At 69.7% G+C, this 57,275-nt stretch carries 52 protein-coding genes (2 of these 52 running past the window's edge); 23 read left to right on the forward strand and 29 right to left on the reverse strand.

What is annotated here, in order from left to right:
* Positions 1-399, forward strand: partial view of a M29 family metallopeptidase gene (locus EYW49_RS01080; RefSeq protein WP_131305029.1) — the end only. 648 nt of this gene lie to the left of the window's left edge; 399 of the gene's 1,047 nt are visible here — the last part of the coding sequence; its start codon lies off the left edge, out of view; the stop codon is at positions 397-399.
* A gap of 41 nt (positions 400-440) precedes the next feature.
* On the opposite strand, the gene pcaC is transcribed toward EYW49_RS01080, so the two are convergent.
* Genes pcaC through EYW49_RS01095 form a run of 3 tightly spaced genes read right to left on the reverse strand, consistent with a single transcriptional unit; the run spans position 441 to position 2,338 of the window.
* Positions 441-842: a 4-carboxymuconolactone decarboxylase gene (pcaC, locus tag EYW49_RS01085; RefSeq protein WP_131305031.1), complete on the reverse strand. Its 402-nt coding sequence runs from the start codon at positions 840-842 to the stop codon at positions 441-443.
* Positions 839-1,540, reverse strand: coding sequence for a GntR family transcriptional regulator (locus tag EYW49_RS01090; RefSeq protein ID WP_131305032.1), 702 nt, complete (start codon positions 1,538-1,540; stop codon positions 839-841). The genes pcaC and EYW49_RS01090 overlap by 4 nt, the downstream gene beginning before the upstream one ends.
* 27 nt (positions 1,541-1,567) lie before the next feature.
* Positions 1,568-2,338 carry an alpha/beta fold hydrolase gene (locus EYW49_RS01095; RefSeq protein WP_165498087.1) on the reverse strand — a complete coding sequence of 257 codons (771 nt, stop codon included), beginning with the start codon at positions 2,336-2,338 and terminating at the stop codon, positions 1,568-1,570.
* A 188-nt stretch (positions 2,339-2,526) separates the two neighbouring features.
* Here EYW49_RS01095 and EYW49_RS01100 point away from each other — a divergent pair, with 188 nt between their 5' ends.
* Complete coding sequence (locus EYW49_RS01100) at positions 2,527-3,243, forward strand: enoyl-CoA hydratase/isomerase family protein (RefSeq protein WP_131305036.1); 717 nt, start codon at positions 2,527-2,529, stop codon at positions 3,241-3,243.
* Between the two features lie 53 nt (positions 3,244-3,296).
* Complete coding sequence (locus tag EYW49_RS01105; protein WP_131305038.1) at positions 3,297-4,160, forward strand: NAD(P)-dependent oxidoreductase; 864 nt, start codon at positions 3,297-3,299, stop codon at positions 4,158-4,160.
* Between the two features lie 27 nt (positions 4,161-4,187).
* Here the strand turns inward: EYW49_RS01105 and EYW49_RS01110 are convergent, their stop codons facing one another.
* A complete protein-coding gene (locus EYW49_RS01110; protein WP_131305040.1) occupies positions 4,188-4,667 on the reverse strand; it encodes an Lrp/AsnC family transcriptional regulator in 480 nt (159 codons plus the stop codon).
* Positions 4,668-4,804: 137 nt separating this feature from the next.
* Here EYW49_RS01110 and EYW49_RS01115 point away from each other — a divergent pair, with 137 nt between their 5' ends.
* Entirely contained in the window at positions 4,805-5,824 is a 1,020-nt protein-coding gene (locus EYW49_RS01115; RefSeq protein ID WP_131305042.1) for a 1-aminocyclopropane-1-carboxylate deaminase, read from the forward strand.
* A gap of 46 nt (positions 5,825-5,870) precedes the next feature.
* Here the strand turns inward: EYW49_RS01115 and EYW49_RS01120 are convergent, their stop codons facing one another.
* From EYW49_RS01120 to EYW49_RS01160, 9 genes are all read right to left on the reverse strand, one after another.
* On the reverse strand, positions 5,871-7,022 hold the full coding sequence (locus tag EYW49_RS01120; RefSeq protein ID WP_131305044.1) for a M20 family metallopeptidase: 1,152 nt from the start codon (positions 7,020-7,022) through the stop codon (positions 5,871-5,873).
* On the reverse strand, positions 7,019-8,437 hold the full coding sequence (locus tag EYW49_RS01125; RefSeq protein WP_131305046.1) for a M20 family metallopeptidase: 1,419 nt from the start codon (positions 8,435-8,437) through the stop codon (positions 7,019-7,021). Before EYW49_RS01125 ends, EYW49_RS01120 begins: the two co-directional genes overlap by 4 nt.
* A gap of 106 nt (positions 8,438-8,543) precedes the next feature.
* The gene (locus EYW49_RS01130) at positions 8,544-9,218 is read right to left on the reverse strand and encodes an RraA family protein (protein ID WP_131305048.1); all 675 of its coding nucleotides are present in this window, start codon (positions 9,216-9,218) and stop codon (positions 8,544-8,546) included.
* Positions 9,215-9,991: a FadR/GntR family transcriptional regulator gene (locus EYW49_RS01135; protein ID WP_165498088.1), complete on the reverse strand. Its 777-nt coding sequence runs from the start codon at positions 9,989-9,991 to the stop codon at positions 9,215-9,217. The genes EYW49_RS01130 and EYW49_RS01135 overlap by 4 nt, the downstream gene beginning before the upstream one ends.
* The gene (locus EYW49_RS01140; RefSeq protein WP_131305050.1) at positions 9,988-10,806 is read right to left on the reverse strand and encodes an SDR family oxidoreductase; all 819 of its coding nucleotides are present in this window, start codon (positions 10,804-10,806) and stop codon (positions 9,988-9,990) included. Before EYW49_RS01140 ends, EYW49_RS01135 begins: the two co-directional genes overlap by 4 nt.
* 88 nt (positions 10,807-10,894) lie before the next feature.
* The gene (locus EYW49_RS01145) at positions 10,895-11,710 is read right to left on the reverse strand and encodes a transporter substrate-binding domain-containing protein (protein WP_131305052.1); all 816 of its coding nucleotides are present in this window, start codon (positions 11,708-11,710) and stop codon (positions 10,895-10,897) included.
* Between the two features lie 46 nt (positions 11,711-11,756).
* Positions 11,757-12,485, reverse strand: a complete 729-nt coding sequence (locus EYW49_RS01150) for an amino acid ABC transporter ATP-binding protein (RefSeq protein WP_131305054.1) — start codon at positions 12,483-12,485, stop codon at positions 11,757-11,759.
* Entirely contained in the window at positions 12,469-13,122 is a 654-nt protein-coding gene (locus EYW49_RS01155; RefSeq protein ID WP_131305056.1) for an amino acid ABC transporter permease, read from the reverse strand. Before EYW49_RS01155 ends, EYW49_RS01150 begins: the two co-directional genes overlap by 17 nt.
* A gap of 8 nt (positions 13,123-13,130) precedes the next feature.
* Positions 13,131-13,814, reverse strand: a complete 684-nt coding sequence (locus tag EYW49_RS01160) for an amino acid ABC transporter permease (protein WP_131305058.1) — start codon at positions 13,812-13,814, stop codon at positions 13,131-13,133.
* Between the two features lie 821 nt (positions 13,815-14,635).
* On the opposite strand from EYW49_RS01160, the gene kdpF reads away from it, so the two are divergent.
* The 7 genes from kdpF to EYW49_RS01195 are packed head-to-tail and all read left to right on the forward strand — an operon-like array spanning position 14,636 to position 23,090.
* Positions 14,636-14,758: a K(+)-transporting ATPase subunit F gene (gene kdpF / locus EYW49_RS01165; RefSeq protein ID WP_131305060.1), complete on the forward strand. Its 123-nt coding sequence runs from the start codon at positions 14,636-14,638 to the stop codon at positions 14,756-14,758.
* 34 nt (positions 14,759-14,792) lie between these two features.
* Entirely contained in the window at positions 14,793-16,502 is a 1,710-nt protein-coding gene (gene kdpA, locus EYW49_RS01170) for a potassium-transporting ATPase subunit KdpA (RefSeq protein WP_131305068.1), read from the forward strand.
* A gap of 18 nt (positions 16,503-16,520) precedes the next feature.
* Positions 16,521-18,572 (forward strand): potassium-transporting ATPase subunit KdpB, encoded by a 2,052-nt coding sequence (gene kdpB / locus EYW49_RS01175; RefSeq protein WP_131305070.1) that lies wholly within the window; start codon positions 16,521-16,523, stop codon positions 18,570-18,572.
* Between the two features lie 11 nt (positions 18,573-18,583).
* Positions 18,584-19,189 carry a potassium-transporting ATPase subunit KdpC gene (kdpC, locus tag EYW49_RS01180; RefSeq protein ID WP_131305072.1) on the forward strand — a complete coding sequence of 202 codons (606 nt, stop codon included), beginning with the start codon at positions 18,584-18,586 and terminating at the stop codon, positions 19,187-19,189.
* A 13-nt stretch (positions 19,190-19,202) separates the two neighbouring features.
* Complete coding sequence (locus EYW49_RS01185) at positions 19,203-21,917, forward strand: sensor histidine kinase (protein ID WP_131305074.1); 2,715 nt, start codon at positions 19,203-19,205, stop codon at positions 21,915-21,917.
* Positions 21,914-22,612, forward strand: a complete 699-nt coding sequence (locus EYW49_RS01190; RefSeq protein ID WP_131305076.1) for a response regulator — start codon at positions 21,914-21,916, stop codon at positions 22,610-22,612. The genes EYW49_RS01185 and EYW49_RS01190 overlap by 4 nt, the downstream gene beginning before the upstream one ends.
* Before the next feature lie 25 nt (positions 22,613-22,637).
* Entirely contained in the window at positions 22,638-23,090 is a 453-nt protein-coding gene (locus tag EYW49_RS01195; protein ID WP_131305078.1) for a PTS sugar transporter subunit IIA, read from the forward strand.
* A gap of 36 nt (positions 23,091-23,126) precedes the next feature.
* Here the strand turns inward: EYW49_RS01195 and EYW49_RS23580 are convergent, their stop codons facing one another.
* The 5 genes from EYW49_RS23580 to EYW49_RS22905 form a co-directional block, all read right to left on the reverse strand.
* A complete protein-coding gene (locus EYW49_RS23580; RefSeq protein ID WP_265937384.1) occupies positions 23,127-23,258 on the reverse strand; it encodes a hypothetical protein in 132 nt (43 codons plus the stop codon).
* The gene (locus EYW49_RS01200) at positions 23,255-24,847 is read right to left on the reverse strand and encodes a glycosyltransferase family 39 protein (RefSeq protein ID WP_131305080.1); all 1,593 of its coding nucleotides are present in this window, start codon (positions 24,845-24,847) and stop codon (positions 23,255-23,257) included. Before EYW49_RS01200 ends, EYW49_RS23580 begins: the two co-directional genes overlap by 4 nt.
* Before the next feature lie 191 nt (positions 24,848-25,038).
* The gene (locus tag EYW49_RS01205; RefSeq protein WP_131305082.1) at positions 25,039-26,412 is read right to left on the reverse strand and encodes a sensor histidine kinase; all 1,374 of its coding nucleotides are present in this window, start codon (positions 26,410-26,412) and stop codon (positions 25,039-25,041) included.
* Positions 26,402-27,067, reverse strand: coding sequence for a response regulator (locus tag EYW49_RS01210; RefSeq protein WP_131305084.1), 666 nt, complete (start codon positions 27,065-27,067; stop codon positions 26,402-26,404). Before EYW49_RS01210 ends, EYW49_RS01205 begins: the two co-directional genes overlap by 11 nt.
* Positions 27,068-27,261: 194 nt before the next feature.
* A complete protein-coding gene (locus EYW49_RS22905) occupies positions 27,262-27,438 on the reverse strand; it encodes a hypothetical protein (protein ID WP_165498089.1) in 177 nt (58 codons plus the stop codon).
* A gap of 340 nt (positions 27,439-27,778) precedes the next feature.
* Here EYW49_RS22905 and EYW49_RS01215 point away from each other — a divergent pair, with 340 nt between their 5' ends.
* The 4 genes from EYW49_RS01215 (at position 27,779) to EYW49_RS01230 (ending at position 33,959) form a co-directional block, all read left to right on the forward strand.
* Complete coding sequence (locus EYW49_RS01215) at positions 27,779-29,422, forward strand: SulP family inorganic anion transporter (RefSeq protein ID WP_131305086.1); 1,644 nt, start codon at positions 27,779-27,781, stop codon at positions 29,420-29,422.
* Positions 29,423-29,820: 398 nt separating this feature from the next.
* A complete protein-coding gene (locus EYW49_RS01220; RefSeq protein WP_131305088.1) occupies positions 29,821-31,554 on the forward strand; it encodes an ABC transporter permease in 1,734 nt (577 codons plus the stop codon).
* A gap of 21 nt (positions 31,555-31,575) precedes the next feature.
* Complete coding sequence (locus tag EYW49_RS01225; protein ID WP_131305090.1) at positions 31,576-32,907, forward strand: ABC transporter ATP-binding protein; 1,332 nt, start codon at positions 31,576-31,578, stop codon at positions 32,905-32,907.
* A gap of 104 nt (positions 32,908-33,011) precedes the next feature.
* Positions 33,012-33,959: a D-2-hydroxyacid dehydrogenase family protein gene (locus EYW49_RS01230; protein WP_131305092.1), complete on the forward strand. Its 948-nt coding sequence runs from the start codon at positions 33,012-33,014 to the stop codon at positions 33,957-33,959.
* A gap of 14 nt (positions 33,960-33,973) precedes the next feature.
* On the opposite strand, the gene EYW49_RS01235 is transcribed toward EYW49_RS01230, so the two are convergent.
* The 10 genes from EYW49_RS01235 to EYW49_RS01280 form a co-directional block, all read right to left on the reverse strand.
* Positions 33,974-34,975 carry an ABC transporter permease gene (locus EYW49_RS01235; RefSeq protein WP_131305094.1) on the reverse strand — a complete coding sequence of 334 codons (1,002 nt, stop codon included), beginning with the start codon at positions 34,973-34,975 and terminating at the stop codon, positions 33,974-33,976.
* Between the two features lie 32 nt (positions 34,976-35,007).
* Positions 35,008-36,006, reverse strand: coding sequence for an ABC transporter permease (locus EYW49_RS01240; protein WP_131305096.1), 999 nt, complete (start codon positions 36,004-36,006; stop codon positions 35,008-35,010).
* Positions 35,999-37,534, reverse strand: coding sequence for a sugar ABC transporter ATP-binding protein (locus EYW49_RS01245; protein WP_131305098.1), 1,536 nt, complete (start codon positions 37,532-37,534; stop codon positions 35,999-36,001). Before EYW49_RS01245 ends, EYW49_RS01240 begins: the two co-directional genes overlap by 8 nt.
* 79 nt (positions 37,535-37,613) lie before the next feature.
* On the reverse strand, positions 37,614-38,624 hold the full coding sequence (rhaS, locus tag EYW49_RS01250; RefSeq protein WP_228259375.1) for a rhamnose ABC transporter substrate-binding protein: 1,011 nt from the start codon (positions 38,622-38,624) through the stop codon (positions 37,614-37,616).
* Between the two features lie 112 nt (positions 38,625-38,736).
* Entirely contained in the window at positions 38,737-39,051 is a 315-nt protein-coding gene (gene rhaM / locus EYW49_RS01255) for an L-rhamnose mutarotase (RefSeq protein WP_131305102.1), read from the reverse strand.
* The gene (rhaD, locus tag EYW49_RS01260) at positions 39,048-39,908 is read right to left on the reverse strand and encodes a rhamnulose-1-phosphate aldolase (protein ID WP_131305104.1); all 861 of its coding nucleotides are present in this window, start codon (positions 39,906-39,908) and stop codon (positions 39,048-39,050) included. The genes rhaM and rhaD overlap by 4 nt, the downstream gene beginning before the upstream one ends.
* On the reverse strand, positions 39,908-41,182 hold the full coding sequence (locus EYW49_RS01265; protein ID WP_131305106.1) for an L-rhamnose isomerase: 1,275 nt from the start codon (positions 41,180-41,182) through the stop codon (positions 39,908-39,910). The genes rhaD and EYW49_RS01265 overlap by 1 nt, the downstream gene beginning before the upstream one ends.
* Positions 41,179-42,648, reverse strand: a complete 1,470-nt coding sequence (locus EYW49_RS01270) for a rhamnulokinase (RefSeq protein ID WP_165498090.1) — start codon at positions 42,646-42,648, stop codon at positions 41,179-41,181. The genes EYW49_RS01265 and EYW49_RS01270 overlap by 4 nt, the downstream gene beginning before the upstream one ends.
* Before the next feature lie 251 nt (positions 42,649-42,899).
* Positions 42,900-44,048 carry an iron-containing alcohol dehydrogenase gene (locus EYW49_RS01275; RefSeq protein WP_131305110.1) on the reverse strand — a complete coding sequence of 383 codons (1,149 nt, stop codon included), beginning with the start codon at positions 44,046-44,048 and terminating at the stop codon, positions 42,900-42,902.
* 156 nt (positions 44,049-44,204) lie between these two features.
* Complete coding sequence (locus EYW49_RS01280) at positions 44,205-45,107, reverse strand: DeoR/GlpR family DNA-binding transcription regulator (protein ID WP_131305112.1); 903 nt, start codon at positions 45,105-45,107, stop codon at positions 44,205-44,207.
* Between the two features lie 282 nt (positions 45,108-45,389).
* Here EYW49_RS01280 and EYW49_RS01285 point away from each other — a divergent pair, with 282 nt between their 5' ends.
* From EYW49_RS01285 to EYW49_RS01320, 8 genes are all read left to right on the forward strand, one after another.
* The gene (locus EYW49_RS01285; RefSeq protein ID WP_165498091.1) at positions 45,390-46,241 is read left to right on the forward strand and encodes a helix-turn-helix domain-containing protein; all 852 of its coding nucleotides are present in this window, start codon (positions 45,390-45,392) and stop codon (positions 46,239-46,241) included.
* 140 nt (positions 46,242-46,381) lie between these two features.
* Complete coding sequence (locus EYW49_RS01290) at positions 46,382-48,478, forward strand: bifunctional rhamnulose-1-phosphate aldolase/short-chain dehydrogenase (protein ID WP_131305116.1); 2,097 nt, start codon at positions 46,382-46,384, stop codon at positions 48,476-48,478.
* 314 nt (positions 48,479-48,792) lie between these two features.
* A complete protein-coding gene (locus EYW49_RS01295) occupies positions 48,793-50,322 on the forward strand; it encodes an HD domain-containing phosphohydrolase (RefSeq protein ID WP_131305118.1) in 1,530 nt (509 codons plus the stop codon).
* A 432-nt stretch (positions 50,323-50,754) separates the two neighbouring features.
* Positions 50,755-52,431: a methyl-accepting chemotaxis protein gene (locus EYW49_RS01300; protein WP_131305120.1), complete on the forward strand. Its 1,677-nt coding sequence runs from the start codon at positions 50,755-50,757 to the stop codon at positions 52,429-52,431.
* Positions 52,432-52,588: 157 nt separating this feature from the next.
* Entirely contained in the window at positions 52,589-53,257 is a 669-nt protein-coding gene (locus tag EYW49_RS01305) for a flavin reductase family protein (protein ID WP_228259365.1), read from the forward strand.
* A gap of 53 nt (positions 53,258-53,310) precedes the next feature.
* Positions 53,311-54,867 carry a gamma-glutamyltransferase family protein gene (locus EYW49_RS01310; RefSeq protein ID WP_131305212.1) on the forward strand — a complete coding sequence of 519 codons (1,557 nt, stop codon included), beginning with the start codon at positions 53,311-53,313 and terminating at the stop codon, positions 54,865-54,867.
* Positions 54,864-56,105, forward strand: a complete 1,242-nt coding sequence (locus tag EYW49_RS01315; protein ID WP_131305124.1) for an amidohydrolase family protein — start codon at positions 54,864-54,866, stop codon at positions 56,103-56,105. The genes EYW49_RS01310 and EYW49_RS01315 overlap by 4 nt, the downstream gene beginning before the upstream one ends.
* Positions 56,106-56,260: 155 nt before the next feature.
* Positions 56,261-57,241 (forward strand): LLM class flavin-dependent oxidoreductase, encoded by a 981-nt coding sequence (locus EYW49_RS01320; protein WP_131305126.1) that lies wholly within the window; start codon positions 56,261-56,263, stop codon positions 57,239-57,241.
* Positions 57,242-57,257: 16 nt separating this feature from the next.
* On the opposite strand, the gene EYW49_RS01325 is transcribed toward EYW49_RS01320, so the two are convergent.
* Positions 57,258-57,275: the end of a D-TA family PLP-dependent enzyme gene (locus EYW49_RS01325; RefSeq protein WP_131305128.1), read on the reverse strand. The gene runs 1,041 nt beyond the window's last position; only the last 18 of its 1,059 coding nucleotides appear in the window; its start codon lies off the right edge, out of view; the stop codon is at positions 57,258-57,260.

A 57,275-nucleotide genomic window follows, 5' to 3' on the forward strand; every position in this document is an offset into this window, starting at 1 on the left:
CTGCCGTTCAAGCGCTATGCCCGCGATCCCATTCGCCTGACCGTCGAGGGCGGTTACATCCGCCGGATCGTGGGCGGTTTCGAAGCCGAATATCTCAAGAGCTACATCGACCGGTTCGACGACCCGGAAGCCTATGCCATGGCCCATGTCGGCTGGGGCCTGCACGACCGGGCCCATTGGACGGCGCTCGGCCTCTACGACCGCGAGGCCGGGATCGGCATGGACGCGCGCTCCTATCTCGGCAACTTCCTGTGGTCGAGCGGCCCCAACACCGAGGCCGGCGGCACGCGCAACACCCCGTGTCACATGGACATTCCGCTGCGCGGCTGCTCGTTGTCGCTCGACGGCGAGCCGATGACCATCGACGGCCGGGTGATCCCGGCGGACCAGACGTCGTGACGGGGCGGCCGCAGCGGCGACCGACCCGCCCGGCGGGTCGCTCAGCCGGCGGTGGCCGGTGCGGCATTGCGATCGAGCTCGGCGAAGACCTCGCGGGCGACGCGGAAGCTGTCGAGGGCGGCGGGAACGCCGGCGTAGATCGCCACCTGGAGCAGAACCTCGCGGATCTCGTCGCGGGTGACGCCGTTGGTCAACGCCCCGCGGACGTGGAGCTTGAGCTCGTGCGGCCGGTTGAGGGCGGAGATCATCGCCAGATTGATCAGCGAGCGGTCGCGCCGTTCGAGCCCGGGGCGGGCCCACACGTCGCCCCAGCAATAGCGGGTGATCAGTTCCTGCAAGGGACGGGTGAAGTCGTCGGCCTCGGCCAGCGATTTGTCGACATAGGCGCTGCCGACCACGGCACGACGGATTTCCAAACCACGGTCATAGAGGGCGTCGGTCATTGAGTGAGCTCCGGATGCGAGGGGGTGACGTCGAAGGAGGTCAGCGCGACGGCGGCCGCCGCGGCGACGTGGCGTTCGGCGAGTTCGGCTGCCGCCGCCCCGTCGCGACGCTCGAGGGCGTCGATCAGCGCCGCGATCTCGGCGAGCGAGGCAGCGCGGCGACGCGGATCGGCCAGCGACCGGCGGCGCAGAAGCCCGGCGCGCGAGTCGAGGCGGGCCAGGAGCTCCAGACTCAATTCGTTGCGGGCGCCGAGGGCGAGGCGGCGGTAGAAGGCCCGCTTGGCCTCGAGCGCGGCGGCGAGATCGTCGTCGCCATAGGCCCGGGCGAGGTCGGCGGAGGCGGCGCGCAGCGACACCACGTCGTCGGCGTCGGCGCGTTCGCAGAACTGCCGCGCCATCAGGGCTTCGAGTGCGGCGCGCACCGCATAGAGGTTCTCGGCCTCGGCGCGGTCGAGCCGGGTGACGAACAGGCCGCGCGCGCCGGCGCTGACCAGCCCCTCGGATTCGAGCTCGCGCAGGGCCTCGCGCAAGACGGTGCGGCTGACCGCCAGTTCGGCGCAGAGATCCTTTTCGATCAGCCGCTCGCCGGCGGCGAGTGCGCCGGTTTCGATCGATCGACGCAGCGCCGCGACGAGGCGACGGCGCAGCGGGGCACTCTCCTGGACGAGCGGGGCGATGCCGAGCGGGCCGGTGGTCATCGGGGCAGGATCTCCGGGGCCGAAGGGTCAGGCGAACAGGAACGGATCGATCGCCGCATGGAAGCCCTCGGGTCGATCGAGGTTGGCGAGATGACGCGCGCCGTCGATGGCGCGGAAGTCGGCGCCGGGGATCAGTGCGGCGATGGCCTCGGAGAGATGCGGCGGGGTGCGCTGGTCGCGCGACCCGACGACGACGCGGGTCGGCACCCGGATCGCCTTCATCAACTCGACCACGTCGGCTGTGAACACCGACTGCGCCGCCTCGATGTAGGCCTCCGCGGTCATGCCGGCGATGCTCGCCGCCAGGGTCTCGAACAGCGCCGGCTCGGCGTCCTCGACCAGGGTGTCGGCGGCATAGGCGCGGCCGAAGGCTTCCAGCGAGCCGCCGCGGATGGTCGCGGCGATGGTCGCGGCACGGGCGGCGCCGGCTTCGCCCTGGGTGGCGAAACTGTCGGCGATCACCAGACGCTTCACCAATTCCGGCGCGAGATCGACGAGATGGGCGGCGATCGGCCCGCCCATCGAGATCGCCACCACCCGCGCCGGGCCGAGCCCGAGGGCGGCGATCACCGCGGCGAGGTCGGAGGCGACGGCGCGGACCGTGAAGCCGCCGTTGCGGCTGGAGCGGCCATGGCCGCGGGCGTCGACGGCGATCACGTCGAAGCGCGTCGACCAGCGGCGGATCTGCTCGCGCCACAGCCAGGCGGCGGTGCCGAGGCTGTGGATCAACACCAGCGGCGCGCCGCGGCCGGCGCGGTCGTAGCCCAGGCTCTCCCCATCGACGTCGATCTGCGGCACGGGCGGTCTCCTCGTCCTCGGGCGCGGCGCCGTCGCGGGACGGGCGCCTCGGTGGTTTATCGTATGACCGTCGTAACGTCATACATTGTTTCCGTCAAGCCGACGGTCCGATCGGGCGGGCGCGCCGCGGCCCGGGCGCGGCCCGCTTCCGGATCCCATCCCCTTCCCCATCCCCTTCGGAGAGCGACATGAAGATCGACGATCACGGCGACGGCATTCTCGGCGTCGAATTCACGCGGAGCGCCGACGACAACACCATCTCCTCGGCCGGTCTCCTCGACTTCGCCGCGACCCTCGACACGGTCATCGCCACGCCGGGACTCCGGGCGGTGGTGGTGTCGGGCGAGGGCGGGCATTTCTGTAAGGGGCGGGTCGGCGCCAAGGGTCTGACGCAAGCCGCGGCGATCCGCGACGACCTCGACTTTATCCTCCAGGTCAACGCGCGGCTGCGGGCCTCGCCGGTGCCTTTCGTCGCGGCGGTCGAAGGCCGGGCCTTCGGCTTCGGCTGCGGCTTCGCCACCCAGTGCGACGTGACGATCGCCGCAGCCGACGCGGTCTTCGCCCTGCCGGAAATGTCCCACCGCCTGCCGCCGCTGGTGGTGCTGTCCTATTTCGGCAAGTTCGTGCCGTTCAAGAAGGCCTTCGAACTGGCGCTGACCAGCCGGCCCGTCCCGGCGTCGGAAGCCCTCGCGATCGGCATGGTCACCGAGCTCGTCGATCCGGGCCGGGCCTTCGCCCGCGCGCTCGAGTTCGCGCGTCTGATCGCCGCGCTCGATGCCGACTCGGTGCGGCTGCTGCGCGGCTTCGCTCGGCGGATGGCCGGCCTCCACGACGACATCGACGCCCGCACCGGCGTCGCCGACATGGCGATCATGCTGGCCGCCGCCGCGACCCGTCCCCATTGACCGGACCTGCGCCGGGTCCCGGTGCGCCCCATCCCCCGAACGGAGGAACCGACATGGCCGACGACGTGTTGTTCATCGGAGCCGGCCGCATGGGAGCCTTGATGGCGCGACGGCTGCTCGACGGCGGCGTCGCCCTCGCCGTCGCAGACGTCGTACCGGCGGCGCTGGAGCCCTTCGCCGCCCGGGGCGTGGCGACCGCGGCGCACGGCGCCGACCTGCTCGGCACGATCGTGCTGACCATGTTGCCGACCGATCGCCACGTCCGCGAGGCGCTGCTCGGGCCCGGCGGCGCCTGCACGGTGCGCCCCCGCGCCGTGGTGATCGACATGTCGACCGCCACGCCGGCCCACACGAGAGCGCTCGCCGCCGACCTCGCGGCGCGCGGCACCGTGCTCCTCGATGCGCCGGTCAGCGGCGGCATGGCCGGGGCCGGCGACGGTCGCCTGACCACCATGGTCGGCGGCGACGCGGCGGCGCTGGCCCGCTGCCTGCCGATTCTCCGGCTGATGTGCGCCGACGTCACGCGGGTCGGGCCGGTCGGATCGGGCCATGCGGTCAAGGCGCTCAACAACTATCTCTCGGCCGCCACCTTGTGGACCGCGACCGAGGCGTTGGTGATCGGCCGCCGGCTCGGACTCGATGCCGCGACCATGCTCGCGGTGTGGAGCGCCGGCTCGGGGCGCAGCCACGCCACCGAGGTCAAGCTGCCGCGCCACGTCGTGACCGGCACCCTCGACTTCGGCCAGTCGCTCGAGTTGTTCTGCAAGGACATCGCCATCGCCGCCGAGCTCGCCCGCGAGACCGGGACCACCACCCCGGCCCTCGACCACCTGCTCGCCCTGTGGCGCTCGGCCCGCGACACCCTCGGCCCGCAGGCCGACATCACGCGCATCGAGCCGCTGCTCGACGACCGCTGAGCGGCGGCTTGCGATTCGGGCCGCGCTTCAGAAATCGAGCGCGGCGGCGTCGATGATCTCCTTCATCACGAAGAAGGTGCGGGTCTGGCGCACGCCCGGCAGGGCGATCAGCAATTCGCCGTGCAGGCGGTTGAAGTCGGCGATGTCGCGCACCCGGATCTTCAGGAAGAAATCGAAGTCGCCGGCCACCAGATGGCAGTCGAGCACGAAGGGCAGCCTGCGCACCGCCGTGGCGAAGTCGGCGAAGCTCTCCGGCGTCGAGCGGTCGAGCTCGACCCCGACGATCACCAGCGTGCCGCGATCGACGGCGCGCGGCTCGATCTCGGCACGGAAGCCGCGGATGCAGCCCGCCTCGACCAGCCGCCGGACGCGGCGGTGGCAGGTCGCCGGGCTGACGTGGACCGCCTCGGCGAGATCGGCATTGGCCATGCGGCCATCCCCCTGGAGCAGGTGGAGAATGCGGCGGTCGACGCGGTCGAGTTCGATCTCGGTGAAAGAATCTTTCATATTTCCGATCCGTTCGGACGTCGGTTTTCGTTTTCCTAGCATCGCTCGAGGTATTCGCCAAATTCTGGCCGCCACTTCGGGAGGACCTTTCACGGCGGAGGATGTTAGCCTCGCGGTCGATCAACCCGGAGACGACCATGCTGCGCCTCGACAAATTCGAACGTTTCCCGCTGACCTTCGGCCCCTCCCCGATCGAGCGTCTGCCGCGCCTGACCGCGGCGCTCGGCGGCGACGTGGAGATCTGGGCCAAGCGTGACGACTGCAACTCCGGCCTCGCCATGGGCGGCAACAAGCTGCGCAAGCTCGAATACATCGTGCCCGACGCGATCGCGTCGGGTGCCGACACGCTGGTGTCGATCGGTGGGGTGCAGTCCAACCACACCCGGATGGTCGCCGCCACCGCCGCCAAGATCGGCATGAAATGCGTGGTGGTGCAGGAATCCTGGGTGCCGCACGAGGACGCGGTCTACGACCGGGTCGGCAACATCCTGCTGACCCGCCTGATGGGCGCCGACAGCCGGATCGTCGACGACGGTTTCGACATCGGCATCCGCAAGAGCTGGGAGGACGCGATCCAGTCGGTGATCGACGCCGGCGGCAAACCCTACGGCATCCCGGCCGGCGCCTCGGTGCACAAATTCGGCGGCCTCGGCTACGTCGGCTTCGCCGAAGAGGTGCGCGATCAGGAGGCCGAGCTCGGCTTCACATTCGATTACATCATCGTCTGCGTGGTCACCGGCTCGACCCAGGGCGGGATGATCGTCGGCTTCGCCGCCGACGGCCGCGCCGACAAGGTGATCGGCATCGACGCTTCCGGCACCCCGGCCCAGACCCGCGCCCAGGTCCGCGCGATCGTCGACCGCACCGCCGAGTTGGTCGAACTCGGCCGTCCGGTGCGCGACGACGAAATCGTCATCCTCGAAGACTACGCCTACCCGGCCTATGGCGTGCCGAGCGCCGAGACCAACGCGGCGATCCGGCTGGCCGCCCGCACCGAGGCGATGATCACCGACCCGGTCTACGAGGGCAAGTCGATGCAGGGCCTGATCGACCTGGTGAAGAAGGGCTTCTTCCCCAAGGGATCGAAGGTGCTCTACGCCCATCTCGGCGGCGCCCCGGCGCTCAACGGCTACAGCTACACCTATCGCAACGGCTGAGCGGACGAGAGCCGGAGGCCGATCGCGGCCTCCGGCGCCACCCTCTTCAGTCGGCGAGGCCGGCGACGGTGACGGCGAGCGCCTGGGCGCGCGGCACCAGGGTGTCGAGCCGGCACCATTCGCGTTCGGTGTGGGCCGCGCCGCCGACCGGTCCGAGGCCGCACAACGACGGCACGCCGAGCGCCGCGGTGAAGCCGGAATCGGCGCAGCCACCGGTGAACTCACCATCGACCGCGAAACCGACCGCCGCGGCGGCCGCGCGGTAGCGCTCGAACAGCGCCGCGGAGCGCTCCGCCTCGAGCGGCATGAAGACCGGTCCGCGGGTGTAGGTCGCGACGGTGTCGGGCACGTCGTCCTCGGCCAGGATCGCCTCGATGCGGGCGAGGATGCCGTCGAGTTCGGCGACCGCCAGGAAGCGGATGTCGACTTCCGCCGCGGCGAAGTCGGCGACGGTGTTGTGGGTGCGGCCGCCGCGGATCACCCCGACGTTGGTGGTGGTGCCGGTGGCATAGTCGGTCAGGGCATGGATCGCGGTGATCTTGGCGGCGAGCGCACCGATGGCGCTGCGACCCTCGGCATGGGCGACGCCGGAATGGGCGGCCCGGCCCCGCACCTCGATGTCGAGCGTGACGCCGCCTTTGCGGCCGGTGACGACATTGCCCGAGGCGCGGCCCGGTTCGGCATTGAAGGCGGCGCGGGCGCCGGTCGCTTCGCGTTCGATCACCGCGCGGCCGGAGGGCGAGCCGACCTCCTCGTCGGCGGTGAACAGCGCGACCACCGGGAAATCGAGCCCGCCCACGGCCTTGATCGCCCGGAGCACGAAGACGTCGACGACCAGCCCGCCCTTCATGTCGGCGACGCCGGGGCCGAAGGCGGTGTCGCCGTCGCGGCTGAACGGGCGGGTGGCGACCGTGCCCTTCGGGAACACCGTGTCGCGGTGGCCCATCAGCAGAACCGGCGCGCCGCCGCTCCGACCCGGCACTTCGGCGCGGATCGCCCCGCCCCAGGTGGCGTTCGGAAACCGCGTGACGGCGATGCCGTCGGCTTCCAGGCTCGCGGCCAGCGCCTCGCCGACCGCGTCGATGCCGACGGCGTCGCGGCTGCCGGAATCGATGTCGACGATGCGGGCGAGGAGCGCCTCCATCTCGGCGCGACGCGGCGCGAGCCAGTCCTTCAGAGCGATTGCGGTCGGGGTCATGCGCGGCGCGCCTCCTTGATGGCGGCGCCGGTCTCGCCGAGGTCCCAGAACAGGCCGGTCATGATGCGGAGCGCCTCTTCGGCGACCGAGCCGAGCAGGTGCTCGTCGGGGGCGTGCTGCGAACAGGCCGGATAGGAATGGGGCACCCACAGGGTCGGCAGGCCGAGGAGCTCGGAGAACACGTCGTTGGGGATCGAGCCGCCGAGATTGGGCAACAAGGCCGGCTTCTTGCCGGTGGTGCGGGCGAGCGAGGCGAGCGCCCAGTCGACCCAGGGGTCGGTCGGATCGAGTCGGGTGGCGGCGAAGACCTCCATGCGGCCCGGGGTCACCGTCACGTCGCGCAGGCCGACCGCCTCGAGGTGATCGCGGATCGCGTCGATCACCCGACTCGGATCGGTGCCGACCACGAAGCGCAGTTGCAGCGCCGCCTTGGCCGAGGCCGGCACGGCATTGACCGGGGCGCTCGGGGTCCCGCATTCGAAGGCCAGGACCTCGAGGCTGTTCCAGCCGAACACCCGCTCTTCGGGGGTGAGGCCCGGTTCACCCCAGTCGCGATCGATCACCGGATCGTTCACGCCGCCGCCGACCGAGAGATCGGCGAGCGCGGCGCGGACGGCCGGCGGGATCGCCGGCGGGCGCAGGGCGTGCAGGCGGATCCGGCCGCGGCCGTCGACCAGCACGGCGATGGCGTTGGCGAGCACGATGCCGGGATTGGCGAGCAGCCCGCCCCAATTGCCGGAATGATGGGCGCCTTCGCGCAGGTTCACCGTCAATTCGAAGTCGAGGGTGCCGCGCGAGCCGAGGAACACGGTCGGCCGCTCGGCGCCGACCCGCGGTCCGTCGGAGGCGATCAGCACGTCGGCGGCGAGTGCGGCGCGATGGGTCTCGGCGAGCGCCCGCAGGCCGGGCGAGCCGGTCTCCTCGCCCATCTCGATCAGGATCTTGGCGTTGAAGCCGAGAGTTCCGCGCTCGGCGACGACCTGGGCGAGGGCGGCGATGTTGATCGAATGCTGGCCCTTGTTGTCGGCGGTGCCGCGGCCGTACCAGCGATCGCCGTCGACGGTGACCTCCCAGGGGCTGCGGCCGTCGCGCCAGCGGCCCTCGTGACCGAGCACCACGTCGCCGTGGCCGTAGATCAGGACGGTCGGCAGGTGGTCGCCTTCGTGCCGCTCGGCGAGCAGGAAGGGGCCGTGGCCGATCACCGCATTGGGCATGACGGTGGCGGAAAAACCCAGCGCATCGAGGCTCGGCATCATCTCTTCGGTGAGATAGGCGCGCAGCTCGACCGCGCGGTCGGGCGCCTGGCTTTCGGTCTTCATCGCGACGCGGCGGCCGAGATCGGCGCGGAAGGCGCCGGAGGCGAAATGATCGGCGGCGCGGGCGATCGCGCCTTCGCGGGTGGCGACGGGGGGCATGGGCGGCTTCTCTGTGCGGACGCCCCGCACCGAGGGGCGCGGGGCCGTCGCGTGACGATGCGCCCGAGATACAGCAACGCGGCCGGCGCGGCGAGAGGGTCGACGCTCAGGCGATGTCGGGCGAGACCTGCCAGATCGCCTGGAGCTTCTCGCCGGCGAGGACGCGGTCGCGGGCCGCCGCCTCGTCGCGGCCGAGCCGGTCGGCCTCGTCGGCGACCGCAGCGACCATCGCCTTGGGGATCACCACCACGCCGTCGACGTCGGCGAAGATCACGTCGCCCGGTTCGACCCGGACCCCGGCGACGGTGATCGGCACCTGCGATCGCTTGGGTTCCATCTTGCCGGACACCGACACCGGGCTGCGGGCGCGGCCGAACAGCGGATAGCCGAGGGCCTGGACCTGCGCGGTGTCGCGGACCGTGCCGTCGACGATGGTGGCGACCGCGCCGTGGGTCTTGGCGCCGGACGACATCAGTTCGCCCGAGCAGGAGCCCGGCGCGCAGGAGGCGTCGACGACCAGGATCGCGCCTGCCGGCACGTTGTCGATGGCGTGGTGATAGACGTCCTGGGGCTGGCCCTTGCGCGGGCTCGGGGCGAACTGCACGGTCACCGCGGGCCCACAGACCACCTGACCGGGGGCGAGCCGGCCCTGGAGGGTGATGCCGGCGAGATGGCCGAAGCCGCCGAGGCGTTCCAGACTGTCGTGGACGTCGCCGGAATACCAACGCGACAAGCGGCGGACGGCGTCCCAATCGGTCTGCGAATAGTCCCATTCGGTCATCGATTCGACTCTCTGCGTTGGAGGGCGGCGTTGGCGAGGATGACCCCGAGGTAGTCCGAACTACGGTCGATCTGATCGCGGATCGCCGCGACGGCGCCCGCGGCGTCGCCGCGGATGATCAGTCGGTAGATGTCCTCGTGTTCGGCGAAGCCCTCGGCGAGCGACTTCGGCGGGACCCGGCTGGACACCCGGATGATGTCGACGATGATCGAAAACAGGTTGTCGTAGAGGACGTTGAGGATCTGGTTGCCGACCGCGCGGACCAGCGCGAGGTGGAAGGCGGCGTCGCCGTCGGTGAAGGCGCTCTGGTCGCCGGCGGTCGCCGCGGTCGCCATCTGGGCGAGCGCCGCCTCGACCTCGCGGATCGGCCGACCGAGGGTGGCGAGGCGGAGCACCACCTCGCTCTCGAGGATCCGCCGCACGTCCATCAGCTGGACGAGATAGTCCGGCCGGTCGGCGAAGAGCTGCTTCACCGTGACCGCGAGCGAGCCGAGGAACTCGTCGACGTCGTCGCGCACCACCATCGCCCGCTCGCCGTGGCGGCGGCGCACGAAGCCCTTGGTCTCGAGGATCTGCAGGGCTTCGCGGACCGAGCGGGTGCTGACGTTGTGGATCCGCGCGATCTCGGCCTCGGAGGGCAGACGCTCGCCGACCTTCAGGGCGCCGGACAGCACCTGGGCCTCGAGCGCCTGCACCACCGAGACGTGGAGCTTGTCGCGCTCGATGCCGCGTCGCGCGGCGCGCCCGCCGCCCTCGGGGAGAGCCCGTGTCACCAAGCCGTGAATCCTCCGTCGACCACCACGTTGGATCCGGTCATGTAGGTCGAGGCGTCGGAGGCGAGGAACTGCACGACCCCGCCGAACTCCTCGATCTCGGCCTGACGCCCCATCGGCACCCGCTCGAGGAAGGCGTCGATGAACTCCTTGTCGAAGGTCGCGGTCTTGACCCCGCCGAAGGTGACGAGATTGACCCGGACGTTCTTGGGCGCCCAGTAGGTGCCGAGATAGCGGGTCAGGTTGAGCAGGCCGGCCTTGGAGGCGGCGTAGGAGATCGCCTTGACGAAGGGTTTGCCGTCGCGCTTCTCGCGGTAGGCGTAGAGCGCCTGATTGGGCGAGACCATGCCGTACATCGAGCCGACGTTGATGATGCTGCCGCGGCGTTCCTCGGCCATGCGCGAGCCGACCACCTGACAGCACAGCATCACGCCGGTCAGGTTGGTGTCGATGATCTCGTCCCAATATTGCTTCGGGTAGACCTCGAAGGGGGCGTTCTGATCGGCCGAGCCGGAGGGCTTGGAATCGATGCCGGCATTGTTGACGAGGATGTGCGGCACGCCCCATTCGGCGATCAACGCCGCGGTCGCCGCTTCCAGCGCCTCCTTGTCGGTGACGCTGGCGACATGGACGCGGATGCGGTCGGTCAGACCGGGAAACTTGGCCTCGAGCAGCGCCGGCTCGGCCGGGCGGCGGCTGAAGATCGCCACCTTGGCGCCGGCGCCGGCGAGCGTGCGACAGAACTCCGTGCCGAGTTGGCCGAGACCGCCGGTGACGATCGCAACCTTGTCCTGAACGCTGAATGGATCTTTCATCACACGAGTTCCGAGCTTTCGGTGTGGGCGGCCGAGCGGCCGCCTGACGGGGGCGCGAACGCCCCCGGGCGGAGTGCGGGGACCTCGATCAGCGCGGCGGATCCATCTCCTGGAGGCGCTTCGGATCGAGCTTGGCGTTCTGGAACTTCTCGTAGATCGCCACCAGCTTGCCGTTGTCGAGGTTGGTGCGGATCCACTGGTTGATCGCCTGGGTCAGAGCGGTCTCGCCCTTGCGGATGGCGACGCCGATCGGATAGGCCTGGGCGACGAACTTCTCTTCGAGATCGACCTTGGGGTTGGCCTTGATCAGCGCCTGCAGGAGCGGCCGCGAGGTCGCGTAGTTGGCGAACTGGCCGGAGGTGACGGCGGCGCTGGCGGTCGGATCGTCCTCGAAGCGGACGATCTGGACACCGGCGACATTGGCGGTGCTCTCGGTCAGGCGGGTGTCGTTGACCGTGCCGCGGGTGACCGCGACCGACTTGCCGGCGAGATCGGCGTAGGTCTTGATCGGCGCGGACTTGGGCGCGGCGACGACGATGCTGGTCTCGCTGTAGGGGATCGAGAAATCGACCACCTTGAGCCGTTCGGCGGTGATCGACAGGGTCGACAGGGCGATGTCGGCCTTGCCGGAGACGATGAACTGGATGCGGCCGGAAGTCGGCACGCTGATCAGTTCGATCTTCACGCCGAGGTCCTTGGCGAGGAGCTCGGCGGTCTCGACCTCGGAGCCGGTCGGCTTGAAGGCGGCGTCCATCATCGCGTAGGGCGGATTGCCGAGGTCGATGGCGACCTTCAGCACGCCGCGCGCCTTGATGTCGGCGAGCACGTCGGCGCTGGCCGGCGCGACGAGGGCGCCGCTCAGGGCGAGGCCGAGGCCGAGTACGACGAAATCTCTGCGTTTCATGGGTGTTCCTCCACTGTCAGGCTCGGCGGGGTGTCCCGCTCTTGTTCTAGTGCCGCGATCCGACGAAGGTGCGCAGTTCCGGGGTCTGGGGATCGGCGAGCAGCGTGCGCGGCCCCTCCTCCCAGACCCGGCCCTGGTGCATGAAGACGATCCGGTCGGCGATGCGCTGGGCGAAGGCCATCTCGTGGGTGACGAGCAGCATGGTCATGCCGCCGCGCGCCAGATCCTCGATGACCTTCAACACCTCGCCGGTCAGTTCCGGGTCGAGTGCCGAGGTGACCTCGTCGAACAACATCACCTTCGGCTTCATGGCGAGCGATCGGGCGATGGCGACGCGCTGTTGCTGGCCGCCCGACAGCTGTTCCGGATAGGCGTCGATCTTCTCCTCAAGGCCGACCTGACGCAGCACCTGCAAAGCTTCGGCGCGGGCGGTCGCCCGGTCGACCTTCTTCACCCAGCGCGGGGCCAGCGTGATGTTCTGCTCGACCGTCAGGTGGGGGAACAAGTTGTAGCTCTGGAAGACGATGCCGACGTCCTGGCGCAGGGCGCGCAGGTCGAGCTTGGGGTCGGAGATCGAGCGGCCGCAGACGACGATGTCGCCGCCGTTGATCCGCTCCAGGCGATCGACGCAGCGCAGCGCGGTGCTCTTGCCCGAGCCGCTGCGGCCGATCAGGACCAGCACTTCCCCCTTCTGGACCTCGAAGCTGATGCCCTTCAGCACCTTCAGGGCCCCGAAGCTCAGGTGGACGTCGTCGAACTTAACGATGGCTGACACTGTAGGCCCTTTCGAAGCGACGGCTCAGCACCGAGAGCGGATAGCACAGGCAGAAGTAGAGGACGGCGATCACCAGATAGGTGGTGAAGGGCTGGAAGGTCGCGGCGTTGACCTGCTTGCCGACATAGGTGACGTCGACGACGCCGATCACCGAAGCGAGCGAGGTGTTCTTGACGATCTGGACCATGAAGCCGACGGTCGGCGGCGTGGCGATGCGGATCGCCTGGGGCAGGATCACCAGACCCATGCGCTGGGCATAGGTCAGGGCCAGACAGTCGGCGCCTTCCCACTGGGTCTTCGGCACCGATTGCAGGCTGGCGCGCCAGATGGTGCCGAGATAGGCGCTGGAGAACAGCACCAGGGCGATGCCGGCGGCGGTCAGCGAGCCCACTTCGACGCCGAGGATCGGCAGGCCGAAGTAGATCACGAACATGATGATCAGCACCGGCGAGCCCTGGATCAGCGCGACATAGGTGGCGATGGTCCGCGACACCCAGCGCACCTTCGACACCCCTGCGAGCGCCAGGGCGAAGCCGATCAGGCCACCGAAGACGAAGCTGATCAGCGACAGCACCACCGTCCAGATCAGTCCGCCGAGCAGCACCTGAACGTGGATGAGGGCGAAATTGGTGAACATCGCGGCCTCTAGAGGTTGGTGCCGAGGCGCCGCAGGCGCGGGAAGAGGACGAGGCCGAGCAGGCGCAGCAGGCCGCGCATGCCGAAGGACAGCACCAGATAGACCCCGAGGATCACCAGATAGACCTCGAAGGAGCGGAAGGTCATCGACTGGATGCGCGAAGCGGCACCGGTCAATTCTTCCGCAGAGATCTGCGAGGTGATGCTGGTGCCGAGCATCAAGAGGACATATTGGCTGACCAGCGCCGGATAGACCTTCTCGAAGGCCGGCGGCAGCATCACCCCGGCGAGCACCTGGAGCCGCGAAAACCCCAGCGTATCGGCCGCCTCGATCTGGCCGCGGTGGATCGCTTCGAGGCCGGCGCGGATGATCTCGCTCGAATAGGCGCCGACGTTGATGGTCAGGCCGATCAGCGCCGAGGTCTCGGCGGAGAAGCGGAGCCCGAGCGACGACAGGCCGAAATAGACCAGGAACAGTTGGACCAGCAGCGGCGTGTTGCGGATCGCCTCGACATAGACGGCGACGAGGTTGCGTAGGACGGCGATGCGGCTGGTGCTGGCGACGGCGCAGAGCGTGCCGAAGACGAAGCCGCTGCAGGTGACGATCACCGACATGCGGATGGTCGCGACCGTGCCCCAGAACAGGAGCGGCCAATAGTCGGCGAGGAACGAGAAGTCGAACTGGTAGCTCATCGGGAGGCGACCTCGGGCGACCGGACGTCACACCGCCGCCCGACCCGGGAGGCGCGCAATTCGAGAGTGCCGGAGGCGGAACCGACCGGAGGATGCGACTTCGCGATCGGTGTCGAGCCGGCGACGCCGGCCATCGCCGATCCGCGAACGGACTCAGGCGGCCGACACGCCGGCGCGATCGTGGCGATGTCTCGATGTGCGGTGGTCGAGGTCGAAACTACGTGCTCGCGGAATCATGTCCGGCACACCTCCCCGATGTTCTTGGTGCCGACTTTCTGCCGGCTTGAGGGGATCGTAGGCCGCACTCATGACACATGTCAACTGCGGACGCGGAGGTGTTCAGGGCCATCGCGTTTAGAACCAACCCGACCCCGGGCCGTCATCCCCGGCCGGAGCGCCGAAGGCGCGCAGGGGAAGGGGATCCAGGGGGTATGCTGGTAGGCTTTCGGCGTTTCCCGTGTGGCCTCCGGGTCCCCTTCCCTCGCCCTTCGGGCTCGCCGGGGACGACGGCAGGGGCAAGATGTGATCGATTGGGAGGATGTGGGTTTCGACGAAATCCAAAATGCGATCGCCCTGCGGGCGCGTCCGCAGGGCGATCGAACCGGGTGAGGATCCGCGGCTCTGGCGGCGGGCGCGGCTCCACGCGACCGGCCGCCCCGTCCTTATGACTCCCTTATATCCCGGCCCCACCTTCCCGATCGATCCCTGACGCGCTTCGGGCGCAGAAACGACGTCGACCAACGTCGTTCCCGGAGGCTCCCCCATGCTCGATTTCGTGTTTCTCGCCCTGGCGCTCGGCCTGTTCGCCGCCGCCGGCCTCTATGCTCGCGCCTGCGACCGGCTGTGAGGCGACGATCATGACCGAACCGATCGTCGCCCTGGTGATCGCCGTGGCCCTCGGCGTCTACCTCCTCCACACGCTGCTGCGCCCCGAGAAGTACTGAGCGCCGCAGTCCCTCGCCTCTTCGGAGATCCGCCATGACCGCCATCGGCTGGCTGCAGTGTCTCGTCGTCGTCGCCCTCGTCCTCGCCTCGGTGGTGCCGCTCGGCACCCACATGGCGCGGGTCTATGCGGGCGAACGCACCTTCCTCTCCCCGGTGTTCGGGCCGCTGGAGCGCGGCTTCCTCCATCTCGCCGGCGAGCGCGCCGTCCGACCCCAGTCGTGGCTCGGCTATACGCTGGCGATGCTGGTGTTCAACGCCGCCGGTTTCCTGCTGCTCTATGCGATCCTGCGCATCCAGGGCGTGCTGCCCTTGAACCCGCAGGGCTTCGACGGGGTCGATCCGGCGCTGGCCTTCAACACCGCGGTGAGCTTCGTCACCAACACCAACTGGCAAGCCTACGGCGGCGAGACCACGATGAGCCATCTGACCCAGATGGTCGGCCTCACCGTCCAGAACTTCCTGTCGGCGGCGACCGGCATGGCGCTGGCGGCGGCGATGATCCGCGCCTTCGCCAAGACCGGACGCGAGGCGCTCGGCAATTTCTGGGTCGATCTGACCCGTTCGACGCTCTACGTGCTGCTGCCGCTGTCGATCGTCCTGGCGCTCGCCTTCGTCGCGTTCGGCATGCCGCAGACGCTCGCCGGCTCAGTCGAGGCGACGACGCTCGAAGGCGCCAAACAGATCATCGCCCTCGGGCCGGTCGCCTCCCAGGAGGCGATCAAGGAACTCGGCACCAACGGCGGCGGCTTCTTCAACGCCAACGCCGCCCATCCCTTCGAGAACCCGACGGCGATCACCAATGCCCTGGAGATCTGGGCGCTGCTGGCGATCTCGGCGGCGCTGACCCACACCTTCGGCCGGATGGTCGGCGACAAGCGTCAGGGCTGGGCGATCCTCACGGTGATGGCGATCATCCTCGGCGGCGCCCTGGTGGTCGCCTATTGGGCGGAAGCCGGCGGCAACCCGCTCCTGACCGCGCTCGGCGTCGATCCGACGATGGGCAACATGGAGGGCAAGGAGGTCCGCTTCGGCACCGCCGCCTCGAGCCTCTATGCGATCGCCACCACCGGCACCTCGACCGGCGCGGTCAATGCGATGCACGAGAGCTTCATGCCGCTCGGCGGGTTCATGCCGCTGCTGCTGATCAAGCTCGGCGAGATCGTCCCCGGCGGCGTCGGCTCGGGCCTGTTCGGCATCCTGGTGATCGCCGTGCTGACCGTGTTCATCGCCGGGCTGATGGTCGGCCGCACCCCGGAATATCTCGGCAAGAAGATCGAGGTGAAGGAGATGAAGCTGGCGATGCTCGCCCAGCTGATCCTGCCCCTGTCGATCCTCGGCTTCACCGCGGTGGCGGCGATGCTGCCGACGGCGCTGGCCAGTCTCGCCAATGCCGGCCCGCACGGACTGACCGAGCTGCTCTACGCCTATGCCTCGGCGACCGGCAACAACGGCTCGGCCTTCGCCGGCCTCTCCGCCAACACGCCTTGGTTCAATTCGACGCTCGGCATCGCCATGTTCCTCGGCCGCTTCGGCTACGTCGTGCCGGTGATGGCGATGGCCGGATCGCTGGTGGTCAAGACCCGGGGTACCGCCTCGGCCGGCACCTTCCCGACCGACGGGCCGCTGTTCGTCGGCCTGGTGGTGGCGGTGATCCTGATCCTGGGGGGCCTGCAGTTCTTCCCGGCCTTCGCGCTCGGACCGATCGTCGAGCACCTGCTGATGGCCACCGGCCGCACCTTCTGACCTCGCGAGGACCGTTCCATGTCGCACTCCCAAGCCCGCGCACTCTCGCTGTTCGACGGTGCCATCCTGCGGCGCGCCGCCCTCGACGCGGTGGTCAAGCTCGACCCTCGCCGTCTCGCCCGCAATCCGGTGATCTTCGTCACCGAAGTGGTGGCGGCGGTGGTCACCGTGATCTTCGTCAAGGATCTCGTCCTCGGGGCGGGATCGCCGATGTTCGAGGGCCAGATCGCCCTGTGGCTGTGGTTCACCGTGCTGTTCGCCAACTTCGCCGAAGCCGTCGCCGAAGGGCGCGGCAAGGCCCAGGCCGATGCGCTGCGCAAGACCCGCTCCGACACCGTCGCCAAGCGCCTGCTGTTCCCCGACGGCGACGATTCCCTGTTCGAGGGCGTGTCGTCGCTGGATCTCGAGCTCGACGATCTGGTGGTGTGCGAGCCCGGCGACGTCATCCCCGCCGACGGCGAAGTGGTCCGCGGCGTGGCCTCGGTCAACGAATCGGCGATCACCGGCGAATCCGCCCCGGTGATCCGCGAATCCGGCGGCGATCGCTCGGCGGTGACCGGCGGCACCACGGTGCTGTCGGATCGGATCGTGGTCCGCATCACCGCGGCGCCCGGCTCGACCTTCATCGACCGGATGATCGCCCTGGTCGAAGGCGCCTCGCGCCAGAAGACCCCCAACGAACTCGCCCTGTCGATCCTGCTGTCGGGCCTGACCCTGATCTTCCTGATCACCGTGGTGACGCTGTGGGGCATCGCCGGTTACTCGGGCACGGTGGTCTCGGTGACCGTGCTGGTGGCGCTGCTGGTGACCCTGATCCCGACCACCATCGGCGGCCTCCTGTCGGCGATCGGCATCGCCGGCATGGACCGGCTGATCCGCTTCAACGTGGTCGCGACCTCGGGCCGGGCGGTGGAAGCCGCCGGCGACGTCGACACGCTGCTGCTCGACAAGACCGGCACCATCACCTTCGGCAACCGTATGGCGACGGAATTCGTCGCGGTGCCGGGGGTCGGCGCGGCGGCGCTGGCCGAAGCCGCGTGGCTCGCGTCGCATGCCGACGAGACGCCGGAAGGCCGCTCGATCGTCGCGCTCGCCCAGGGCAGCGGCGGCGCCGGGCCGAAGTCCACCGCCGACGCGGTGTTCGTGCCCTTCACCGCCCAGACCCGGCTGTCGGGGGTCGACCTGCCCGGCCGCTCGATCCGCAAGGGCGCGGTCGACGCGGTGATCCGTCACCTCGGCACGACGCTGGCCGAGACCCCGGCGGCCTTCCGCGAGGCGGTCGACCGCATCGCCCGCACCGGCGGCACGCCGCTGGCGGTCTCGGAAAACGGCCGGCTGATCGGCGTCATCCACCTCAAGGACATCGTCAAGCCGGACATCAAGGAGCGTTTCGCGGAACTCCGCGCCATGGGCATCCGCACCGTCATGGTCACCGGCGACAACCCGGTCACGGCGGCGGCGATCGCCTCGGAAGCCGGCGTCGACGACTTCATCGCCGAGGCCACGCCGCAGGACAAGCTCGCCTACATCCGCTCCGAACAGACCCACGGCCGGCTGATCGCCATGTGCGGCGACGGCACCAACGACGCCCCGGCGCTGGCCCAGGCCGACGTCGGCGTGGCGATGCAGTCGGGGACGCAAGCCGCGCGTGAGGCCGGCAACATGGTCGATCTCGACAGCAACCCGACCAAGCTGATCGAGGTGGTGGCGATCGGCAAGCAGTTGCTGATGACCCGCGGCTCGCTCACCACCTTCTCGATCGCCAACGACGTGGCCAAGTATTTCGCGATCATCCCGGCGCTGTTCGTGGCGACCTGGCCGGAACTGAGCCGGCTCAACGTCATGGGGCTGGCCTCGCCGGAGAGCGCCATCCTGTCGGCGGTGATCTTCAACGCGCTGATCATCGTCGCGCTGATCCCGCTGGCGCTGAAGGGCATCGCCTATCGTCCGGTCGGCGCGGCGGCGGTGCTCCGGCGCAATCTCCTGGTCTACGGCGTCGGCGGGCTGATCCTGCCCTTCGTCGGCATCAAGGCCGTCGACCTCGTCGTCGCCGCCCTGCATCTGGCTTGAGGACACCTCCCATGATCGCTCATCTGCGCCCCGCCTTCGTGCTCCTCACCGGGCTGACCGTTCTCACCGGCGTCGTCTATCCGCTGGCGATCACCGGCCTCTCCGCCGTCGCCCTGCCGCGGCAGGCCGGCGGCAGCCTGATCCGCGCCGGCGACACCGTGGTCGGCTCGACCCTGATCGGCCAGAGCTTCACCGATCCCAAATGGTTCCACGGCCGCCCCTCGGCGACCTCGGCGCCGGACCCGGCCGACTCCTCCAAGACGGTCGACGCGCCCTACAATGCCGGCAATTCCTCGGGCTCGAACCTCGGGCCGCTGGCGGCCAAGCTGATCGACCGGGTCAAGGCCGACACCGAGGCGCTGATCGCCGAGAGCGGGGCGACCACCGTGCCCGCCGACGCGGTAACCACCTCGGCGAGCGGGCTCGATCCCGACATCTCGCCGGCCTTCGCGCGCCTGCAGGTCAAACGCATCGCCGCGACGCGGGGCCTCGCCCCCGACCGGATCGAGGCGCTGATCGCCGGAAGCGTCCGGGGCCGCGACCTCGGAATCTTCGGCGAACCGCGGGTCAACGTGCTCGAGCTCAACCTCGCCCTCGATCGCCTGACGCGGTCGTGACAGGATGGCGGCCATGACCGACTCCACCTCCTCCCGCGATGGGCGACCCTGTCCCGATGCGCTGCTGGCGTTGGCCCAGCGGGAGGAGCGGGGCCGGCTCAAGATCCACCTCGGGGCGGCGCCGGGGGTCGGCAAGACCTTCGCCATGCTGACCAACGCCCGACGGCTGGCGGCCGACGGTGTCGACGTGGTGGTGGGGCTCGCCGAGACCCACGGCCGCGCCGAGACCGCGGCGCTGATCGAGGACCTTGAGGTGCTGGCGCGGCGGCCGGTGGTCCATCGCGGCCGCACGCTGATGGAGTTCGACATCGACGCGGCGCTGGCCCGCCGGCCGGCGCTGCTGATCGTCGACGAGCTCGCCCACACCAACGCCCCCGGCTCGCGCCATCCGAAACGTTTCCAGGACGTCGAGGAACTGCTCGACGCCGGCATCGACGTGTGGACGGCGCTGAACATCCAGCATCTCGAGAGCCTGTCCGACGTGGTCGGCCGGATCACCGGCGTGACCATCCGCGAGACGGTGCCCGACCGGATGCTGGAGCGCGCCGACGAGGTGGTGCTGGTCGACCTGACCCCCGACGAGCTGATCGAGCGGCTGAAGGAGGGCAAGGTCTATGTCGCCGAGAACGCCGCCCGGGCGATCGACAACTTCTTCCGGCCGTCGAATCTCACGGCGCTGCGCGAGTTGGCGCTGCGGCGCACCGCGGCGCGGGTCGACGACCAGATGCTCCAGTATCTGCGCCAGAACGCCATCGAAGGGCCGTGGCCGACCGCCGAGCGGCTGCTGGTCTGCGTCGGCGCCGACGAACATTCCGACGCGGTGGTGCGGGTCGCCGCCCGCCTCGCCAAGGCGCTCAACGCCACCTGGACGGCGCTGCACGTCGATCGTCCCGACAGGGCGGCGACCGACGAGGCGAGCATCCGCCGGCTCGACGCGACGATGCATCTGGCCGAACGGCTGGGCGCGGAGCGGGTGCGGGTGATCGGCACCGATCTGGTCACCGAGATCCTGCGCTGGGCGCGGCGCGAGAACGTGTCGCAGATCGTCATCGGCCGCTCGGTGCGCCCGCCCTGGTGGCGCCGGGCGTGGCGCCGCGGCCTGTCGGAAGAGCTGGTCGCCCAGGCCGCCGACATTTCGGTGCAGGTGGTGACCGGGGCGAGCGATCGGCCGCGCAAGGCGACGCCGCCGCGTGGTCCGGATCCTCGGCGGCTCGCGGTCGGGCTCGGCGTGGCGCTCGCCGCGGTCGCGCTGTCGGTCGGGGTCGGCATCGGGCTGACCCATGTCGTCGATCTGCCCAACGTGTCGATGGTGTTCCTGTCGGCGGTGGTGTTGTGCGCGCTGCGCTTCGGCCGGGCGAGCGCGGTCGCGGCGGCAGTGCTGTCGTTCCTCGCCTACAATTTCTTCTTCATCGAGCCGCTCTACAGCTTCACCGTGGCCAAGCCGCACGAGCTCTTCGCCCTGGTGGTGTTCCTGTTCGTCGCCGCCACGGTCGGCAGCCTCGCCGGCCGCGCCCACGAACAGGCGGTGGCGGCCCTGGCGCGGGCCCGCAGCACGCGGGCACTCTACGAATATTCGCGCAAGATCTCCGGCGTTTCGGCGCTCGAGCCCTTGATGTGGGCGGCGGTCACGCAGGTCGCCGGGGCGATCCAGGGATCGGCGGTGGCGCTGCTGGCGACCGGCGGCGATCTCCATCTGATCGGCGCCTTCCCGCCCGACGTCGAGATGGGGGTGACCGAATGGGGCGCGGCGCGCTGGGCCTTCCAGCGCGGCGAGGTCGCCGGTCGGCGGTCGCCGACCTTGCCCAATGCCGAACTGCAGTTCCGGCCGTTGGTCACCGCGAGCGGCACGGTCGGGGTGATCGGCTACGCCGCGAGCGATCCCGATCACGGCCTGTCGGAGGACGACGAGCGCTTCCTCGCCTCGCTCGCCGACCAGACGGCGATCGCCGCCGAGCGCATCCAGCTCGGCGACCGGGCCACCGCGGCGGCGGCGAGCGCCGAGAGCGAGCGGCTGCGTTCGGCGCTCCTGTCCTCGATCTCCCACGATCTCAGGACCCCGCTCGCCTCGATCCTCGGCTCGGTCACCAGCCTCGCCGATTTCGGCGACCGGCTCGACGAGGCGACCCGCAAGGACCTCCTGAAGGCGATCGAGGAGGAGACCCGACGCCTGTCGCAGTTCGTGGTCAACCTGCTCGACATGACCCGGCTCGAGGCCGGCAATCTCGAGCTGACCGTCGACTGGGTCGATCTCGCCGACGTCGCGCGGGCGGCAGTCGCCCGCGCCGCGCGGCTCTACCCCGGCCGCACCCTGGTGCTGGCCGGCGGCGATCGCCCCCTGGTGCTGGAGGGCAACGCCACGCTGCTCGAGCAGGTGCTGTTCAATCTGATCGACAATGCCATGAAGTTCTCCGACCCGCCCGGCGTCACCCGCCTCCGTCTCGCGCCCCGCGACGGCACCGCGGTGATCGAGGTCGAGGACGACGGCATCGGCATTCCGCCCGACCAGCTGGAGCGGGTGTTCGACAAGTTCCACCGGGTCGCCGCCGGCGACGGGCGCGCCGCCGGAACCGGCCTCGGCCTGTCGATCTGCCGCGGCGTGGTCACCGCCATGGGCGGGACGATCACCGCCGCGAGCCCGATCGCCGACGGCCGAGGCACCCGGATCACCGTCGAGCTGCCGCTTCCCGCCGCCGGCCCCGGCCCCGAGATCGAGGAGACCGCGTCATGACCACCGCCGCCCGCGTCCTGGTCGTCGACGACGAACCGCAGATCCACCGCTTCCTCAAGCCGGCGCTGGAGGCCTCGGGCTACACCGTGGTGACCGCCGAAGACGGCGCCACGGCGATCCGCGCGGCGGCGGCGAGTGCGCCCGACGTGATCCTGCTCGACCTCGGCCTGCCCGACATGGACGGCAAGGAGGTGATCCGGGCGGTGCGCGGCTGGTCGAAGACGCCGATCATCATCCTGTCGGCGCGCGACCGCGAGAGCGAGAAGATCGCCGCCCTCGATCTCGGCGCCGACGACTACGTCAACAAGCCGTTCGGGGTCGGGGAACTCCTGGCGCGGGTGCGCACGGCGCTGCGCCATGCCGCGACCAGCGGCGGCGAGGCGAGCGTGGTCGAGACCGGCGATCTGGTCGTCGACACGCTGAAGCGCACCGTCACCAAGGCCGGCGAACGGCTGCGCCTGACCCCCAAGGAATACGACCTGCTCCATGTTCTCGCCCGCAACGCCGGCAAGGTGGTGACCCATCGCCAATTGCTGTCCGCAGTGTGGGGCAGCGCCCATACGGCGGACGCCCAGTATCTCCGGGTGTTCATCAGCCAGTTGCGCCAGAAGGTCGACGCGAGCGACGCCGCAGCCTCGGTGATCGAAACCGAGCCCGGGGTCGGCTATCGCCTGCGCGAGCAGGATCCGACCTGATGTCCCTGTCCAACCGAGATCGCCGATGACCTTGTCCGTCCATCTGAAACCCGAAGCCGTCGTGCTCGGGTTGGCCGCCCGCACCCGCAACGACGTCCTGCGCGGGCTCGCCGAGCGCTGCGCCACGGCGCTCGGAGGCGAGCCGGCGACGATTCTGCGGGCGCTTTCCGATCGCGAGGCGCTCGGCTCGACCGGGGTCGGCCACGGCGTGGCGATGCCCCATGCGGCGATCGCCGGCCTCGCCGCGCCCTTCGCGCTCGCGGCCCGTCTCGCCGCGCCGATCGACTGGCAGGCGATCGACGATCAGCCGGTCGATCTGGTGGTGGTGGTTTTGTCCCCGAGCGAGGGGCCGGCGGGGTCGCCGAACCCGATCGCCAAGTTCGCGCGCCGCCTGCGGGCGCCCGAAACCCGGGCGCGGCTGCGCGCCGCACCGACGGCGGCGGCCTTCCACGCCGCATTGACCGGGCCGATCGACTGAGCGGCGTTTCCCCGGGCGGGAAACGTCGCCGTACGGTCAATCGCCGGCGAGCCCTCCGCCGATCGACAGCGCGATCGCGATGAGCGTGGCCGCGACCACGGCCAGGAGAAGCAAGACGAGCAGGTCGCCTCGGGACGCTGCGGCCGGATCCGGGCCTCGCTCGCTCATCGCATGATCTCCTCCGCTCGGTCATCCTCGATCTCTGCCGAGCGGCGCTGCGGGTCGGTGCCGGCGACCGCATCGGGCAGGCGCATCACGAAGCGGACTTCGAGCGGGGCGAGCGGGGTGGCGCGCCAGACCTTCGAAACCGCGGCGGTCGCTTCGATCGCCGCCGGGCCGAACAACGTCCGGGCGGAGTCGAGGCACGGTTCGTCGGTCACGCGACAGACCGCGAGCGCCCCTTCGCGGGCGATCCGCGCGGCATCGATCCACGGCGAATGGCCGAAGTCGAACGTCTGGAGTTCCGAGGGCGCCGACGGACCGTAGAAGGCGATGCTGCCGGCCAGCAGTTCGTCGCCGGTGACGATCGCCAGCGGCGCATCGGAGACGGTCTGCCGCCACACCGCGGTCGCCGCCTCGGCGACTTCGGCGAGCGGCAAGGTCGCCTCCTCGTTCCCCGCCGCGACTTCGGCGGCGTTGAGGAAGGGCGCGGCGGCGACGAGGATCGCGCCGAGGGCGGCGAGGACACCCATCACACGGGCGCGATCGACGTCCGAAACCGTGACGCCCGGGGCGGTGAGCAGGGCCCAGCCGGTCAACATCCACAGCGGCTCACCCCACAGCGCCGGCAGGCGCGAAAAGGCGAGGAGACCGAGGATCATCGTCGCGACGAAGGGGCCGAGGGCGAGGATCAGGATGCGGCGGCGCCAGGGATCGCCGCGGTCGATGCGCAGGACCCCGAGCAGGGCGCGCGAGCGGCGCAGGCCGAGCGCGACGACGGCGCCGATCCCCACCGGCAGCAGGAACAGAAATTCGGCGATCGGAAAGGTGGCGATCGACGCGAGGGTGCGGGCGACGCCGTCGTTGCGGGCATGCCCGGCGTAGACGAAGGGCTCGAAGTCGCTCGCCACCACCCAGGCGAGGTTGGGCGAGATCAGCAGCAGACCGGTCACCGTCGCGGTCAGAGCCGCCGGCGAGCGGAGCAGACGGCGACGATCCGGCTCGGTCGCGACCACCGCCAGCATCGCGAGAACCAGGGTCGCGGTGTAGTACTTGCCGAGCATGGCGATCGCCAGAAAGGCCCCGAGGCGCAGGCCGTTGCGCGCGGACGGGGACTCCAGGGCCTTCAGAAAGGCCCACATCGCCCAGGGCCAGGTGGCGATCGAGATGGTGTTGGCGTTGAACTTCAGCGCATGGAACCCGTAGAGCGGCGACAGCACCAGGATCGCAGTGGCGACGAGGCGGCGCGAGCCGGTCTCGCGGCAGCCGATGGTCATCCAGGTCCCGGCGAGGCCGACCGCCACGCTGGTCTCGGCGAGCAGGTAATAGGCCCAGTCGGCGCGCGGAAACACCTGGAACCACGCCCCCACCACCCAGGCGAACAGGGGCGGATGCTTGAAGTAGCCGAGTTGGAATTCCTTCCCCCAGACCCAGTTCTCGACCATGTTGGTGCTGGTCGAGAGGTTGTCGTGCGACAGCGTCGCAAACAGTGTGAACACCGCGACGTAGGCCGTCAGGAAGACGAGGAATCGGGCGGTATCGCCGAATTCCGTGCTTCGGCTGACGCGAAGCGGGGGACACAGGGAGAAATCGGTCATTCGTCCTCGAACCACTGGGCGAGGCGTCGATCGACCGTCGTCGGTGTGTCGTCACCGCCGGATCGAGCCGGTTTCGCTCGCCCGGACGATCTCCACGCCCACGCAGGAGGAGATCGCGGCCTCGCCGGCTCGCACCGATCGATGGCGTTCCATAGGACGGCGGACCTGACGTTGGCCTGACTCGCGCGGCGTCACGGACGATGAACGGGAAAAAACACCCGGAAGACGGCGCCCTCGGCGTGGCCGACCTCGATCGTCGCCTCGTGCAGACGAGCGATTTCCGCGACGATCGCCAGACCCAGGCCGGTGCCTTCGTCGCGGGCGCCGGGGCCGCGGTAGAAGCGGCGGAAGATCGCCTCGCGCTCGCCCTCGGGCACCCCCGGTCCGTCGTCGGAGACCTCGAGCCGGACCCGATCGCCGTCGGTGCGCACCGACACCCCGACGTGGCCGCCGGTCGGGGCGTGACGCAGGGCGTTGTCGAACAGATTGGCGATGAGCTCGCGCAACAACCAACGGCGGCCGAGGATCGGCCCGGGTTCGAGATCGAAGACGATCTCGACGGCTTTCGCCTCGGCGCGATCGTACCACTCGGAGGCGGCGTCCTCGGCGACCGAGGCGAGGTCGACCGGTTCGGCCGGCCGATCGACGTTGGCGTCGGCGGCCGATCGGGCGAGCGCCAACAATTGCCGCACCAGATGGATCAGGCGCTTCAACGAGCTCTGGAGGTTCTCGGCCCGCCCGCGCTCGCTCGGCGGCAGACCGTCGATCAGCAGTTCCATCTGCGTCGACAGCGCGGTCAGCGGCGTCCGCATCTGATGAGCGGCATCGGCGAGAAAGGCCCGTTGGGCGGTCGATGCCGCGGTCAGGCCGACCAGCAGCCGGTTCATCGCTTCGACCAGCGGCCGCGCCTCGAGCGGCACCGTCTCGGCGTCGAGCGCCGAGAAGTCGTCGACCCGCCGGCCGCGGATCATCGCGCCCAGGCGATCGAGCGGCCCGAGGCCGCGTCCGACGCTGATGAACACCGCGAAGATCGTCACCAACAGCACCGAGAGGTTGGGAAGGATCGAGGCGAGCAGGAAATCGCTGTGGGCCTGTCGACGTTTGACCGTCGTCTCGGCGAAGGCCAGCATCACCGGCCCCGCGGCGGTCGCCAGACGATAGCTGGCCTTGTGCACCGGTCGGCCGCGGAAGTCTTCGGCGGTGACCAGGGGCGGTCCGGGCGGCACGTCTTCGGCCCGCAGATCGGCATCGCCGCCGAGCAGCTCGCCGTTCGGCCCGCGCACCGAAAAGAACTCCTCGTCGAGGGGGTCGGTCCGCAGGATCTCCTCGGCGGGCGCCGGCAGATCGAGGGTCAGCACGCCGTTCGCATCGACCTCGACCTGCGCCGCGAGGGTGACGACATCGGTGGCGGTGCCGTGATCGAAGGCCGCGTCGGTGGTGCGGGTGGCGACGATGTGGGCGCCCGCGAAACCGATCGCCGCGATCGTCACCAGCGCCGGAACCAGGCCCAGCAACAGGCGGCCGCGCAACGAATAGGGCGTGAGGAGGGGGCGATCAGTCTTCATCCAGGCGATATCCGATGCCGCGAATGGTGCGGATCCGCACGCCGCAGCCCTCGATCTTGGTGCGCAGCCGCGACACGTAGAGTTCGATGGCGTTGGCGGTCAATTCGTTGTCCCAGGAACTGAGGCCCTCGACCAGCTTGCGCTTCGACAGCACCTCCGGCGCCGCCGAGACCAGCCGCTCCATGATGTCCCATTCGCGCAGGGTCAGCGGCACTTCGGTGTCGCCGTGGCGGACCTCGCGGCGGGCGAGATCGATGTCGAGCTCGCCGGCCCGCAGGCGCGTCGAACTGCCCTTGCGGCTCCGACGCACCAGCGCCCGGATGCGGGCGGCGACTTCGGTCAGTTCGAACGGTTTGACGAGGTGGTCGTCGGCACCGAAGTCGAGGCAGGCGACCTTGTCGTCCAGGTCGTCGCGGGCGGTCAGGACGAGGATCGGCACCGCGACCTGGCGCTCGCGGACCCGGCGGATCAGATCGCGGCCGTCCATGTCCGGCAGGCCGAGGTCGATGATCGCCAGATCGTAGGCGATGCCGGTGAGGGCGAGAAAGCCGTCTTCCCCGGTCTCGGCGTGGTCGACCGCCAATCCGGTCCGTCCGAGCCCTTCGCGCAACCCGGCCGCCACGATGCGATCGTCTTCGACGATGAGCACTCTCATGGGGATCCCTTCCATCGCGTCGCCGTGTCGGCGGTCCCGCAGGAGCGACACGATACCCGCCGGGGCGGCCCGTCAAGTTTCGATCGGGGTGCCCGACGGCGAGGTCCGCCGGCGGCGCCGGCCCCAGACGGACGAATCCCGCCGCTCGGGCCGAGCGGCGGGATTTCCTGGACGTCGGCGGCGTGAGACGCGGCTCACGCCCGCTTGTCGACCTGCGCACCCATGCCGGGAGGGGCGGCGGCCGGCGCGGCGGCGGACTTGGCGGCAGCCCCGTCGTCACCGTCGCCATCGGCGACGCGTTCGGGGCCGGGGCCTTCGGCCGCCTCGGCGGAGGGACGGACGCGCGAGGCGGCGACGGGGGGAATCGACATGGCCATCTAGGTATCTCCTGTATCGGGAAAGCCACCATCAGTCGAATTCTCTTAATGTTTGGTAAATAGAGCGCTGATTGCACTTCATCTCGACAATATCGGTGCGCATTTGGCAGGTTCGTCAGGAAAACGACAGGTTCTGACAGCCGATTCGACGTCGTCTGCTTTTGAACGTTTCTCCGCATTGCCGTCGAGCGGGCCGCTCCGAGGCGCCGATTCGCGCGAAGTGCAATGGTCCGGTCGGCGTGCGGTTCCTCCACCGACGGGAGCCTGTCGGCCCGTCCATCCTGCCGGTTGACCTCGACGCGGGATTGGCTTCCGATCGCCCGGGGAGGCGGACATGCGCGCAGGAGACGTCGTCGCCGGGATTTCGGTCGCCGGCCTGATGTTGCCGGAGGCCGTCGCCTATGCCGGGATCGCCGGGCTGCCGCCGCAACGCGCCATCGTCGCGGCGATCGCCGGGTGTCTCGCCTATGCCGTGATCGGCCGCAGCCGCTTCGCGGTGGTCGCGCCGACCTCGTCCTCGGCGGCGATCCTGGCGGCAATCCTGGCGACCTTTCCCGGCGACGCGGCAGCCCGAGCCGGCATCGCCACGGTCGCCGTCGCGGCCGCCGGTGTGGTGTTCCTGATCGCCTGGGTCGCGCGCCTCGGGCTGCTGACCGGGTTCATCGCCCGGCCGGTGCTGCGCGGCTTCGCCTTCGGCCTGGCGGTGACCATCATCCTCCACCAGATCCCGACCATCACCGGCGTGCCGATCGAGGCGCCCGACCTGCCGCGCTTCGCCGTCGCCCTGGCGCGGAGCGTCGGGGACTGGCAGCCGCTCGGGCTCGCCGCCGGCGGCCTCGCCCTGGCGGCGCTGATCGCCGCACGACGGGTGCCGATGGTGCCGGGTGCCTTCGTGGTGGTGGTGGTCGGATCGAGCCTCGCCTGGGCGTTCGATCTGCCGGGCCACGGGCTCGCCGTGGTCGGCCCGGTGACGCTGCTGCCGACCCTTCCGAGCCTGCCGGCGCTGTCCTGGCCGACGCTGTCGCACCTCGTGCAGATGATCCTGCCCCTGGTGCTGATCCTGTTCGCCGAGAGCTGGGGTACCATGCGAACCCTGGCGCTGCGCCACGGCGACACGATCGTGCCCGACCGCGAACTCGCCGCGCTGGGGCTCGCCAATCTCGCCGCCGCCCTGGTCCAGGGGCTGCCGGTCGGCGCCGGCTTCTCGGCCGGCTCAGCCAACGAGACGGCGGGGGCGACCAGCCGCTGGGCGGCGGTGATCGCGGCGATCGCCCTGGCGGCGCTGGTGGTGTCGGCGGCGCCGCTGATCGCCCACCTGCCCGAGGCGGTGTTGGCGGCGGTGGTGATCGCCGCCCTCGCCCATGCGCTCGATCCCGGACCGATCCTGCGGCTGTGGCGGATCGACCGCGACCAGTGGGTGGCGCTCGGCGCGGCGGTGGCGGTGATCCTGTTCGGGGTCGTCGACGGCATGATGCTGGCCGTGGTGTTCTCGGTCGGGGCGCTGCTGCGCCGCCTCGCGCTGCCGCAGATCACCCGTCTCGGCTGCCTGCCCGGGACGCGCGACTTCGCCGATCTCGCCCGCCATCCGGAGGCCAAGAGCCTCCCGCGGATCGGCATCTGGCGGCCGTCGGAGCCGCTGTTCTTCGCCAATGCCGAGCGGGTGCTCGGAACCATCGGCCGCGCCGCGGCGGCGGATCCCGACGTCCGCGTGGTGGTCCTCAGCCTCGAGGAGACCTTCGATCTCGACAGCACGGCGCTGGAAGCCCTGATCGAAGCCGATGCCCGCATCCGCGCCGGCGGCCGCGCGTTGCGGCTCGCCCGGGCCCGTGATCCGGTCCGCGATCTCCTCGTCGCCGCCGGCGCCGCCGACCTCGCGGCACGGTCGTCCTACAGCGTCGATGCCGCCGTCGCCGCCGCCCAGGCGGCGCTGCCGAAGATCGCCGACGCGCCGTCGGCTGCGCCCTCCGACGACGCCTGACGCGGCCATCCGGACGCCGTCGCGATTCGGTTCGGTGATCACGAGAGCGTGATTGGACCACGGCCACCGACGGGTCCAAGAGGCCGACGACGCTCGCAATTCCGGCGTCGCCCTTCGTGTGAAAGCCCCATGGACAGCCACAGTCGACCTAGCCGCTGCCGCGCCCGACGCGCCGCCGACTGAGCCTCCGAGAGGTTCGTCCGGCCGCGTCGCGACGCGGCCTTTCGAGGACGAGCCATGATCCTTCCCCTCCTTCCATTCGACGGTCCGTCGCTCGGCCTCGCCGACGACCGTCATGCTCTCTTCACGACTCTCTGGTCGATGCGACGATCACGCAGGCCCTCGGCCCTGCCGGTTGTTCGTCCCTCGCATCGACCCGCGTGAAGAGAGGTTTTCCGATGGTGTTCCACCGGGTCGTTCCCCCGGCCGTCGGCCGTTCCTATGTGCCCAACGTGTTCGATCTGGTCGCGCTGTTGATGGTGCTCGGCGCGCTGGTGCTGGTCGCCCATGGGGCGCGCGAGACCGTCGAGCCGCTGGCGGTGCTCGAGCACACGCCGATCGTACTCGACTGGCGGCTGTTGCCGGAATATGCGCTGCGCACCACGCTGCGGATGCTCGCGGCGATCGTCGGGTCGCTGCTCTTCACCTTCGTCTATGCGACGGCGGCGGCGAAGAGCCGGCGCGCCGAGATCGTGCTGATCCCGATCCTCGACGTGTTGCAGTCGGTGCCGATCCTCGGCTTCCTGACCTTCACCGTGGTGTTCTTCATGGGCCTGTTTCCCGGCCGGGTGCTCGGGGCGGAGCTGGCGAGCGTCTTCGCGATCTTCACCAGCCAGGCCTGGAACATGACCTTCTCGATGTACCAGTCGCTGCGCAGCGTGCCGAAGGACCTCGAAGAGGCCTCGGCGAGCTTCCATCTGTCGCGGTGGCAGCAATTCTGGCGGCTCGACGTGCCCTTCGCCATGCCCGGGTTGGTGTGGAACACCATGATGTCGATGTCGGGCGGGTGGTTCTTCGTGGTCGCCTCCGAGGCGATCACCGTCGGCGACACCACGGTGACGCTGCCGGGGATCGGCGCCTGGGTGGCGCTGGCGATCCGCGAACAGAACCTCGCCGCGGTGGGCCTCGCGGTGCTGACCATGCTGGTGATCATCGTCGCCTATGACCAGCTGCTGTTCCGGCCGGTGGTCGCCTGGGCCGACAAGTTCCGCTTTGAGCAGACCGCGTCGAGCGAGGCGCCGACCTCGTGGTTGCTCGATCTGTTCCGCCGCACCCGGGCGCTCCGGGCGCTGTCGGTCGCCGTGTCGTCGACGTTCCACCACTCGCTCGGCGTCCGCCTGCCGCTCCCGAGGCTGCCGCAGATCCGCCTGTCGCTCGGAATCCCGGAACGGGTGGTCGATGCGGTCTGGCTGGTGATCGTCGTCGCCGCCGGCGCCTGGGTCGGCTGGGAGGTGATCGACTTCGTCGGAACTTCGCTCGGATGGGCCGACGTCGGCGAGGCGCTGGGCAAGGGCCTCCTCACCCTCATCCGGGTGGTGGTGCTGATGACCTTCGCCACGCTGGTGTGGGTGCCGATCGGGGTGTGGGTGGGCCTCCGGCCGCGGATCGCCGAGAAAGTGCAGCCGGTCGCCCAGTTCCTGGCGGCGTTCCCGGCCAACATCGCCTTTCCCGCCGCGGTGGTGCTGATCGTCCACTTTCACCTGAACGCCGACGTCTGGCTGAGCCCGCTGATGATTCTCGGCACCCAGTGGTACATCCTGTTCAACGTCATCGCCGGGACCGCGGCCTTCCCCTCGGATCTCAAAGAGGCGGCGCAGAGCTTCCACGTCGCCGGCTGGCGCTGGTGGGTCAACGTCATCCTGCCGGGCATCTTCCCCTATTACATCACCGGGGCGATCACCGCCTCGGGTGGGTCGTGGAACGCCGCGATCGTCGCCGAAGTGGCGAGTTGGGGCGACGTCAAGCTGACCGCCACGGGGCTCGGCTCCTACATCGCCCAGGCGACGGAGGCCGGCGACTTTCCCCGCGTGGTGCTCGGCATCGCGGTGATGTCGATGTTCGTCACCCTGTTCAATCGCCTGTTGTGGCGGCCGCTCTACGCCTTCGCCGAAACCCGCCTGCGCCTCGGCTGATCCTTCTCGGAGACCCGCGTCATGGTCGACATCACCTCTGCCACCGCCACCTTCGCCCCCGAAACCCCGCTGATCGAAATCCGCGCGGTCGACCGTTCGTTCCCCAAGGCCAACGGCGAGGACCTGATCGTCCTCGAGAACGTCGACCTGACCATCCGCGCCGGCGAGATCGTCGGGCTGCTCGGGCGCTCGGGCTCGGGCAAGTCGACGCTGCTGCGGATCATCGCCGGCCTCTCCGCCCCGTCCTCGGGCGACGCGCTGTGGCAGGGCGAACCGATCGACGGCCCGCCGATGGGCGTGGCGATGGTGTTCCAGTCCTTCGCGCTGTTTCCCTGGCTGACGGTGCTGCAGAACGTCGAGCTCGGGCTCGAGGCGATCGGCATCGAACGCGAGGAGCGGCGCAAGCGGGCGCTGCAGGCGATCGACCTGATCGGTCTCGACGGTTTCGAGAGCGCCTACCCGAAGGAGCTGTCCGGCGGCATGCGCCAGCGGGTCGGCTTCGCCCGCGCCCTGGTAGTCCATCCGGACCTGCTGCTGATGGACGAGCCCTTCTCGGCCCTCGACGTGCTGACCGCCGAGACGCTGCGCACCGACCTGATCGACCTGTGGGTCGAAGGGCGCCTGCCGATGAAGTCGGTGCTGATGGTCACCCACAACATCGAGGAGGCGGTGCTGATGTGCGACCGCGTCCTGGTGTTCTCGTCGAACCCGGGACGGATCGCCTCCGAGCTCCGCGTCGACCTCGCCCATCCGCGCAACCGCCTCGATCCGATCTTCCGCCAGATGGTCGACCGGATCTACGCGCTGATGACCAAGCGGCCGGAGCCGCGGCCGGCGACCGCCGAGGGCATTCCGGGGACCGGGGTCGGCATGGTGCTGAACCACGTTTCGACCAACGTGCTGGCCGGTCTGATCGAAGCGGTGGCGGCCGAGCCGTTCCACGGCCGCGCCGATCTGCCGGTGCTCGCCGACCGGCTGCAGATGGAGGCCGACGAGCTGTTCCACCTCGCCGAGGCGCTGCAGCTCCTGCGGCTCGGCTCGCTGACCGAGGGCGATCTGCTGCTCACCGACGCCGGGCGCGGCTTCGCCGATCTCGACACCGACGCGCGCAAGACGCTGTTCGCCCGGCAGTTGATCGACCATGTGCCGATCATCGGCCTGATCCGGCGGGTGCTCGAGGAGCGGCCCAAGCACACCGCCCCGGCGGCGCGCTTCCGCAACGAACTCGAGGACTACATGTCGGAGGAATATGCCGACGAGACGCTGGAGACCGTGGTCTCCTGGGCGCGCTACGCCGAGCTCTTCGCCTATGACGAGAAGGCCGAGATGTTCAGCCTCGAAAACCCGCAGTGAGGGCGCGCACGGCGCCCGCGCGGGCGCCGGGACGGCGGCTCCTCTTGTGAAGTGCGCGCGGCGGTGAAACCATCGCCGTCCCACCCCGGCACGGACATCGCCCCATGAAGATCGCTCTCCTCGACGACCCGCTCGACGCCGCCCGCACGTCCGCCGATTGGGAGCGGCTCGGACCCGATGCCGAGATCGTGGTGTTCGAACGCCCCTTCGCCGATCGCGCGGCGGTCCTCGCGGCGCTCGGCGGTTTCGAGGTGATCGTGGCGATGCGCGAGCGCACGCCGCTCGATGCCGAGACCATCGCCGGGCTCGGCGCCCTGCGGCTGATCGTGACCACCGGAATGCGCAATGCGGCGATCGACCTCGCGGCGGCGCGGGCGCGCGGCATCCCGGTGTGCGGCACCGAGATGTTCCCGTCGCCGACCGCCGAGCTCGCCTGGGGCCTGATCCTGGCGCTCGCCCGGCGGCTGCCCGAACAGCAGGCGTCGCTGCGGCGGGGAACTTGGCAATCGGCGCTCGGGACGATGCTCGCCGGCAAACGGCTCGGCCTCGTGGGCTTGGGCAAGCTCGGCAGCCGGATGGCGCGGATCGGCGCAGCCTTCGAGATGGAGCCGGTCGCCTGGAGCCCCAACCTCACCGACGAGCGCGCCGCGGCCGGCGGCGCGCGGCGGGTCGACAAGGCCGAGCTGTTCGCCACCTCGGACGTGATCAGCCTGCACCTGGTGCTGTCGGAGCGCAGCCGCGGCGTGGTCGGGGCGGCGGAGATCGGCGCGATGAAGCCCTCGGCCTATCTGGTCAACACCTCGCGGGCGGGTCTGGTCGACGCAGAGGCGCTGGGCGCGGCGCTGCGGGCGGGGACAATCGCCGGCGCCGGTCTCGACGTCTTCGCCGGCGAGCCGCTGCCGCCCGACGATCCGGTGCTCGGCTGGCCGAACACCGTGCTGACCCCGCATCTCGGCTACGTCACCGCCGAGACCTGGCGGCTCACCTATGGCCAGGCGCTCGAAGACATCGAGGCCTGGGCGGCCGGCACGTTGTTGCGCCGGATCGACTGAACGTCGCGACGAGCTCAGCCGCGCGGATTGCCCTCGCGGCGGCGCTCGAGCGCGAGGCGCAGACGGCGCACGACGATCGGCGTGGCGATGGCGGCGATCAGCAGCGTGCCGGTGACGATCGACATGATGATGCCGGGGACGTTGATCAGGCCGAGGCCGAAGCTCAGCATGCCGAAGACGAAGGTCGCCAGCACCACGCCGGGAATGGTGCCCGAGCCGCCCATGATCGCGACGCCGCCGAGCACCGCGGTGGCCACCACTTCGAGCTCCCAGCCCTGCGCCATGTTGGGCCGGACCGCCCCGACCCGCGAGGTGAACAGCACCGCGGCGAGCCCCGCCATGGCGCCGGAGAGGGTGAACACCAGGAAGCGGTAGTTCTGCACGCGGATGCCGGAATAGCGCGCGGCCTGAGCGTTGTTGCCGATCGCGAAGAGGTCGCGGCCGAACACCGTGCGGTGGAGGAAGACGGCGAAGACCGCGGCCATCGCCAAGTAGATCAGGAATTCCCACGGCACGTAGCCGCCGAGCGTGCCTTGGCCGAGTTCGGCGAAGCTCTCGGGGAAGCGGGTATAGGCCTGATCGCCGAGCACGATGTAGGAGATGCCGCGGAACAGCGACATGGTGCCGATGGTGACGACGATCGCCGGCACCTGGAAGCGGACGATGACGCCGCCGTTGAAGGCGCCGCAGGCGGTGCCGACGGCGATGCCGCCGACCACCAGCCAGGGCGTGGCGACGCCGTGGAGCGCCAGGAAGCCGACGAAGGTGCCGGTCAGGGCGATGATCGAGGCGACCGACAGGTCGATGTCGCCGGTGATGACGATCAGCGTCATCGACAGCACCAGCAGCCCCTTCTCCGAGAAGATCTGGGTCGAATCGAACAGATTGTGAAGATCGAGGAAATAGGGCGAAGCGGCGGTGTTGAGCCCGCAGATGACCACCAGGATCACCACCAGGGCGGTCTCCCAGCGCGCCGCCAGCGCCAGCAACCGGGTCTCGAACGCGGACTTCGGCATGGGTCTCACCGGTCTCGAAGGATGGGTCAGGGTCATGACGCCGCTCCCGCCACGGGCGCGGCCTCGGTCCGCCGCAGGATCAGCTTGCCGAGTGGCCGATCGCCGCGCGAATTGAGGATCACCGCGGCCAGGATGACGAAGCCGGAGATCGCCTGTTGCCAGAAGGGCGAGACGTCGATGATCGGCAGGGCGTTGAAGATGATCACCAGGAACAGCGCCCCGAGCAGGCAGCCGAGCACCGAGCCGCGGCCGCCGGCCATGCCGACCCCGCCGATGACGCAGGCCGCGACGGTGTTGAGTTCGAAACCGAGCGCGATCTCGGTATAGGCGACGGCGTAGCGCGCCACCCACAGATAGCCGCACAGGCCGGCCACCAGACCGATGATCGCATAGACCAACATCAGGTTGTGGGTATCGTCGATGCCGACGTAGCGCGCCGCCACGGGATTGCCGCCGAGCGCATAGAGTTCGCGACCCTTGCGCACGTGGGCGAGGAAGGCCCAGCCGATCAGGATCACCAGTGCGGCGATCCACACGATCGAGGTCAGGCCGAACAGGCGGGCGGTCGGGAACCCGATGAAGCCGGGACCCATCTCGTGGGCGTTGACCCAGGCGCCGCCGCTGACCTGGAACACCAGGCCGCGGAACACGCTCATGGTGCCGAGCGTCACGACGATCGGGGGGATGCGGACATAGGCGATGAGGACGCCGTTGATCGCCCCGAGGAGCAGGCCGAGGCCGAGCGCCAGGGCCATCGTCAGGCCGACCGCCATGTCGGGATGGGCGCGCGACAGGAGCGCCACCACCATGCCGGTCAGCGCCATGTTGGCCGAGACCGACAGGTCGATGCCGCGGGTCAGGATCGCCAGCATCTGCACCAGGGCCATCATCGACAGGATCGCCCCGTCGGTGACGATGGTGTCGAGGCTGCCCATCGACAGGAACACCGGCGCGCGCAGGGTGATCAGACCGACCAGCCCGGCGATGATCAGCGCGAGCGCCGCCTCACGGGCGCGCAACAGTTTACGCATGACGCTTCTCCTGGAGCCGTCCGAGGCCGGTGGCCGCGGCGACGATGGTCTCGGCATCGAAGTCGGCGCGCGCCAGTTCGCGCACCGTGTGACCCTGATGCATGACGATGATGCGGTCGGACATGCCCATCAGCTCGGGGAGCTCGGAGCTGACCATGATCACCGACAGGCCGTCGCGGACCAGTTCGGCGATGAAGGCGTGGACCGCCGATTTCGATCCCACGTCGATGCCCTTGGTCGGCTCGTCGAGGATGATCACCCCGGGGTGGGTGGCCAGCCATTTGCCGATCACCACCTTCTGCTGATTGCCGCCGGAGAGCTCCGAGACCTTCTGATCGAGGGAAGCGCATTTGATCGACAGGCGCTCGCGGAAGCGGTTGCCCACCGCCTGCTCGGCGCGATCGTTGAGGAACACCCCGTTCTTGGCCAGCGCCCGGGTCAGCGGCAAGGTGAGGTTGTCGCGGATCGACATCGGCAGGATGACCCCGGCGTGCTGGCGATCCTCGGGCACATAGACGATGCCCTGATCGATGACCTCGCGAGGGCTGCCGTGCGGCATCGGCTTGCCGTTCATCCGCATTTCGCCGCGGTCGATCGGCTTCAGGCCGAAGATCGCCTCCATCACCTCGGTGCGGCCGGCACCGACCAGACCGTAGAAGCCGAGCACTTCGCCCTTGTGGAGGGTGAAGGAGATGCCGTCGAATTCACGCGCGTTGCCGAGCCCCGAGATCTCCAGCACCGCCTCGCCGATCGTCACCTCGGGCTTGGGGAACAGTTGCGCCACCGAGCGGCCGACCATCAGGCGGACGAGATCGTCCTCGGTGACGTCGGCGATGCGGCCCTGGCCGACCCAGGCGCCGTCGCGGAAACAGGTCCAGCGGTCGGCGATGGCGAAGATCTCGTCGAACTTGTGGGAGATGTAGAGGATCGCCTTGCCCTGGGCCTGCCAGCGCCGGATGATTCCGTAGAGCTCGTGGATCTCGGCCTGGGAGAGCGCGGCGGTCGGCTCGTCGAGGATCATCACCCGGCTGTCGTGGGACAGGGCGCGAGCGATCTCGACCATGTGTTTCTGAGCGACCGAGAGGGTGTTCATCGCGGCATCGGCGTCGATGTCCGATTCGAGCTCGCGCAGGATCTCGGCGGCGCGGCGGCGCATGCCCTTCCAGTCGAGGAAGCCGCCGGCCCGGCGCTCCAGATGGCCCATGAAGATGTTCTCGGCGACCGACAGGTCCTCGAACATCACCGTCTCCTGGTGGACGGCGGTGATGCCGTGGCGCCAGGCGTCCCGGGTGTCGTGCACCTCGACCTCCTCGCCGGCGACGAAGATGCGGCCGGCGTCGGGGCGGTAGATGCCGGTCATGATCTTGACCGCGGTCGACTTGCCGGCGCCGTTCTCGCCGATCAGCGCCACCACTTCGCCGGGGTAGAGGTCGAGGTCGACGCCGTCGAGCGCCTTGACGCCGCCGAAGTGCTTCTTGATGCCCTGGAGCGAGAGGATCGGGCGATCGGTCTCGGATTGCGAGGTCATGGCGGTCACCGCACGCGAGGACGGGAGGCGAAGGGCGGGAGCCGGGGGCCGGGCCCCCGCCCTGAGATCGCGAGGCGCGTCAGAAGATCTTGGCGAACTTGTCGACGTTGGTCTTGTCGAACACGTAGGGCTCCGACATCGCCGCCTCGCCCGACGCGTCGATGGCGATCGACTTCATGCGGCCGACCTCGATCGTGCTGTTCGGGGCGCCGGTCGCCTTCTTGGTGGCGAGCTGGAAGGCGGCATAGGTCGCGGTGTAGCCGAGGTCGATCGGGTTCCAGATGGCGAAAGTGTCGACCGCGCCGGAATGGACGTGGCCGGCCATCTCGGAGGGCAGGCCGAGGCCGGTGACGAAGACCTTGCCGACCAGCTTCTGGTCGGTGACGGCCTTGGCCGAGGCGGTGATGCCGACGGTGGTCGGGGCGATGATCGCCTTCAGGTCGGGATGCTTGCGGAACAGGCCGATGGCTTCGCGATAGCTCTTGTCGGACTGGTCGTCACCGTAGACCACGTCGACCAGCTTCAGATCCTTGTAGGCCGGCTCGGCCAGCACCTTCTTCATCTCGGCGATCCAGATGTTCTGGTTGGTCGCCTGGGCGGTCGCCGAGAGGATGGCGATCTCGCCCTTGCCGCCGAGGGTCTTGGCGGCCATCTCGATCTGCTTGCGGCCGATCAGGTCGGCCTTAGACGGATTGAGCTGGAAGACGCGGCCGGCGGGGGCGACGCCGGCGTCGAAGGACATCACGGTGATGCCGCGGGCCATGGCCTTCTTGGCGACCGGGACCAGCGCGTCGGGATCGTTGGCGGAGATGACGATGGCGTTGACGTTCTGGGCGATCAACGAGTTGATGATGTCGATCTGGCCTTCGGCGGTCGGGGTGGTGGGTCCGGTATAGATCAGCTTGGCGCCGGGCAGCGCCTTGATCGCCTCTTCGCCGCCTTCGTGGGCGGCGTCGAAGAAGCCGTTGCCGAGGTTCTTGACGACCATGGCGATGCGCACGTCGTCGGCGCGGGCGGCGAGGCTCGCGCCCAACACGGACGCGGCGGCGAGGATCGTGGCGGCGGCCAACTTGCCGAAATGGAGCTTCACACTCATCTGCATTTCCTCCGTTTTCTTGCTCTTCGTCGTCTTCTTCGTCGTTCGGGATCGCGGGTCTCGATCCGGCCGGGCGCTCCGCAGGCGGGACGCGGCGGCGGTCGGATCAAGCGAGGTGGAAGACCTCGACGAGGTCTTCGGAGACCGGGCTGCCGTCGGGGTTCGACGGCATGATGTCGGCCATGAACGCCCACCAGCGGCGGCACACGTCGGTGGCGGCCACCGCCGCCCAGCGCTCTTCGCTGTCGATCTCGACCTGGGCGAACAGCAGGCTGCGTTTCGCATCGAGCCAGATCGAATAGTTCGAAGCGCCGTGGGCGGAGAGTACCGCCGCGAGCTCCGGCCAGATCGCGTCGTGGCGGCGGCGATATTCGTCGTGGGCCGCCGGATCGACGGCCATCAGGAAGGCCTTGCGGGTCATGCGCGCACCACCTTCGGTGCGAGGTGCCAACCGTCGCGGGCCATCGCCTCGGCCTGCGGCACGACGCGGAAGCGGGCGGCGAGATCGATCAGGTTCTGCGTCGCCATCGACTGGAACGGGCCGCCCATCGAGATCACCTTGACCAGGATCTCGGCCGACTTCTCGGCGGTGTCGATCAGGCCAAAGGCGTCGTCGAGCGTCGGCCCGGCGCCGAACACGCCGTGGAACGGCCACAGGGTCAGCGGCCGGCGGCCGAGGGCTTCCGCCGTGGCGTCCCCGATGACGTCGGTGCCCGGCACCAGCCAGGGGATCGTCGCCACGCCTTCGGGGAACACCACCAGACATTCGGTCGAGCCCTCCCACAGCGCCCGGGTGACGTTGGCGTCGGTCCAGGCGAGGACATAGGTCAGCGCGATCAGATTGGTGGCGTGGCAGTGCATGATCACCCGGTCGCGGCCGGCCGTCGCCTTCTGGCGGGCGAGATGCGACTTGAAGTGGGCCGGCAGTTCCGAGGTCGGGCCGCCGCCGTCGGAATAGCCCCACAGCACCTCGACCGCGGCGCCGTCGGCGGTCACCCGGATGACCCCGAGATTGGCGGCGGGATCGATCTGGACGTTGCGGAAGAACTTGCCGGTGCCGGTGACGATGTAGCTCTGACCGGCGATCTCGGGGATCGCCTCGGTCATCGGCAGGCGGCGGGTCTCGCCGATGCCGGCGAGATACGGTGCGACGTCGGCGTCGGTCAGGCGCAGGCTGACGTTGCCGCCGTTGCGTTCGTCCCAGCCCTTCTCCCACATGTCGGTGGTCGCCTTGACCATCGCCGCGACGAACCAGGCATCGTTCATGGTCGCGGTCATCATGCCGCCTCCCGCTCGCTGAGAATCTTCGCCTCGTAGGCCTTCACCACGTCGAGCCAACGGCCGCCGACCGGCACGCCGCGGCTCAGGCAGTAGTGGTCCCAGACCGCGGTCCAGGGCCCGGACTTGTGTTCCTCGAACAGCGCCAGACGGGTGGCGAAGTCGCCGGCGGCTTCCGCGGCGCGCAGCGCGGCGCGCGGCTCGAGCAGGGCCTTGAGCAGCGCCTTGCGCATGTTGCGGGTGCCGATCACCCAGGCGGCGATGCGATTGATCGAGGCATCGAAATAGTCGAGGCCGATCGCCACCCGATCGGTGACGTCGCCGCGCACGATCTCCGAGGCGATCGCCTGGGTCTCGTCGTCGAACAGCACGACGTGGTCGCTGTCCCAGCGCATCGGCCGCGACACGTGCAGCAGCACCTCGTCGACCAGCGCCAGCACCGCCGACAGCTTGTCGGAGACCACTTCGGTCGGATGGAAATGGCCGGCGTCGAGGCACAGCATGGTGCCGCGGGCGGCGGCATAGGCGAGGTAGAATTCGTTCGAGCCGACGGTATAGGCCTCGGCGCCGATGCCGAACAACTTGCCCTCGACCGCGTCCTTGTGGAAGGCCTTGTCGATCGGCGTGGCGAGGATCTCGTCGAGAGCGTCGCGCAGGCGCAGGCGCGGCGAGAATCGGTCGGCGGGCAGGTCCTTGGAGCCGTCGGGGATCCAGATGTTCATCACCGAGGGCGTGCCCAGCGCCCGGCCGAAGGATTCCGAGACCCGACGCGAGGCCTTGCAGTGATCGATCCAGAAGCGACGGATGCCGGCGTCGGGATGGGACAGGGTGCGGTTGTCGGCGCTCAGCGGATGGGAGAAGCAGGTCGGGTTGAAGTCGAGGCCGATGCCGCGGGCCCTGGCCCAGTCGACCCAGTTGCGGAAATGCACCGGCTCGATTTCGTCGCGGCCCACCGGGCGGTCGGCCTCGAGGTAGATCGCGTGGAGATTGAGCCGCTTGGGGCCGGGGATCAGCGACATCGCGAGGTCGAGGTCGGCGCGCAGTTGGCCAGGCGTGGCGGCGCGGCCGGGATGGTTGCCGGTGACCTGGATGCCGCCGGTCAGTTCGCCCGCGGCGGTCTCGAAGCCGCGCACGTCGTCGCCCTGCCAGCAGTGCATCGAGATCGGCACGCCGTCGAGCCGGGCAAGGGCGGCGTCGACGTCGATGCCGCCGGCCGCGAAGCGATCGCGTGCCGCCTGATAGGCCGCGCGGACGGACGTTTCGGTGATCGTCACGGCTGTGTCTCCTGTGGGTGGCGCCGGCCGACCGAGCGGAAGCGGCGCCGGACCGGATCGGGGACCGATCCGCGGGGTTCGAAGTCTTCGACGGCGAAGGAGCGGCGGACCAGGGTGCGGGCCTCGTCGACGTCCCGCAGCGCCCCGAGCGCGATCATCTGGACGCAGACGTTGCCGAGCGCCGAGGTCTCGACCGGCCCGGCGGAGACCGGGAGGTCGCAGGCGTCGGCGGCGAGCTGGTCGAGGAAGCGGTTGCGGCTGCCGCCGCCGACGATGCGCAGCCGCGCGAAGGGCCGCCCGCGCAGATCTTCGAGGGCGCGCTTCACCTCGGCATAGGACAGCGCCAGACTCTCGAAGACGCAGCGCGCCAGGGCGCCGAGGCCTTCGGGGCGCGGCTCGCCGGTCTCGGCGCAGGCGGCTTCGACCGCGGCGGTCATCGAGGGCGGCGACAGGAAGCGCTCGTCGTCGAGATCGACCAGCGAGCGCCAGGGTTCGGCAGCCTCCGCGGCGGCGATGAGTCTCTCCCAGGACGGGTTGCCGGCCTCGTCGCGGATCCGTTGGATCGGCCACATACCCGCGATGTTCTTCAACACGCGGAAGCGGCGGCCCCAGCCGCCTTCGTTGGAGACGCCGAGGCGCAGAGCCTTGGGCGAGGTGAAGGCTTTCGGGCTCTCGAAGCCCATCAGCGACCAGGTGCCGGAGCTGACGAAGAGATCGTCGGGCGAGGAGAGCGGGGCGGCGACCACCGCCGACGCGGTGTCGTGGCTGGCCACCGCGATCACCGCGACCGATCGCGCCGGGTCGGCCGACGAGGGAATGGTGCCGAGGATGGTGCCGGGTTCGACCGGGCGACCGGCGAGCGGCAGCCGCCCGAGGCCGAGGGCGGCGAGCAGGCCGCGGTCCCAGTCGTCGCCGTGCAGCCCGTAGAACTGGGTGGTGGTGGCGTTGGTGTATTCGTTGGCGAGGAACCCGGAGAGGCGGAAGATCAGGTAGTCCGGCACCATCAGGAAATGGCGGGCGCGCGCGAGCAGGTCGGGCTGCAGGCGGGCCAGCGCCGTCAGCTGATAGAGGGTGTTGAAGGGCAGGAACTGGATGCCGGTGCGGCGCCAGATTTCGGCGCGGGACACTTCGGCGAAGACCCGCTCGCGCTCGCCGTCGGTGCGATGGTCGCGATAAGCCCAGACCGGGCCGAGGCGGCGGAAGTCGGCGTCGAGCAGGACGTGGTCGACGGCCCAGCCGTCGATACCGAAGCCGTCGATCGGCCCGGCGGCCTCGGCAGCGGCGAGGCCCTTGCGGATCTCGGCTTCGATCAGGTCGACGTCCCAGGTCCACGAGCCGGCGGCGGGACCGGCGACCATCGGCGAGGCGAAGCGATGGACCTCGTCGATCACCAGGCGATCGGCGCGCCGTTCTCCGACGATCACCCGCCCACTGCCGGCGCCCAGGTCCACGGCCGCACAACGCATCCCGTCGTCTCCTCCGTCGGGGCGACCTCGGCGGGTCCCATCCTTCGACGATGGGAGAAGCTTAGCATCGGGTACGGGGGGCATTCCTCGAGAGCGCGGCGTCAAAATCGCTCATCGGCGGTCGAAAATCGAAGATCGGCGATGAGCGCGGTCCGACGACGGCGAAGGAGCCTTCGCGCAAACGAGAAGGGCGGCCGCCGGCCGCCCTTCCATCGACGTCTGCAGAGCCGCGGATCCGCGGCAGCGGCGCATCACATCGCTTCGCGGAACAGCGCCAGGACCTGATCGTCGTTCATCGGCACCGGATTGCCCGGGGCGCAGGGATCCTTCTGGGCCTTGGCGACGAAGGTCGGGAGATCCGCCTCGGTGACGCCGAGTTCGCCGAAGCCGTGGGGGATGCCGACCTTCGCCGACAGATCGCGGATCGCGGCGATGGCGGCGAGCGAGGCGGCTTCCTCGGACAGACCGGCGGTGTCGACGCCCATCGCCTGGGCGATGCGGGCGAAGCGGGCGACGGCGTGCGGCCGGTTGAAGGCCTCGACGATCGGCAGCAGGATGGCGTTGCACACGCCGTGCGGCAGATCCTTCACGGCACCGGGCTGATGGGCCATGGCGTGGACATAGCCGAGGCCGGCGGAGTTGAAGGCGAGACCGGCGATGAACTGGCCGTAGGCCATCATCTCGCGGGCTTCGAGGTCGTGACCGTCGGCCACGGCGCGCGGCAGGAAGGCGGCGATCAGGCGGATCGCCTCGAGCGCCGAGAAGTCGGTGAGCACGTGGTGGCCGAGCGAGACATAGGCCTCGATCGCATGGGTCAGGGCGTCCATGCCGGTCGCGGCGGTGGTCGCGGCGGGAATCCCGAGCATCATCGAGGCGTCGTTGACCGACACGTCCGGAATGATATTGGCGTCGATGATGACCATCTTCACCTGCGCCGCCGGGTCGGTGATGACGGCGTTGGAGGTGACTTCCGCGGCGGTGCCGGCGGTGGTGTTGACGGCGATCAGGAAGGCCCCGACTTTTCCGACCTTGCCGACGCCGTTGTAGAGGGTGATCGGGCCGGGGTTGGCGGAGAGAATGCGCACCGCCTTGCCGGTGTCGATCGGGCTGCCGCCACCGACCGCGACGATCGAATCACAGCCTTCGGCCTGGAAGATCGCGAAGGCCGCCTCGACCTGGATGACGGTCGGATTGGGGACCACGCCGTCGTAGATCGCCGGGGTGAGGCCGGCGGCCTTCAGGCCGTCGACCAGCGGCTGGACCACGCCGAGCCGGGTGAGCGTCGAGTCCGTGACGATCAGCGGCTTGACGCAGCCGTGGGCGACGAGCTCGGCCGGGACGTCGGCGAGAGCGCCGGCACCGGAGAGATTGATCTTGGGGAAACACAGGCGAAAGGTCATGGGTCGTTCCTCGTGCGGCGGAACGCGTTGTTGCACCGGGCGTCGGCCCGGCGGGGCGAGCGGAAGGGCGTCGGACCGCGGCGTTCCGCCTGCGTGGCCCGATCGGTCGTCTCCCTTCCGTTCGAATGGGGTCGATTGCGGCGCCGCACGCGCCGATCATCCGTCGAAGGCGAAGGCCACGGCATCGCCGCCACGACCACCGCCGATGCGGGCGCCTTCGGCGCGCTCGCGATCGTCGACGGCCGGCGTGTCGGCGGCGCGCCACTGGACCGGGGGCCGGGTGCCGGCGGTCTCGACGACGGTGACGGCGACACCGGCCTGGGTCAGCATAGCCACCGTGCGCTCGTCGACGCCGTCGTCGGTGACCACCCGGTTCACGCGGTTCAGCGGGCACATGATCATGCCGCCGTGGAGCCGAAACTTGCTCGAATCGACCAGCAGCACCACTTCGGCGGCGCGACGCATCATCTTCTGCGAGGCGCGCACCAGGAGCGGGTCGCCGTCCATGGCGCCGAAGGCGCCGACGCCCATGGCGCCGATGAACACCTTCTGGGCGAGGAAATTGTCGAGACTGTCGTGTTCGAAGGGGCTGAGCACCAAGTTGTGCTCGCGGTAGACCTCGCCGCCGGCCAGGATCACCCGTCCGTCGCCCTCGGCGATCAGCGGCAGGGCGACGGCGAGCGAATTGGTCAGCACGTTGACCGGGCGGCCGATGAGATATTCGACCATGCCGCGGGTGGTGGTGCCGCCGCCGATCATCACCGTCTCGTGGTCGTTGCACAGCGCCGCCGCCTCGCGGGCGATGGCCCGCTTCTGCGCAGCGGCGATCGCCGAGGTGGCGGCCCAGCCGCGGGTCGACAGACGATCCGGCGTGGCGTCGTCGAGCCGCTCGGCGCCGCCATGGACCTTGCGCAGCAGACGGGCGTCGGACATGTCGGAAATGTCGCGCCGGATGGTCGCCTCCGAAGCGCCGGTCGAGCGGGTCAGCGCCGCGACCGTGACCACCCGCGTCTCCGTGAGCGCTCTGAGAATGGCCTGACGCCGTTCGATCTGATGCACGTTCCACGCCTCCGAGGGTCGCCGTCAGTCATAGCCGGCGCGGGTCGAGCGATCAAGTTCGATCATATACGTCGAAACATCTAAGGAAACCGCGCGTGTTTTGCGCTGGCTATGATCGCTTTTGCGCGATATGGTCGGCGACTGCGAAGTCGAATGGGGACATCAGATCCACCCCGGAACGCCGCGCGAACCTCTGCGGAGGGGCTGCACGTCGCTTTCCGCGTCGACGCGCAACGTCCAGGGAGGCGACACATGAACCGGGCCGGACACGCTCCTTTCGGAATGCGGCTGACGTCGCGCGATTTCTTCGCTTCGTCCGATCAGGCGATCGCCGTCGAACCGCGCAACCCCCAAGACGAATTCCCACTGCACGACCACGACTTCGACGAGATCGTCATCGTCATGTCGGGCAACGGCTGGCACATTCTCAACGACGCCTCGCATTACATCACCTGCGGCGAGATCTTCTACATCGACGCCAAGGATCATCATCAGTTCTGCCAGGTCTCCGACCTCAAGCTGACCAACATCCTCTACCGCTTCGACCGGCTGTCGATCGCCAATCCCAGCATCCTGCCGTTGCTCGGCGGCGGCGAGGCGCAGCCCGATCGCCTGCGCCATTGGCAGATCTCCGAGGACGTCCTGGCGCGGGTCCAGCCGCTGGTCGCCGCCCTCGAGACCGAGAGCACCCGCCCCGACGCGCTGTCGCAGACCCTGTCGGAAGCGCTCTTCGTGCAGTTGCTGATCCTCTTGGCGCGCAATCGCTTTCCGGTGCTCGGCGGTGAACTGCACCGCGGCGCCAAGCTCGGCCACGTGCTGAGCTGGCTGCGCCACCGCTGCACCGAGCCGGTCGATTTCGACGACGTGGCGCGGTCGCTCGGCTGTTCGACCCGCAGCCTCAATCGCCAGTTCCGCGAGGTGATCGGCGCATCGCCCAACCAGTATCTCGGCTGCCTGCGGCTCAATCGGGCGATGAACGCGCTGCGCAGCAGCGATCGCAGCATCTGCGAAGTGGCCTTCGACTCCGGCTACAACGACAGCAACTATTTCTCCTTCTGTTTCAGCCGGACCACCGGCATGTCGCCGCGCGAGTACCGCCGCAGCGCCGGCGGGCTCCGGTCCGTGGCGGCGTGAGCGGCGCGGCGGCGCAGCGAGGCCGTCGCGCCGAGCAATGATCGATTTTGATCGATCATGATTGACTTCGGCGGAAACGCCCTGTCCTATGCGCGCAAACACCGACGCCGCGCGCGGCGATCCTCCAGGGAGAAGCACCCATGACCGTCACCGGATCCCGGCTCGCCGACCTGTGGGACGACGGCCTCGCGGCGTCGATGTCGGAGGCCGAGCGGCTGCGCTACCGCTCCAACCTGCTCGGCTCGGATCGCCGCATCACCAATTTCGGCGGCGGCAACACCTCGGCCAAGATCGTCGAGACCGATCCGTTGACCGGGGCGGCGGTCGAGGTGTTGTGGGTCAAGGGCTCGGGCGGCGACATCGGGACGATCGGTCTCGACGGCTTCGCCACGCTCTACATGGACAAGCTCGCGCTGCTGAAGGGCCTGCACCGCGGTCCCGCCCACGAGGACGAGACCGTCGAGCGGCTCGCCCACTGCACCTTCGGGCTCAACCCCCGCGCCGCGTCGATCGACACGCCGCTGCATGCCTTCGTGCCGTTCTGCCATGTCGACCACATGCACCCGGATGCGGTGATCGCGCTGGCCGCGTCGAAGGACGGCGAGGCGGCGACCGCGGCGATCTTCGGGTCGGAGATCGGCTGGTTGCCGTGGCGGCGACCGGGCTTCGAACTGGGGTTGACGCTCGAGCGCTTCGTGCGCGACCACCCGCAGGCGGTCGGGGTGATCCTGGAGAGCCACGGGCTGTTCACCTGGGCCGACAGCGCGAAGGCCTGCTACGCGACGACGATCCGCATCGTCAACCGGGCGATCGAGGCGATCGCAGCGGCGACCGCCGGACGGCCGGCTTTCGGCGGGCCGGCGCGGCGGGCGCTGGCGCCCGCAGAGCGGCGAGAGGTGGCGGCGGTGCTGATGCCGGCGATCCGCGGGCTGATCTCGGCCGACGAGGCCAAGGTCGGTCATTTCGACGACGGCGACACGGTGCTCGACTTCGTGACCTCGGCCGAGTTGCACTCCCTGGCCGCGCTCGGCACCAGCTGTCCCGACCATTTTCTCCGCACCAAGATTCGGCCGCTGGTGATCGACTTCGACCCCGAATCTCCGGATCTCGCCGCGACGATCGGCGGGCTCGCCGCGGCGGTCGCCGCCTATCGCGACGACTATGCCGCCTATTACGACCGCTGCCGGCACCCCGACAGCCCGGCGCGGCGCGACGCCAATGCGATCGTCCATCTGGTGCCCGGCGTCGGCATGATCACCTTCGCCAAGGACAAGGCCACCGCCCGCATCGCCGGCGAGTTCTATGTGAATGCGATCAACGTGATGCGCGACGCTGCGCGGCTGTCCGCCTACGTCGGTCTGCCCGAGAGAGAAGCCTTCGACATCGAATATTGGGCGCTGGAAGAGGCCAAGCTCCGGCGGATGCCGAAACCGCGGCGGCTCGCCGGCAAGATCGCCCTGGTGACCGGCGGGGCCGGCGGGATCGGCCGGGCGGTCGCCGAGCGGTTGCTGCGCGACGGCGCCTGCGTGATGCTCGCCGACGTCGACGCGCCGTCGCTTCTCGCCGCCGAGGCGGAGCTCGCGGCACGGCATTCGGCCGACGTGGTGCGCGGCGTGACCCTCGACGTGACGCGGGAAGATCAGGTCGCGGCGGCCTTCGCGGCGACTGCGGTGGCCTTCGGCGGTCTCGACATCCTGGTGTCGAACGCCGGCATCGCCTCCTCGGCGCCGATCGACGAGACCGATCTGGCGCTGTGGAACCGCAACATGGACATCCTGTCGACCGGCTATTTCCTGGTGTCGCGCCAGGCCTTCCGGCTGATGAAGACCCAGAAGATCGGCGGGGCGATCGTCTTCGTCGCCTCCAAGAACGGGCTGGCGGCGTCCCCCAATGCCGCCGCCTATTGCACCGCCAAGGCCGCCGAGATCCACCTCGCCCGCTGCCTCGCGCTCGAGGGGGCGGAGTTCGCGATCCGCGTCAACACCGTCAATCCCGACATGGTGCTGCGCGGCTCGAAGATCTGGAGCGGCGAATGGCGAGCCCAGCGCGCCGCCGCCTATGCCGCCGACCCGGCCGATCTGGAAGAACTCTACCGCAAGCGCTCGCTGTTGAAGCGCAGCGTCTTCCCCGAAGACGTCGCCGAGGCGGTGGCCTTCTTCGTCGGCGACGAATCGTCGAAGTCGACCGGCAACATCCTCAACGTCGACGCCGGCAACGCCCAGGCATTCCCGCGCTGAGCGTCCGGCTTCGCGGCCGAGATCGGCAGACGACGCCGGCCTCGGCCCTCCACCGACGCGTCTTCGACCGCCGGGGATGGAGATTGCGTAGCAAGCTTGAGATGACGTTACGTCATGTCGAGTAGGATTCCATCCCTGACGCAACATCACTGTGCCACTGACCCAGATTTTCTGCCGTATCTGCAAAGTCGTGCGGCCTTCTACTCCTGTTTTTATGAGATTTTTTACGCCTATTGTCCGTTAACTCGACCGGTGAAAGCGGGCACCCGGATCGACGCCTCAGGCGCCTTCGGTGGACAGGGCTGAGACTGAGAATGCGCATCTCGATCAAGATCTCCCTGATGGTCGGCATGGCCCTGTCGGTCGGATTTCTGGTGGGCCAAGCCGCCATGGCGGTGTCGATGCTGCGTCAGGTCCACACCACCAACACCGCCATCGCCACCGATTGGCTGCCGTCGGTGCGCGTGCTCGGCGAGATCAATCTGCACGCGACGCGCTATCGCCTGCGGGCGGCGCGTCACGTGATGAACGTCTACGACACCCACGTGCCGGAGATCGAGGCGCAACTCGCCGAGGAGGCCGCACAACTCCAGCAGGATTTCGCGAGTTACGAGCCGTTGATCTCGGACGAGGGCGAGCGCCGGGCGTGGACCGATTTCCGCGGCGACTGGAATCTCTACACCGCCGCTCAGGACGAGGTTCTGGCGGCGAGCCGGCGCGGCGACAAGGTGCGGGCCGCCGAGATCATCGAAGAGAGCCGCGACCTGTTCCTCGGCGCCATCGCCAAATTGACCCGGGAGATCGACACCAACAACGGCTATGTCGCCGCCGCGACGGTCGCCGCCGAACAAACCTATGCGCGCGCGCTGATCGCGGTCGTCGCCCTGGCGGTGATCGCGGTGATCTTCGGACTGGCGGTGTGGCGCTTCGTCGTGGTCACCGCCGCGACTGCCCTCGATCGGCTGATCGGGGCGATGAAGTCGATCGCCGCGGGGGACTTCGGCACGGCGATCCCGTCGCGCGAGCGCCGGGACGAGATCGGCGACATGGCCCAGACCCTGGTGGTGTTCCGCGACGGCCTCGCCGAAGCCGAACGCCTGCGCGCCGAGCAGGCGGCCCTCGACCTCGCCAATCTGCGGCTGATGCGCGAGGCCGAACAGAATCTGTCGGCCCTGGCGGAACGGCTCGACGCGGAGGTGACCCAGAAGACCCGCGACCTCGCCGAGCGCGAGCGCGAGATCATCTGGCGCCTGTCGCGCGCCACCGAACGGCGCGACAGCGACACCGGCGACCACATCGCCCGGATGGCGCGGATCGCCGGTCTGGTCGCCGAGGCGATGGGCCTGCCCGACGCCGACCGTCGCCTGATCGAACTCGCCGCCCAGATGCACGACATCGGCAAGGTCGGCATTCCCGACGACATCCTGTTCAAACCCGGCGCCTTCATGCCGGACGAACGACGGGTGATGGAGACCCATGCCCTGCTCGGCTGGGACATCCTCAAGGGCTCGGAATCGCGGCTAATCCAGATGGCCGCCGACGTGGCGGTCAGCCACCACGAGAAGTGGGACGGCAGCGGCTATCCCCGCGGCCTCGCCGGCGAGGCCATCCCACTGTGCGGCCGCATCGCCGCGGTCGCCGACGTGTTCGACGCGCTGCTGTCGCGCCGCGCCTACAAGGCCGAGTGGCCGATCGAAGAGGCGCGCGCCTACATCGCCGACAATGCCGGCCGGCATTTCGATCCGGCCTGCGTCGACGCCTTCTTCGCGCGCTGGGACGAAATCGCCGCGATCGCCGGGGTCTCCGCCTCCGAAGTCGCCGCCTCGGCGTCGGCCGCGGCCTGAGGATCGGGTCGGCACGTCGCGTTCGGCGTGTTCGCGCCGGTTCGCCCCCGTCCCGCGGCGCCTCGACAGTCTCCGCCAAGTCGCCGAAGCCTTTCCAACTTGGAAACATTCACCGCTTGCGATCAAGTCGCCGGCGACGTCGCCGTTTCGCTTCGATCGTATTGCGGTCATCCGCCATCCATTCCCCGGTGACGTGAAAATATTCTTATTCAACAGACATCGTCTTACGCGACGTAATTTCGATTTGTTCTTCTGATATGGTATCGCTTCAACTGGCATTACAATCAATTCTCGCGATTATCGACAATGCCACCATCTTGTTTCATTGGTCATTTCTTAACCAGGCCCATCTAGGATTGCTCTCACCACCCTGTCTCAAGCCGGCCCGGCGTTTCGAGGTCCGGTCGACATTCGACGTCGGAGAAGACTGCAATGAAAATCTCGGTCAAGGCATCGCTGATGGCGATCGTCGTCGTCCTGGTCGGCTTCCTGCTCGGCGAAGGCGTCGTCGCGATCTTCAATCTGAAGGCCATCCGGGCCACCACGGCCGAGATCACCGACGACTGGCTGCCCTCGGTGCGGGCGCTCGGCGAGATCAAATACGGAGTGACCCGTTACCGGCTCGCCGGCTCGCGCCATGTGATGAACGGCGACGAAGCGACCAAGAAGGAGATCGACGGGGTCCTCAAGGACTATCTCGCCCAGATCGAGAAGAGCTTCGCGGTCTACGAACCGCTGGTCACCAGCGCCGAGGAACGCGCCCTGTGGAGCGCGGTCAAGTCCAAGTGGGCGGCCTATGTCGCGGTGCAGGAGAAGACCCAGGCGCTGAGCAATTCCAAGGAGGCCGACAAGGCCACCCAGATGTTCAACGCCGCCAAGACCGAGTTCAATGCCGCGCTCGCCGATCTCGACCGGGGCGTCGAGATCAACAACAAGGGCGCGCTCGAGGCCACCCGCCGTGCCCAGACGACCTTCGACGCCGCCTTCGCCCAGATCCTGGTTCTCGCCGGCATCGCCGTGGCGGTCGGAGTCGGGGCCGGATTGTTCGTCGCGCTCGGCATCTCCGCCCCGTTGCAGCGCCTGACCGGCGCCATGCAGAAGGTGGCCGGCGGACAGCTCAAAGCCGACATCCCGTCGGTGACCCGCGGCGACGAGATCGGCGACATGGCGCGCACCCTGATCGTGTTCCGCGACGGTCTCGCCGAGACCGAACGCCTGCGCGCCGAAGAGGCCACGCGGGAAAAGGCCGCGGCCGAGCGAATGGTCGCCGAACGCCATCGCATCGCCGACCGCTTCCAGGAATCGATGGGGGCACTCGCCGAGGGCTTCGTCAATTCCTCGGCCGAGGTCGCCGACGCGGCCCGCAACCTCGCCGCCACCGCCGAAGAGACCTCGCGCCAAGCCGGCGCGGTCGCCGAAGCCGCCGAGACGGCGTCGGGCAACGTCGAGACCGTCGCCGCCTCGACCGAGGAGATGGCCGCCTCGGTGCGCGAGATCAACGAGCGCGTCTGCGATTCGACCCGGATCGCCAAGGTCGCGGCCGACGAAGCCGAGGCCACCCAAGAGAACATCCGATCGCTCTCCGGGGCCGCCGACCGCATCGGCGACGTGGTCAACCTGATCAAGGACATCGCCGGCCAGACCAACCTGCTGGCGCTCAATGCGACGATCGAGGCGGCACGCGCCGGCGAAGCCGGCAAGGGTTTCGCGGTGGTCGCCTCGGAAGTGAAGCAGCTCGCCGCCCAGACCGCCTCGGCGACCGACGAGATCGCCTCGACGGTCGGCCGGATCCAGGCGGCGACCGCCGAGACGGTGGCCTCGATCAGCCGCATCGTCGCGACCATCGGGACCATCCAGGAAGTGTCGGCGTCGATCGCCGGCGCCGTCCAGCAACAGGGTGCGGCGACGCACGAGATCTCCAGCAACACCCATCGCGCCGCCGAAGGCACCGCCCACGTCTCGCAGAACATTTCGGGCGTCGGCCATGCCGCCGAGATGACCGGTTCGGCGGCGACCCAGTTGATGGGTCTGTCCGGCGCCCTGTCGTCGGAAGCCGACCGTCTGACCAAGGAAGTGAAGGGCTTCGTGGCGACGTTGCGCGCCGGCTGAGGCGCCGATCGACCGGGACGGCGCTCCTTCGGGCAGCCGTGCCGGAAAATTGCGCTCGATCGCCGCGACGGGGCGTCGCATGCTGGCGCGGCGCGGGGCGTTCGAAACGATCGACGAGCCTCCGCGGCGAGGTGTGACGACGCGGCGGAGGCAGGACGTGCAGGACGACGACCCGACGGACCGGCGCGAAGCGTCGATCGGCTTCGACTTCGGCCGCCTCTCCGGCCGCGAACGCTACAAGCTGCTGATCGGCGCGATCGTGCCGCGCCCGATCGCCCTGGTGACCACCGTCGACCGCGACGGCCGGGTCAATGCCGCGCCCTTCTCCTTCTTCAACTGCCTGTCGGCCGATCCGGCGATCCTGGCGATCGGCGTCGAACGGCGCGGCGACGGGCGGCCCAAGGACACCGGCCGCAACATCCGCGACACCCAGGCCTTCACCGTCAACATCGTGTCGCGGGCCCTGCTCGACGCGATGAACACCTGCGCCGTGGCCTTCGAGCCGGAAGTCGACGAGACCGTCGCCGCCGGACTGGCGCTGCGGCCCGGCGTGGCGGTGCCCTGCCCGTCGCTGCTCGCCTCGCCGGCGTCGTTCGAATGCCGCCACCACGTCACCCTGGCGATCGGCGGCAGCCGCGACATCGTGCTCGGCGAGGTGGTCCACGCCCACATCCACCGCGACTGCGTGAACGAGCGGCTGCACGTCGATCCGGTCGTCCTCGACGCGATCGGCCGCATGGGCGGCGACCTCTATGCCTCGACCCGCGACTTGTTCGAGCTGCCGACCCCGTCGGTCGCCGAGTGGCAGGCGGCGACGCGCCGATGATCGACCGTCCCACGCTCGCCCCCTCCCCCGCCCTCGCCCGCTCGACCGGCGGCATGGTCACCAGCCCGCATGATCTCGCCAGCCGCGCCGGCGCCGAGGTCCTGGCGCGCGGCGGCAACGCCATCGAGGCGGCGATCGCCATCGGCGCGGTGCTGGCGGTGACCTATCCCCATTTCTGCGGGCTCGGCGGCGATGCGATCTGGATCGTCGCCGATCGCTCGGGCCGGCGGCGGGTGTTCTCGGCGATCGGTCAGGCGGCGGCGCACCCGCCGGCTGCCGATCCGATCCCGACCCGCGGGCCGCTCGCGGCGCTGACCTCGGCGGCGGTGGTCGACGGCTGGGGCCACGCGCTCGACTGGTCGGCGCGCCATTGGGGCGGCCGGGAGACGCTGGCGCGCCTGATCGAGCCGGCGATCGTCCTGGCCGAAGAGGGCTTCCCGGTGTCGCCGTCGCAGGCCTTCTGGCTCGATTTCCGCAAGGCCGAGACCGCCGGCTGGCCGGGCTTCGCCTCCGTTTTCGGGGCCGCGCACAGCACGGGGACGCCGTTCAGGCAACCGCAACTCGCCGAGACCCTGAAGGCGATCGCCGCCGAGGGGGCGCGCGGGTTCTACGAGGGGGCGCTGGCCCGGCGCATCGCCGCGGGGCTCGCGGCGGCCGGATCGCCGCTCGACGCCGCCGATCTCGCCGCCACGCGGACGCGCGAGGAGACGCCGCTGGCGCTCGACTACCGCGGCCTCACGCTGCTCGCCCCGCCGCCGCCCACGCAGGGCGTGACGACGCTGGGGATCATGGGGACGCTGGCGGCCTTCCCGATGGAGGCGATCGACGAAGGCGGGGCGGATTTCTACCATCTCTGCGTCGAGGCGGTGAAGGCGGCCTTCGACGACCGCCGCGGCCTCGCCGATCCCGATTTCGCGCCGCAGGCGGTCGAGGCGTGGCTGTCGGCGGGACGGCTCGCCGCCCATGCCGCCGGCATCGATCGTGACCGGGCGCGGCCGTGGCCGCCGAAGTTCCAGACCGGCGACACGGTGTTCCTCGCCGCCGCCGACGCGGAGGGCGGTGCGGTGTCGGTGCTGCAGAGCCTCTACTACGACTGGGGCAGCGGCGTGGTCGCCGGCGACACCGGCATCCTGTGGCAGAACCGCGGCGCCGCCTTCGGCCGCCGGCCCGACGATCCCAATCGGCTGGCGCCGGGCAAACGGCCGTTCTACACGCTGAACCCCGGTCTGGCGCTCGACGGGGACCGGCCGCATCTCCTCTACGGCACGCAAGGGGCCGACGGCCAGCCGCAGACGCTCGCCGTGCTCTTGTCGCGGCTGATCGACCACCGCCTCGATCCCGCCGAGGCGCTGCGGCGGCCGCGCTTCCTGCTCGGCCGCACCTTCTCCGACGGGCGCGACACGCTGAAGATCGAAGTGGACGCCGGCGAAGCGGTGATCGCCGACCTGATCCAGCGCGGCCATGAGGTGGCGCGACTGCCGGCGGGAAGCCCGCTCGCGGGTCAGGCCGGGGTGATCCGCATCGACGCCGACGGCAGCGTGACCGGCGCCCACGATCCGCGCAGCGACGGCCGGGCGATCGGCGTCGACCGACCGGGAGCGCTGTCGTGAGGGTCGATCTCCTGCTCCGGAACGCCCGGATCGCCGGCGCGGCCGGGCCGATCGACATCGCCGTGGTCGACGGCCGGATCGCCGCGCTCGCCCCGGACCTCGTCTGCGAGGCGGTCGAGAGCGAGGATCTCGGCGGCTGTTTCGCCTTCCCCGGCTTCGTCGAGACCCACATCCATCTCGACAAGGCCGGGATCCTCGGGCGCTGCCGGCTGTGCGAAGGCACGCTCGCCGAGGCGGTCGCCGAGACGGCGCGGGCCAAGGCGGGGTTCACCGAAGACGACGTCCATGCCCGCGCCTCACGGGTGGTCGCGGCGGCGATCCTCCACGGCACCACGCGGATGCGCACCTTCGTCGAGGTCGATCCGCGGGTGGGTCTGCGCTCCCTCGCGGCGATCCGGCGGGTGCGCGACGACTTCGCCGGAGCGATCGATCTGGAGATCTGCGCCTTCGCGCAAGAAGGCCTGACGCAGGAGCCCGAAACCGAGCGGCTGCTCGATGCGGCCCTCGCCGCCGGCGCCGATCTGATCGGCGGCTGTCCCTATACCGACCCCGATCCGGACGGCCACATCATCAGGATCTTCGCGCTGGCGCGACGCCACGGGGTCGACGTCGATTTTCACCTCGATTTCGATCTCGATCCGTCGTGGTCGCATCTGCCACAGGTGATCGCCGAGACCGAGCGGAACGGCTGGGGCGGGCGGGTGACGGTCGGCCACGTCACCAAACTGGCGATGGCGGCCCAGGACGAGGTGGAGGCCACCGCCCGCCGCCTCGCGGAGGCCGGGGTGGCGCTGACGGTGTTGCCGGCGACCGACCTGTTCCTGACCGGCCGCGACCTCGATCGCGCCCGGCCGCGCGGGGTGGCGCCGGCCCACCTCCTGGCGGCGGCCGGGGTGGTGACGTCGATCGCCACCAACAACGTCTCGAACCCGTTCACGCCCTATGGCGACGCCTCGCTGCTGCGGATGGCCAATCTCTACGCCAATGTCGCGCAGCTCGCCTCCGACGACGATCTCGCCGGCGTCTTCGACATGGTCGGGGCGAGCGCGGCGAAGCTGGTGCGGCAGGACTGGGGGCTCAGGGTCGGCGGGCCGGCCGACGTGGTGGTGCTCGACGCGCCCGATGCGGTGACCGCGCTGCGCGAGATCGCCCCGACCGTGGCGGGGTGGAAACGCGGCCGCAAGAGCTTCGAACGGCCGCGGGCGCGGCTGTTGCCGGGCGCCGGCGATCGGCGGTGAACGCCGCTCGACGCGGCGCCGTCGCGCGGACGTGAAGAGACAGCGCCGCGGGAACGCGTCAGAAGCAACACCCGGCGCGCCCTCGCCCGCGCCGGATCGCGGCGGGCGTCTCGCACGCCCGGCAGTCGCTCGGCGACGGAACGGAGACCTCTGCCATGGTGGCCTTGTCCATTCTCGATCTCGTCCGGGTGACCGAGGCGGTCGATGCGCGCGGCGCCCTCGACAATGCCCGCGACCTCGCGGCCAAGGCGGACGACTGGGGCTACACCCGCTTCTGGGTCGCCGAACATCACAACATGCCGGGCATCGCCAGCGCCGCCACCGCCGTGGTGATCGCCCACATCGCCGCGGGGTCCCGCCGCATCCGGGTCGGGGCCGGCGGCATCATGCTGCCCAACCATGCGCCGATCGTCGTCGCCGAGCAGTTCGGCACGCTCGCCCGCCTCTTCCCCGACCGCATCGACCTCGGCCTCGGGCGGGCGCCCGGCACCGATCCGGTCACCGTGCGGGCGCTCCGGCGCAGCCTCGAGAGCAGCGAGCAGTTCCCCCAGGACGTGTTGGAGCTGCAGGCCTATTTCGCGCCGGTCGGGCCGGGCCAGCGGGTCCAGGCGGTGCCGGCGGCGGGCACCGAGGTGCCGCTGTGGATCCTCGGCTCGAGCACCTATGGCGCGATGCTCGCCGCCCAGCTCGGCCTGCCCTATGCCTTCGCCTCGCATTTCGCGCCGGCGCAATTGCAGGCGGCGCTCGACCTCTATCGCGGCCGCTTTCGGCCGTCGGAGCAGGCGGCAAAGCCCCATGCGATGATTGGCGTCAACGTCATCGCCGCGGCGACCGACGCCGAGGCGCGGCGTCTGGCGACCACCCAGCAGATGGCGGTGACCGACATCTTCCGGGGAACGCGCGGGCTGAGCCGGGCGCCGATCGACGACATCGACACCTATTGGACACCGACCGAGAAGGCCCAGGCGCAGAACTGGCTCTCGTGTTCGGTGATCGGATCGCCCGACACGGTGCGGGCCGGCATCGCCGCACTGGTCGCCGAGACCGGTGCCGACGAGCTGATGATCGTCTCCGACGTGTTCGATCACGCCGCACGGCTGCGCTCCTACGAGCTGATCGCCGCCGCGGTCGGTTGACGGACGCCCCGCAGCGTCAGGTCATGCGGCCGCG

The organism is Siculibacillus lacustris (genome assembly GCF_004328075.1).
In the GTDB taxonomy this organism is placed as follows: Bacteria; Pseudomonadota; Alphaproteobacteria; order Rhizobiales; family Ancalomicrobiaceae; genus Siculibacillus; species Siculibacillus lacustris.

Coding starts and splice junctions, on each gene's coding strand:
- EYW49_RS01235 (WP_131305094.1), bottom strand. CDS start 34,975: ATGCCGAAGTCCGCGTTCGAGACCCGGTTGCTGGCGCTGGCGGCGCGC.
- kdpF (WP_131305060.1), top strand. CDS start 14,636: ATGCTCGCGCCTGCGACCGGCTGTGAGGCGACGATCATGACCGAACCG.
- rhaM (WP_131305102.1), bottom strand. CDS start 39,051: ATGACCCGCAAGGCCTTCCTGATGGCCGTCGATCCGGCGGCCCACGAC.
- EYW49_RS01270 (WP_165498090.1), bottom strand. CDS start 42,648: ATGCGTTGTGCGGCCGTGGACCTGGGCGCCGGCAGTGGGCGGGTGATC.
- EYW49_RS01130 (WP_131305048.1), bottom strand. CDS start 9,218: ATGACCGAATGGGACTATTCGCAGACCGATTGGGACGCCGTCCGCCGC.
- EYW49_RS01230 (WP_131305092.1), top strand. CDS start 33,012: ATGAAGATCGCTCTCCTCGACGACCCGCTCGACGCCGCCCGCACGTCC.
- EYW49_RS22905 (WP_165498089.1), bottom strand. CDS start 27,438: ATGTCGATTCCCCCCGTCGCCGCCTCGCGCGTCCGTCCCTCCGCCGAG.
- EYW49_RS01295 (WP_131305118.1), top strand. CDS start 48,793: ATGCGCATCTCGATCAAGATCTCCCTGATGGTCGGCATGGCCCTGTCG.
- EYW49_RS01300 (WP_131305120.1), top strand. CDS start 50,755: ATGAAAATCTCGGTCAAGGCATCGCTGATGGCGATCGTCGTCGTCCTG.
- EYW49_RS01145 (WP_131305052.1), bottom strand. CDS start 11,710: ATGAAACGCAGAGATTTCGTCGTACTCGGCCTCGGCCTCGCCCTGAGC.
- rhaD (WP_131305104.1), bottom strand. CDS start 39,908: ATGACCGCGACCATGAACGATGCCTGGTTCGTCGCGGCGATGGTCAAG.
- EYW49_RS01160 (WP_131305058.1), bottom strand. CDS start 13,814: ATGAGCTACCAGTTCGACTTCTCGTTCCTCGCCGACTATTGGCCGCTC.
- EYW49_RS23580 (WP_265937384.1), bottom strand. CDS start 23,258: ATGAGCGAGCGAGGCCCGGATCCGGCCGCAGCGTCCCGAGGCGACCTG.
- EYW49_RS01110 (WP_131305040.1), bottom strand. CDS start 4,667: ATGAAAGATTCTTTCACCGAGATCGAACTCGACCGCGTCGACCGCCGC.
- EYW49_RS01100 (WP_131305036.1), top strand. CDS start 2,527: ATGAAGATCGACGATCACGGCGACGGCATTCTCGGCGTCGAATTCACG.
- EYW49_RS01185 (WP_131305074.1), top strand. CDS start 19,203: ATGACCGACTCCACCTCCTCCCGCGATGGGCGACCCTGTCCCGATGCG.
- EYW49_RS01190 (WP_131305076.1), top strand. CDS start 21,914: ATGACCACCGCCGCCCGCGTCCTGGTCGTCGACGACGAACCGCAGATC.
- EYW49_RS01115 (WP_131305042.1), top strand. CDS start 4,805: ATGCTGCGCCTCGACAAATTCGAACGTTTCCCGCTGACCTTCGGCCCC.
- EYW49_RS01290 (WP_131305116.1), top strand. CDS start 46,382: ATGACCGTCACCGGATCCCGGCTCGCCGACCTGTGGGACGACGGCCTC.
- EYW49_RS01310 (WP_131305212.1), top strand. CDS start 53,311: ATGGTCACCAGCCCGCATGATCTCGCCAGCCGCGCCGGCGCCGAGGTC.
- EYW49_RS01285 (WP_165498091.1), top strand. CDS start 45,390: ATGCGGCTGACGTCGCGCGATTTCTTCGCTTCGTCCGATCAGGCGATC.
- pcaC (WP_131305031.1), bottom strand. CDS start 842: ATGACCGACGCCCTCTATGACCGTGGTTTGGAAATCCGTCGTGCCGTG.
- kdpC (WP_131305072.1), top strand. CDS start 18,584: ATGATCGCTCATCTGCGCCCCGCCTTCGTGCTCCTCACCGGGCTGACC.
- kdpA (WP_131305068.1), top strand. CDS start 14,793: ATGACCGCCATCGGCTGGCTGCAGTGTCTCGTCGTCGTCGCCCTCGTC.
- EYW49_RS01140 (WP_131305050.1), bottom strand. CDS start 10,806: ATGAAAGATCCATTCAGCGTTCAGGACAAGGTTGCGATCGTCACCGGC.
- EYW49_RS01245 (WP_131305098.1), bottom strand. CDS start 37,534: ATGACCTCGCAATCCGAGACCGATCGCCCGATCCTCTCGCTCCAGGGC.
- EYW49_RS01195 (WP_131305078.1), top strand. CDS start 22,638: ATGACCTTGTCCGTCCATCTGAAACCCGAAGCCGTCGTGCTCGGGTTG.
- EYW49_RS01225 (WP_131305090.1), top strand. CDS start 31,576: ATGGTCGACATCACCTCTGCCACCGCCACCTTCGCCCCCGAAACCCCG.
- EYW49_RS01105 (WP_131305038.1), top strand. CDS start 3,297: ATGGCCGACGACGTGTTGTTCATCGGAGCCGGCCGCATGGGAGCCTTG.
- EYW49_RS01200 (WP_131305080.1), bottom strand. CDS start 24,847: ATGACCGATTTCTCCCTGTGTCCCCCGCTTCGCGTCAGCCGAAGCACG.
- EYW49_RS01275 (WP_131305110.1), bottom strand. CDS start 44,048: ATGACCTTTCGCCTGTGTTTCCCCAAGATCAATCTCTCCGGTGCCGGC.
- EYW49_RS01120 (WP_131305044.1), bottom strand. CDS start 7,022: ATGACCCCGACCGCAATCGCTCTGAAGGACTGGCTCGCGCCGCGTCGC.
- EYW49_RS01125 (WP_131305046.1), bottom strand. CDS start 8,437: ATGCCCCCCGTCGCCACCCGCGAAGGCGCGATCGCCCGCGCCGCCGAT.
- EYW49_RS01210 (WP_131305084.1), bottom strand. CDS start 27,067: ATGAGAGTGCTCATCGTCGAAGACGATCGCATCGTGGCGGCCGGGTTG.
- EYW49_RS01240 (WP_131305096.1), bottom strand. CDS start 36,006: ATGCGTAAACTGTTGCGCGCCCGTGAGGCGGCGCTCGCGCTGATCATC.
- EYW49_RS01205 (WP_131305082.1), bottom strand. CDS start 26,412: ATGAAGACTGATCGCCCCCTCCTCACGCCCTATTCGTTGCGCGGCCGC.
- EYW49_RS01220 (WP_131305088.1), top strand. CDS start 29,821: ATGGTGTTCCACCGGGTCGTTCCCCCGGCCGTCGGCCGTTCCTATGTG.
- EYW49_RS01090 (WP_131305032.1), bottom strand. CDS start 1,540: ATGACCACCGGCCCGCTCGGCATCGCCCCGCTCGTCCAGGAGAGTGCC.
- EYW49_RS01320 (WP_131305126.1), top strand. CDS start 56,261: ATGGTGGCCTTGTCCATTCTCGATCTCGTCCGGGTGACCGAGGCGGTC.
- EYW49_RS01215 (WP_131305086.1), top strand. CDS start 27,779: ATGCGCGCAGGAGACGTCGTCGCCGGGATTTCGGTCGCCGGCCTGATG.
- EYW49_RS01155 (WP_131305056.1), bottom strand. CDS start 13,122: ATGTTCACCAATTTCGCCCTCATCCACGTTCAGGTGCTGCTCGGCGGA.
- kdpB (WP_131305070.1), top strand. CDS start 16,521: ATGTCGCACTCCCAAGCCCGCGCACTCTCGCTGTTCGACGGTGCCATC.